This window comes from Flavonifractor porci (assembly GCF_037572415.1).
Taxonomy (GTDB): Bacteria; Bacillota; Clostridia; order Oscillospirales; family Oscillospiraceae; genus Flavonifractor; species Flavonifractor porci.
This window is the reverse complement of sequence record NZ_JBBHLB010000012.1, coordinates 1-56,847: the sequence shown is the minus strand read 5'-3', so window position 1 is coordinate 56,847 and position 56,847 is coordinate 1. Positions and strand designations below refer to the sequence as shown.

Annotated in this window: 52 protein-coding genes and 1 pseudogene; 23 read left to right on the top strand and 30 right to left on the bottom strand. The window is 56.6% G+C overall.

Going from position 1 to position 56,847, the window contains the following annotated elements; genetic code table 11:
• Positions 1–238: 238 nt before the first annotated feature.
• The 5 genes from WHJ28_RS11355 to WHJ28_RS11335 form a co-directional block, all read right to left on the bottom strand.
• Positions 239–1,780 (bottom strand): S-layer homology domain-containing protein, encoded by a 1,542-nt coding sequence (locus tag WHJ28_RS11355; protein ID WP_340042232.1) that lies wholly within the window; start codon positions 1,778–1,780, stop codon positions 239–241.
• A 227-nt stretch (positions 1,781–2,007) separates the two neighbouring features.
• The gene (locus WHJ28_RS11350; protein ID WP_340042231.1) at positions 2,008–2,760 is read right to left on the bottom strand and encodes a carboxymuconolactone decarboxylase family protein; all 753 of its coding nucleotides are present in this window, start codon (positions 2,758–2,760) and stop codon (positions 2,008–2,010) included.
• Between the two features lie 12 nt (positions 2,761–2,772).
• Positions 2,773–3,114 (bottom strand): cyclophilin-like fold protein, encoded by a 342-nt coding sequence (locus tag WHJ28_RS11345; protein WP_340042230.1) that lies wholly within the window; start codon positions 3,112–3,114, stop codon positions 2,773–2,775.
• 122 nt (positions 3,115–3,236) lie between these two features.
• A complete protein-coding gene (locus tag WHJ28_RS11340) occupies positions 3,237–3,779 on the bottom strand; it encodes a flavodoxin family protein (protein WP_340042229.1) in 543 nt (180 codons plus the stop codon).
• A complete protein-coding gene (locus WHJ28_RS11335; RefSeq protein ID WP_340042228.1) occupies positions 3,776–4,357 on the bottom strand; it encodes a DapH/DapD/GlmU-related protein in 582 nt (193 codons plus the stop codon). Before WHJ28_RS11335 ends, WHJ28_RS11340 begins: the two co-directional genes overlap by 4 nt.
• A 138-nt stretch (positions 4,358–4,495) precedes the next feature.
• Between WHJ28_RS11335 and WHJ28_RS11330 the strand changes: the two genes are divergently transcribed.
• The gene (locus tag WHJ28_RS11330) at positions 4,496–5,392 is read left to right on the top strand and encodes a LysR family transcriptional regulator (protein ID WP_340042227.1); all 897 of its coding nucleotides are present in this window, start codon (positions 4,496–4,498) and stop codon (positions 5,390–5,392) included.
• A 60-nt stretch (positions 5,393–5,452) separates the two neighbouring features.
• Here the strand turns inward: WHJ28_RS11330 and WHJ28_RS11325 are convergent, their stop codons facing one another.
• Entirely contained in the window at positions 5,453–6,829 is a 1,377-nt protein-coding gene (locus WHJ28_RS11325; protein ID WP_340042226.1) for an MATE family efflux transporter, read from the bottom strand.
• 435 nt (positions 6,830–7,264) lie between these two features.
• On the opposite strand from WHJ28_RS11325, the gene WHJ28_RS11320 reads away from it, so the two are divergent.
• On the top strand, positions 7,265–7,927 hold the full coding sequence (locus tag WHJ28_RS11320) for a CatB-related O-acetyltransferase (RefSeq protein ID WP_340042225.1): 663 nt from the start codon (positions 7,265–7,267) through the stop codon (positions 7,925–7,927).
• A gap of 89 nt (positions 7,928–8,016) precedes the next feature.
• On the opposite strand, the gene WHJ28_RS11315 is transcribed toward WHJ28_RS11320, so the two are convergent.
• From WHJ28_RS11315 to WHJ28_RS11300, 4 genes are read right to left on the bottom strand one after another with little or no spacing between them, the layout of a single operon-like run.
• Complete coding sequence (locus tag WHJ28_RS11315) at positions 8,017–8,796, bottom strand: DUF5714 domain-containing protein (RefSeq protein ID WP_340042224.1); 780 nt, start codon at positions 8,794–8,796, stop codon at positions 8,017–8,019.
• Entirely contained in the window at positions 8,793–9,311 is a 519-nt protein-coding gene (locus tag WHJ28_RS11310; RefSeq protein WP_340042223.1) for a DUF6933 domain-containing protein, read from the bottom strand. Before WHJ28_RS11310 ends, WHJ28_RS11315 begins: the two co-directional genes overlap by 4 nt.
• Positions 9,311–9,769, bottom strand: a complete 459-nt coding sequence (locus tag WHJ28_RS11305; RefSeq protein WP_340042222.1) for a metallophosphoesterase family protein — start codon at positions 9,767–9,769, stop codon at positions 9,311–9,313. Before WHJ28_RS11305 ends, WHJ28_RS11310 begins: the two co-directional genes overlap by 1 nt.
• 13 nt (positions 9,770–9,782) lie before the next feature.
• Positions 9,783–10,421, bottom strand: a complete 639-nt coding sequence (locus WHJ28_RS11300) for a Vat family streptogramin A O-acetyltransferase (protein ID WP_340042221.1) — start codon at positions 10,419–10,421, stop codon at positions 9,783–9,785.
• Between the two features lie 127 nt (positions 10,422–10,548).
• Here WHJ28_RS11300 and WHJ28_RS11295 point away from each other — a divergent pair, with 127 nt between their 5' ends.
• Positions 10,549–11,307 carry a MerR family transcriptional regulator gene (locus tag WHJ28_RS11295; RefSeq protein ID WP_340042220.1) on the top strand — a complete coding sequence of 253 codons (759 nt, stop codon included), beginning with the start codon at positions 10,549–10,551 and terminating at the stop codon, positions 11,305–11,307.
• Between the two features lie 20 nt (positions 11,308–11,327).
• Here WHJ28_RS11295 and WHJ28_RS11290 read toward each other — a convergent pair whose 3' ends face one another.
• The 3 genes from WHJ28_RS11290 to WHJ28_RS11280 are packed head-to-tail and all read right to left on the bottom strand — an operon-like array spanning position 11,328 to position 12,956.
• Entirely contained in the window at positions 11,328–11,780 is a 453-nt protein-coding gene (locus WHJ28_RS11290; RefSeq protein ID WP_340042219.1) for a flavodoxin domain-containing protein, read from the bottom strand.
• A complete protein-coding gene (locus tag WHJ28_RS11285; RefSeq protein WP_340042218.1) occupies positions 11,777–12,493 on the bottom strand; it encodes an SDR family oxidoreductase in 717 nt (238 codons plus the stop codon). Before WHJ28_RS11285 ends, WHJ28_RS11290 begins: the two co-directional genes overlap by 4 nt.
• A 52-nt stretch (positions 12,494–12,545) precedes the next feature.
• The gene (locus WHJ28_RS11280) at positions 12,546–12,956 is read right to left on the bottom strand and encodes a peptide deformylase (protein WP_340042217.1); all 411 of its coding nucleotides are present in this window, start codon (positions 12,954–12,956) and stop codon (positions 12,546–12,548) included.
• A 615-nt stretch (positions 12,957–13,571) separates the two neighbouring features.
• On the opposite strand from WHJ28_RS11280, the gene WHJ28_RS11275 reads away from it, so the two are divergent.
• Both WHJ28_RS11275 and WHJ28_RS11270 read left to right on the top strand, forming a co-directional pair.
• Complete coding sequence (locus WHJ28_RS11275; RefSeq protein ID WP_340042216.1) at positions 13,572–15,503, top strand: site-specific DNA-methyltransferase; 1,932 nt, start codon at positions 13,572–13,574, stop codon at positions 15,501–15,503.
• Between the two features lie 14 nt (positions 15,504–15,517).
• Positions 15,518–18,496, top strand: a complete 2,979-nt coding sequence (locus WHJ28_RS11270) for a type III restriction-modification system endonuclease (RefSeq protein ID WP_340042215.1) — start codon at positions 15,518–15,520, stop codon at positions 18,494–18,496.
• 73 nt (positions 18,497–18,569) lie between these two features.
• Here the strand turns inward: WHJ28_RS11270 and WHJ28_RS11265 are convergent, their stop codons facing one another.
• The 13 genes and pseudogenes from WHJ28_RS11265 to glgB all read right to left on the bottom strand — a co-directional run bounded on the left by WHJ28_RS11265 (position 18,570) and on the right by glgB (position 32,498).
• Entirely contained in the window at positions 18,570–19,418 is an 849-nt protein-coding gene (locus WHJ28_RS11265) for a bifunctional 5,10-methylenetetrahydrofolate dehydrogenase/5,10-methenyltetrahydrofolate cyclohydrolase (RefSeq protein ID WP_340042214.1), read from the bottom strand.
• Complete coding sequence (locus WHJ28_RS11260; protein WP_340042213.1) at positions 19,418–20,035, bottom strand: cyclodeaminase/cyclohydrolase family protein; 618 nt, start codon at positions 20,033–20,035, stop codon at positions 19,418–19,420. The genes WHJ28_RS11265 and WHJ28_RS11260 overlap by 1 nt, the downstream gene beginning before the upstream one ends.
• Positions 20,036–20,090: 55 nt before the next feature.
• Positions 20,091–20,168, bottom strand: a pseudogene (locus WHJ28_RS16535) (formate--tetrahydrofolate ligase); the annotation flags it as partial.
• 138 nt (positions 20,169–20,306) lie between these two features.
• Positions 20,307–21,977 carry a formate--tetrahydrofolate ligase gene (locus WHJ28_RS11255; protein ID WP_340042212.1) on the bottom strand — a complete coding sequence of 557 codons (1,671 nt, stop codon included), beginning with the start codon at positions 21,975–21,977 and terminating at the stop codon, positions 20,307–20,309.
• 200 nt (positions 21,978–22,177) lie between these two features.
• Positions 22,178–22,390, bottom strand: coding sequence for a cold-shock protein (locus WHJ28_RS11250; protein WP_009259878.1), 213 nt, complete (start codon positions 22,388–22,390; stop codon positions 22,178–22,180).
• 257 nt (positions 22,391–22,647) lie between these two features.
• Positions 22,648–23,568, bottom strand: coding sequence for an ornithine carbamoyltransferase (gene argF, locus WHJ28_RS11245; protein ID WP_340042211.1), 921 nt, complete (start codon positions 23,566–23,568; stop codon positions 22,648–22,650).
• A gap of 28 nt (positions 23,569–23,596) precedes the next feature.
• Positions 23,597–24,775 carry an aspartate aminotransferase family protein gene (locus WHJ28_RS11240; RefSeq protein ID WP_340042269.1) on the bottom strand — a complete coding sequence of 393 codons (1,179 nt, stop codon included), beginning with the start codon at positions 24,773–24,775 and terminating at the stop codon, positions 23,597–23,599.
• 9 nt (positions 24,776–24,784) lie between these two features.
• Positions 24,785–25,639 (bottom strand): acetylglutamate kinase, encoded by an 855-nt coding sequence (gene argB / locus WHJ28_RS11235; protein WP_340042210.1) that lies wholly within the window; start codon positions 25,637–25,639, stop codon positions 24,785–24,787.
• A 25-nt stretch (positions 25,640–25,664) separates the two neighbouring features.
• Complete coding sequence (gene argJ, locus WHJ28_RS11230) at positions 25,665–26,927, bottom strand: bifunctional glutamate N-acetyltransferase/amino-acid acetyltransferase ArgJ (RefSeq protein ID WP_340042209.1); 1,263 nt, start codon at positions 26,925–26,927, stop codon at positions 25,665–25,667.
• Positions 26,928–26,946: 19 nt separating this feature from the next.
• A complete protein-coding gene (argC, locus tag WHJ28_RS11225) occupies positions 26,947–27,888 on the bottom strand; it encodes an N-acetyl-gamma-glutamyl-phosphate reductase (RefSeq protein WP_340042208.1) in 942 nt (313 codons plus the stop codon).
• The gene (gene argH / locus WHJ28_RS11220) at positions 27,881–29,266 is read right to left on the bottom strand and encodes an argininosuccinate lyase (protein ID WP_340042207.1); all 1,386 of its coding nucleotides are present in this window, start codon (positions 29,264–29,266) and stop codon (positions 27,881–27,883) included. Before argH ends, argC begins: the two co-directional genes overlap by 8 nt.
• 94 nt (positions 29,267–29,360) lie before the next feature.
• Entirely contained in the window at positions 29,361–30,581 is a 1,221-nt protein-coding gene (locus tag WHJ28_RS11215) for an argininosuccinate synthase (protein ID WP_340042206.1), read from the bottom strand.
• A 141-nt stretch (positions 30,582–30,722) separates the two neighbouring features.
• On the bottom strand, positions 30,723–32,498 hold the full coding sequence (gene glgB / locus WHJ28_RS11210) for a 1,4-alpha-glucan branching protein GlgB (RefSeq protein WP_340042205.1): 1,776 nt from the start codon (positions 32,496–32,498) through the stop codon (positions 30,723–30,725).
• Positions 32,499–32,671: 173 nt separating this feature from the next.
• Between glgB and WHJ28_RS11205 the strand changes: the two genes are divergently transcribed.
• The 7 genes from WHJ28_RS11205 (at position 32,672) to WHJ28_RS11175 (ending at position 38,500) form a co-directional block, all read left to right on the top strand.
• On the top strand, positions 32,672–33,586 hold the full coding sequence (locus WHJ28_RS11205; protein WP_340042204.1) for a metal ABC transporter substrate-binding protein: 915 nt from the start codon (positions 32,672–32,674) through the stop codon (positions 33,584–33,586).
• Positions 33,583–34,353: a metal ABC transporter ATP-binding protein gene (locus WHJ28_RS11200; RefSeq protein WP_340042203.1), complete on the top strand. Its 771-nt coding sequence runs from the start codon at positions 33,583–33,585 to the stop codon at positions 34,351–34,353. Before WHJ28_RS11205 ends, WHJ28_RS11200 begins: the two co-directional genes overlap by 4 nt.
• The gene (locus tag WHJ28_RS11195) at positions 34,353–35,201 is read left to right on the top strand and encodes a metal ABC transporter permease (RefSeq protein WP_340042202.1); all 849 of its coding nucleotides are present in this window, start codon (positions 34,353–34,355) and stop codon (positions 35,199–35,201) included. The genes WHJ28_RS11200 and WHJ28_RS11195 overlap by 1 nt, the downstream gene beginning before the upstream one ends.
• A 366-nt stretch (positions 35,202–35,567) precedes the next feature.
• Positions 35,568–36,248, top strand: coding sequence for a TVP38/TMEM64 family protein (locus WHJ28_RS11190; RefSeq protein ID WP_340042201.1), 681 nt, complete (start codon positions 35,568–35,570; stop codon positions 36,246–36,248).
• The gene (locus WHJ28_RS11185; RefSeq protein ID WP_340042200.1) at positions 36,245–36,895 is read left to right on the top strand and encodes a lysoplasmalogenase family protein; all 651 of its coding nucleotides are present in this window, start codon (positions 36,245–36,247) and stop codon (positions 36,893–36,895) included. The genes WHJ28_RS11190 and WHJ28_RS11185 overlap by 4 nt, the downstream gene beginning before the upstream one ends.
• Positions 36,896–36,899: 4 nt before the next feature.
• Entirely contained in the window at positions 36,900–37,550 is a 651-nt protein-coding gene (locus tag WHJ28_RS11180; protein WP_340042199.1) for a TIGR01906 family membrane protein, read from the top strand.
• 116 nt (positions 37,551–37,666) lie between these two features.
• A complete protein-coding gene (locus WHJ28_RS11175; RefSeq protein WP_340042198.1) occupies positions 37,667–38,500 on the top strand; it encodes a hypothetical protein in 834 nt (277 codons plus the stop codon).
• Between the two features lie 216 nt (positions 38,501–38,716).
• On the opposite strand, the gene WHJ28_RS11170 is transcribed toward WHJ28_RS11175, so the two are convergent.
• From WHJ28_RS11170 to WHJ28_RS11160, 3 genes are all read right to left on the bottom strand, one after another.
• Positions 38,717–38,899 (bottom strand): hypothetical protein, encoded by a 183-nt coding sequence (locus WHJ28_RS11170; protein WP_340042197.1) that lies wholly within the window; start codon positions 38,897–38,899, stop codon positions 38,717–38,719.
• An 8-nt stretch (positions 38,900–38,907) separates the two neighbouring features.
• Complete coding sequence (locus WHJ28_RS11165) at positions 38,908–39,393, bottom strand: hypothetical protein (RefSeq protein ID WP_191433479.1); 486 nt, start codon at positions 39,391–39,393, stop codon at positions 38,908–38,910.
• A 148-nt stretch (positions 39,394–39,541) separates the two neighbouring features.
• Positions 39,542–40,171 carry a TetR/AcrR family transcriptional regulator gene (locus WHJ28_RS11160; protein ID WP_340042196.1) on the bottom strand — a complete coding sequence of 210 codons (630 nt, stop codon included), beginning with the start codon at positions 40,169–40,171 and terminating at the stop codon, positions 39,542–39,544.
• Between the two features lie 204 nt (positions 40,172–40,375).
• Between WHJ28_RS11160 and WHJ28_RS11155 the strand changes: the two genes are divergently transcribed.
• Positions 40,376–40,867 (top strand): hypothetical protein, encoded by a 492-nt coding sequence (locus WHJ28_RS11155; RefSeq protein ID WP_340042195.1) that lies wholly within the window; start codon positions 40,376–40,378, stop codon positions 40,865–40,867.
• Positions 40,868–40,882: 15 nt separating this feature from the next.
• Positions 40,883–42,229 carry a transglutaminase-like domain-containing protein gene (locus tag WHJ28_RS11150; RefSeq protein ID WP_340042194.1) on the top strand — a complete coding sequence of 449 codons (1,347 nt, stop codon included), beginning with the start codon at positions 40,883–40,885 and terminating at the stop codon, positions 42,227–42,229.
• Between the two features lie 92 nt (positions 42,230–42,321).
• Here WHJ28_RS11150 and WHJ28_RS11145 read toward each other — a convergent pair whose 3' ends face one another.
• Complete coding sequence (locus WHJ28_RS11145) at positions 42,322–46,998, bottom strand: S-layer homology domain-containing protein (protein WP_340042193.1); 4,677 nt, start codon at positions 46,996–46,998, stop codon at positions 42,322–42,324.
• Between the two features lie 612 nt (positions 46,999–47,610).
• Here WHJ28_RS11145 and WHJ28_RS11140 point away from each other — a divergent pair.
• From WHJ28_RS11140 to WHJ28_RS11100, 9 genes are all read left to right on the top strand, one after another.
• Positions 47,611–48,612, top strand: coding sequence for a LacI family DNA-binding transcriptional regulator (locus tag WHJ28_RS11140; protein ID WP_340042192.1), 1,002 nt, complete (start codon positions 47,611–47,613; stop codon positions 48,610–48,612).
• Positions 48,613–48,812: 200 nt separating this feature from the next.
• Positions 48,813–49,838: a tripartite tricarboxylate transporter substrate binding protein gene (locus tag WHJ28_RS11135; RefSeq protein ID WP_340042191.1), complete on the top strand. Its 1,026-nt coding sequence runs from the start codon at positions 48,813–48,815 to the stop codon at positions 49,836–49,838.
• A gap of 44 nt (positions 49,839–49,882) precedes the next feature.
• The gene (locus WHJ28_RS11130) at positions 49,883–50,329 is read left to right on the top strand and encodes a tripartite tricarboxylate transporter TctB family protein (protein ID WP_340042190.1); all 447 of its coding nucleotides are present in this window, start codon (positions 49,883–49,885) and stop codon (positions 50,327–50,329) included.
• 19 nt (positions 50,330–50,348) lie between these two features.
• Positions 50,349–51,878, top strand: a complete 1,530-nt coding sequence (locus WHJ28_RS11125; protein WP_340042189.1) for a tripartite tricarboxylate transporter permease — start codon at positions 50,349–50,351, stop codon at positions 51,876–51,878.
• Positions 51,879–51,909: 31 nt separating this feature from the next.
• Positions 51,910–53,448: a CehA/McbA family metallohydrolase domain-containing protein gene (locus WHJ28_RS11120; protein WP_340042188.1), complete on the top strand. Its 1,539-nt coding sequence runs from the start codon at positions 51,910–51,912 to the stop codon at positions 53,446–53,448.
• Positions 53,449–53,551: 103 nt separating this feature from the next.
• Positions 53,552–54,367, top strand: a complete 816-nt coding sequence (locus WHJ28_RS11115; RefSeq protein ID WP_340042187.1) for a sugar phosphate isomerase family — start codon at positions 53,552–53,554, stop codon at positions 54,365–54,367.
• A 44-nt stretch (positions 54,368–54,411) separates the two neighbouring features.
• Positions 54,412–55,560, top strand: a complete 1,149-nt coding sequence (locus WHJ28_RS11110) for a class II fructose-bisphosphate aldolase (RefSeq protein ID WP_340042186.1) — start codon at positions 54,412–54,414, stop codon at positions 55,558–55,560.
• A gap of 12 nt (positions 55,561–55,572) precedes the next feature.
• A complete protein-coding gene (locus WHJ28_RS11105) occupies positions 55,573–56,409 on the top strand; it encodes a triose-phosphate isomerase (RefSeq protein ID WP_340042185.1) in 837 nt (278 codons plus the stop codon).
• Positions 56,410–56,420: 11 nt separating this feature from the next.
• Positions 56,421–56,847: lactate racemase domain-containing protein (locus tag WHJ28_RS11100; protein WP_340042184.1), on the top strand; the 427-nt coding region annotated here is incomplete at its 3' end.

The following is a 56,847-nucleotide window of genomic DNA, read 5'->3' as shown; positions in this document are numbered from 1 at the left end:
GCGCATACTGGCGCGGCAATCCGTTTCTGGCTCAAAGGAGACAGACTCCCACGAAAAATGGCCGTCAGGAGGCGGCCATTTTTTGTGAAATGATAGAGCGGCTGCACAATTCAAGCGTTTTGCAACAGGCCCTTTTCTTTGTATACGGCAGAGAGCAATCAAAATCACCGGCACAGCCAGTGGTCTTCGCTTACAAAAAGATCAGGGGTGCAGCGGATCGCCGCCCCCTGATCTTTGACTATTTTCTGTTGGTCCGCTTCAGATCCACCAGGCAGATGTTCAAATCCACCCGTCCTTTGATCCCGCTCACGGTCCCACTGCTGGAATACTGCCACATATCATAGTAATACGGGAATGTGGTGGGCTTCCAGCCAGCGGTATAGTGAGCCAGCCAGAAGGGATACTCCTGGAGTTGGGAGAGGTCGAACCCCTTGTTTACCAGGTTAGGATTGCTGTAGGCCATAGGCTGATATCCCTCCCGCTGGATCACCTTGTTAAAGGCCTTGGTACAGTCAATGATCTCCTGGTAGGTCATGTTGTATGTACGACTGCTGCTGTCGCTGACGTACTCCCAGTCAAATACCACCGGATAGGTCACGTTATATCCCTCGATCCACTCCAGGGTCTGATAGGCCTCCTCCCTGGCCTCCTCCTCGTTCACTGCCTGGGAGAAGAAGTAGACTCCCACATCAATGCCTGCCCGGATGGCATTTTCCATGTTGTAAGCGAAGTAAGGGTCCTGTACGATCTTGCCCACAGTATATCCTCGGTATCCAGCCCGGATGATGGCAAATTCCACTCCGGATTCCGCTACCAGGTCCCAGTCGATCTTGCCCTGGTGAGAGGACACATCGATGCCCACATGGCTCTCCGCGCCTCCACTGTAGCTGAGGAAACCGTCCTCATTGATATAAAATGCCTCGCTGTCATAGGGATTGGACGGAATGGGCAGCGGCGTAGGAGTAGGCGTCGGCTCTGGCGTTTCGCTGGGGGTAGGTTCAGGCGTAAGTGTCGGCGTGGGGATTGGAGTCGGTGTTGGGGTCGGCGTAGGTGTAGGAGTTGGGGTAGGTGTGGGAGTAGGAGTAGGCGTCGGGGTAGGCGTGGGAGTCGGCGTAGGCGTCGGGGTAGGCGTCGGCTCCGGTTCCGGCTGGCTGTTCTGGTCGTAGCGGGTCAGAATAACCGCCGTCTCTGCCCGGGTCGCCTGACCGGAGGGATCAAAGCAATTTCCCGGCTTTCCACTGATGACCTGTTCCGCCTGGGCCCAGTCCACCGCCGGGGTCGCCCAGGACGAGATCTCGTCCGCATCGGCATAGGGTGTGCCGGCGCTGGCTATCGGGCTGCCTGCGTACCGCCACAAAATGGTGGCCACCTGTTCCCGGGTCACCGGATCGTTCGTTCCGAAGGTGTGGCCGCTGTACCCGGTCACATAGCCGTTCTGCTGGGCCCACAGTACCGCGTCGGAGTACCAGGCGTCGTTCTCTGTATCGGTAAAGTTGTCCTTACCGCTCACTGCTGGGCTGCCCGCCATCCGGTAGAGCACAGTGGCCAGCATGGCCCGGCTCATAGACAGTTCCGGCGCAAACATATTGCCGGAGACACCGCTCATCAAACCGTTATCATACACATAGGATACTGCGCCGGCATACCATGCGCCGGGAACCACATCAGTAAAGGTTCCGCCGCTCCCCGCGGCCTGGACCGTTCCGCCAAAGGGCAGAGGAATCATGGCTGCCAGCAGTGCGCCTGCCAGCAACCCGGATACTGCTTTCTTTCTAACCATGGATGTTCCTTTCCGCGTTGGACTCATTGCTGTCTGGGTAATACGATTGATAATAGCATAACAGAAATCCAACTGTTCGACAAGTTTTGATTCAAAATTTTATGATATTTGCCATTTTGCTTTTTTTCTGCCAAAGATAGTTCCAAGCAGTATACATAAGTTTTGTAAGGCTTTCTGCGCAAAAAGGCTCCCGCCGGTTTGGCGGGAGCCTTTTCATACGATAAAAATCAACCCAATTTACTATACCCTGTTTCGGAAACTGCCTCCAACCACTCATTGGAGCAGTTCTCACCGGGCACCTCCAAAGCAAGATGGGAGAACCAGCTGTCTGCTGTGGCGCCGTGCCAGTGCTTGACGCCGGTGGGAATGTTGACCACATCGCCGGGATGCAGCGCCCTGGCCTCCTTCCCCCACTCCTGATACCAGCCCCGACCAGCCACGCAGATTAAAATCTGCCCGCCGCCCTTATCGGCGCGATGAACGTGCCAGTTGTTGCGGCAGCCCGGTTCAAATGTCACGTTATATACTCCCACCTGATCGGTAGAAAGGGGCTGCAAATAGCTCTGCCCCACAAAGTATTGGGCAAACCCGTCATTGGACGCCCCGATGGGAAATACCATTTCCTTCTGGTGCATAGCCTTACCGTCCTCACCGGCCTCCTCGGTCCACACCTCCTTGGCCATGCGGAAGGCCGCCCAGGCCTTGGGCCAGCCTGCGTAAAAGGCAGCGTGCGTCAAGATCTCCGCGATCTCCTGGCGGGTAATGCCGTTTTGTTTGGCGGTGGTCAGGTGGTACTGGAAGGAGCTGTCCACCAGTCCCTGCGCCATCAGGGCCACCACTGTGACCAGAGAGCGGTCCCGCAGCGAAAGCTTATCCTCCCGGCTCCACACCTGTCCAAACAACACATCGTCATTCAACTCCGCAAATTTCGGGGCAAACTCCCCCAGCGCATCTCTGCCCGCCGTCTGCTTTACTGCCATTGCGAATACCTCCTAACCCAGAGAAAATGTAACCTGGACCCTTCCCTTTCCCAGCTTTGATTGCAGATCGGTGGGATCATCGATCTTTGCAAGCCGGGTGAAGTTCCAGGTGTTGGAACCATAGTAAATCGTAATTTGATTGCCTTGATAAAGGATCACATCCCCCGGCTCCGTGGTGATCCGCTGGTCGTTCCGGGTCAGCGTGACACCCAACGGGCCCACCTTTTCAAAGCCGCCGTAATCCTCCATCTCGATGGTCACCGGCCCCTTTGCCAGCAGCTCCCGAAATTCACGGGCCGAGCTGTTGTCCTCCAAGGTAGCCGTCAGTTCCTCATCGCCTACTGTGATCTTCAAAGCTATTTCCTCCTGACCGGATACCGCCTCTGCGGACTGGCTCTCTTCCGGAACATGACCGCCGCCGCAGGCCGACAGTCCCAATATGGCAAGCACGATACAGAGCCACTTTCCCGCGGCTCTCATACCCCCTTGCCCATCTCATAGGCCTCCGTCAGTTTTTTGGTCAGACGGGCCATATCGCCCGGGTCATTGACGCCGCCGCCCCGCACCACACCGGCCAGCCGGGCCTTTTCAAAGCAGGCGATCCAACCATTCAGGCCGTTGACAGGGCCGTCAGAGGCGCTGTCCTCCTCCTCGGCGGAGGCGGTGAGTAAGTAGATATCCCGGAAGGCGTAGTCGAAGGCGTACAGGGAATTGGCCCGGTCCAGCAGCGTTTTCATCTGACCGGACATCTCATAGTAGTACACCGGGGTGGCAAAGCAGATCACGTCCGCCGCCCCCATTTTTTCCACAATAGCGTTGGCGTCATCCTGAATCACGCACCGGGACTGCTTCAAACAGGCCAGACAGCCTCTGCAAAAGTGCAGTTCCTTCCCCTGCAGGGAAACCAGTTCCGCCTGATGACCAGCCTCCTGAGCGCCCTTGACAAACTGCCGGGCCAGCAGATCAGAATTGCTGTTGTGGCGCAGACTGGTAGAAATCACCAAAACCTTCTTGCTCATGCTTCGTCCTCCTCACTGATGGTTCGTATGACTTTTGCAGGCACGCCGCCTACCACGGTATTTTCCGGCACGTCCCTGTTCACCACTGCACCGGCAGCCACAATGGCGCCGTCCCCGATGGTCACGCCGGACAGAATGGTGGCATTGGCGCCGATCCACACGTTCTTCCCAATTCGGATCGGCGCGGGGATCATGCTGCTCCGATTTTCGGGAGAAGCGGCGTGGTTGAGGGTAGCCAACACTACGTTGTGTCCGATGAGAGCGCCATCCTCAATAAAAATACCGCCCTGGTCCTGAAACTTACACCCCATATTGATAAACACATTTTTCCCGATGTGTATGTTCTTTCCGCAGTCGGTGTAAAAGGGTGGGAACAGCCCAAAGCTCTCATCCACCGGTTTGCCGATCAGCCGGGAAAACAGTTCACGCAGCTGCGCCGGCTCATGGTAACTCCCGTTGATCTCTGCGGTGATCTGCAAGGCCTCCTGGCTGACGCCGTGCATGAATTGGTGAACCTCGCTTCCGCCCCGCACCAGCCTACCGCTGTTTAGCTCGTCCAAAAATCCGTCTAAATCCATGTTACGCTCCTAATGCTTCAGGTATTTGGTTTTATTGTATCACCGGCTAATTCAGATAGCAAATACCTATATAGAATATGTTACTATGCTTGAAACCTATAGCTAAACCATGTTATCATCCATACAGAGGTGAGCGCTATGGAATTGAGAGTGCTGCAATATTTTCTTGCTGTGGCACGGGAACAAAATATCTCCGCGGCGGCTCAGTCCCTTCATCTGACACAGCCCACCCTCTCCAGGCAGCTCAAGGAGCTGGAGGAGGAGCTGGGCAAGCGGCTGATGATCCGGGGCAACCGGAAGATCACGCTGACCGAGGACGGTATGCTGCTGCGGAAACGGGCGGAGGAGATCCTGGAGTTGGTGGACCGGACGGAGAAAGAGGTCATACAGTCCGGCAATACGGTGAACGGAGATATCTATATCGGCGCCGGTGAGACCGACGGTGTACGCCAGATCGTCGGGGCCGCCAAGCAGCTGCGGGAGCGCTATCCGGGCATCCATTTCCACATCGTCAGCGGCGACGCCGTGGACGTATGTGAGCGGCTGGACAAGGGTCTGCTGGATTTCGGCGTTCTTTTAGGGGACATGGACAAAACACGGTACCACTACATGGAGCTGCCCATGAAGGACACCTGGGGGGTACTGATGCGGCGGGACAGTCCTCTGGCCCGGCAGGACACCGTTTCCCCCCGTGATCTGTGGGACAAGCCTCTGATCCTCTCCCGGCAGGTGGATAATAAAAGCGGCCTGTACCGCTGGCTCAGAAAAGAGCCCTCAGAGCTCCACACCGTTGCCACCTATAACCTGATCTACAACGCCTCCTTGATGGTGAACGAAGGGCTTGGGTACGCCTTTACTCTGGACAAACTGGTAAACACCACAGGCAGCAACCTGTGCTTCCGGCACCTGAATCCAAAGCTGGAGCTGGGGATGCACCTGGTCTGGAAAAAATCCCAGACGTTTTCCAAGGCGGCAGAGTTGTTCTGCGAATATTTACAGGCCAATCTGACCTCTTTCCAGACAAAAACCGTGTAAAACAGCAAATGCGTCAGGCCTCCGGAAAAACCGGAGGCCTGACGCTTCAAGCGTTTCTTTTTATGACGACGCAAATTCAGCTACCGCCTTTTGCATTCTTTCCTGCTCCGGCTGCAGCATTTTAAACGCAATAACGCACAGGATAATCTGTACCGTGGAAGAAATGGGCGTCCCAAGCCCGATATGGAACAAAGTGGCGGACTCCAGATGACTCACAAGAAAAACCACCGGAATCCTGACGCAAAAGGCTCCCACGATACCCTGTATCATGACAAATGCGGTCTTGCCGCAGCCGTTAAAGTAGCCCACAAAACAGAACAAGACCGCTGTTAACAGGCAATCGATGGCGTAGGCTTTCAGGTAGGAATGGGAATTGGCAATCACCAGCGGCTCATTGGAGAATATGCTGGCCAAGTGTGCGCCTCCAAAAAAGGCCAGCGCACCCATGGCAGCTCCCGCCACCAGCGCGGTCTTGATTCCATAATACAGCGCCTGCCGGGAGCGCTCAAACCGCCCGGCTCCGTTGTTCTGGGCAACAAAGGCAGATATGGCCTGCATATAGGCGGAAGCCACCAGCATTAAAAACACGCACACCTTTTCTGCCACTCCCACTGCCGCCGACTGGGCCACACCCATTCCGTTAACGACTACCTGGATGAACAGAAATGAGAACTGTACCAGCATCTCCTGAAGCGCAATCGGAACTCCGATCAGCATAATTCGCCTTGCAGCCCTTCCGTCTATACGAATGTACTTGAGTGAAAAGTCAAAGGGCAGCTTCTTTTTACAAATAAAGTATAATGAGCACAGCACACTGACCGCCTGTGCAGTCACAGTGGCGATGGCTGCCCCGGCAGCGCCCATACCAAATACAGCAACCAGAAGCAAATCTCCAAAAATGTTGATAACGCAGGCTATGGCGACCGTAAACAACGGGGTTTTGGAGTCTCCGATCCCCCGGAAAACCGCCCCAATGACATTGTAGGCAGCAATAAAGACCATACCCATACCACAGATACGCACATAATCTCTGGTCTGAGAGAACGCCTGAGCCGGTGCGTGCATCCACTCTGCCAATTGGTTGCTGAAAAGAACGACGATCACAGTCACCAAGACTGCCACGATAGAAAAAATGGCTATGCCGCAGCCAACACCCTGGCCGGCCCGTTTCCTTCTGCCTGAACCAATGGCCTCTCCCACAAATACGGTAACACCCATCGTCAGTCCGGTAATAACCATGGTAATCATGTTGAATAATTGACTTCCGGACGCCACTCCGGACTGCTCATTGGTACCGGCAAATTGTCCCACAATGATAAGATCGGCAGCTCCGTACATGGCCTGCAAAAAGAGTGCCAGCAGCACAGGAAAAGCAAAGGCAACAAGCGCATGCAAAATATTCCCCTGAACCAGGCTTCGTTCCGTTCTCTTCTTCATCTTCCCGCTCCTTATGATTCAAACCACAATGATATTCCCTGCATTTCCTTTCAAAAAAAGAACTGGATAAGAAAACGGGAATCTCACCCGTCATCTTATCCAGCTCGCAACTTCTATGGTTGCTCACCCTCCGATGAACGAAGGGATTATAGCAGAGGTTGACCACTCTTGTCAATATCTACTTGACCACGGAGCAGTCCATGGTATGATGGGGGTATCAACTCAATAAATCCGTCCAGTCAGCGTAAATCTCTGTTTTACTCAGGACTGTTGTGCGGCTGAAGTTGTGGTCTGAGAAAACAATGGTTGGATGGGTACCTCAATCCATCGTTACAGGAGTGTACTGGAATGAACGAAATCAGGAAAAAACGGGCGGTGTCCACCATAGTATACTGGAGAAAGGAAGTGATATAAAGCAAAGAAAGGACGATAGCGATGTATCAGATACCAGACCCCAACCAGGTCTTTCCCAATGAATATAAGACCTCTTGCTTCATCAAAAATGTGGTCAAGGCTCCCAATATCTCCATTGGGGACTACACCTATTATGACGACGCCGCAGATCCCACCGGCTTTGAAAAAAATAACGTGCTGTTCAATTACCCGGAGTTTGGCGACCATCTCATCATCGGAAAATTCTGTGCCATCGCCTCCGGCACAAAATTCATTATGGGACCTGCCAACCACCGCATCAGCAGCATTACCACCTATCCGTTCCATGTGTTCGGCGGAGCCTGGCAGGAAAATACCCCTCCTCATCTGGATCAGCTTCCCCGAAAAGGCGACATTGTGGTTGGAAACGATGTCTGGATCGGGCGGGAGTGCGTCATCATGCCGGGCGTCAAAATTGGTGACGGCGCCATTGTAGCCGCCTGCTCTGTTGTGGTCAATGATATCCCTCCCTACACGGTGTTCGGGGGCAATCCGGCGCAGTTTATCAAGCAGCGCTTTGATGAAGCGCTGACCGACCTGCTGCTGCGATTCCGTTGGTGGGATTTGGAGCCGGAGGCACTGGTGGAGCTCCTTCCACTGCTGTGCGATCCGGATCTGGCGAAAGTAAAGCAGGCAATCAAAACAAGACTCATAGAATCCAAATAAATTTGTCGCCCATCAGGCAGCCTTGCCTGAATCGGTATTCATTCCGAGCATCATCGGCAGCATAAAAGACACCCTGAGTTTCTGAAGCATCAAAACTCAGGGCGTTTTACGTCAGGTTTTTTAACTGTCTTAATGCGCCTAACAGGACGCAGCACCTGCAGTCCAGCGTCTTTTCCACCATTGGCGACTGAGAAAGGACAGCGCTTACCGATGCACTGGTTATTCCGGCTGCTGTAGGAGCAGACGGGGACGGTCCGCTTCATCTCCACTCCCAGATGCTCCCGGACAAAGTCCACGGCAGCCAGGATGGCCAGAAAAGAATCCCGCTTACAGCACCGGGGCCCCCCTGCTTTTCCGATGCTCTCCAAGGCCCGTGCGGTCATCTGATTGCTCAGGCCCCAGGGTTCCTGCGCCAAAGGCGTAGACTGGGTGACGATGGCCAGAAACTGCCCTGTGGCGATCCCCGCTCCGCAGGCGCCCCAAAAACCGCAGGCCCCGCCGGGAACAGCCTTGCCCCGGCTGTACATCTCCTGAAGGGCTTTCTCCAGTTCCAAGTTGCCACCGGCGTTTTTGTAGGCGGTAAGCAGGGCCGCACCCACCATCACATGGTGCTCCGGACCGTGCATATGGCAAAAGGGCAGCTCCATCATACGGCGGAGAATCGTCACGGGATCTGTGGAAGTCGCAGAGAGACACAGGCCAAAGATACTGTCCATACCCTGAGTATGGCAGTCATTGCAGACATAGTGTCCCTTCACACAACGGGTTTTGCTGGACTCCTTCTTATGGCAGATGGCGCACTCCATGACCTCATCCTGAGTCAGATATTCCAGAGACGCCTTGCAAATCAGACATTCTTCCCTGTTCAAGTCTCCGTCTCCTCCCATTCCCACATGGCATTCACCCGCTCCAGTCCCGTTCCAAGCCCCTCAAAGCCCACGCACCGGCTGGGTTTTGTATTGACGGCGTGGTCCAGCAGAGGCTGGGTCTGGCGATCCGTGTCCAGGCACAGATCCAATGCCAGCACATCCTCCCAGGCCCGGTTGAGAAAGGCCACCTCCCGGCGGCCGTGGGTACGGGTAATTGCAATCTCGCCCGCCTGCCGCAGATACGTTTCCACCTGATCCTCAGTAAATCCAGCGGCGATAAGGCTCTCTGCCAGCCCCTCCCGGAACAAGCCGGGAAGGACCATCCACTGAAGAGGCGTTACATCGTAGCGGACGAAGGTGTACCGGCTGTGGCAGTGGACGGCCAGCAGGCACTTGCGCCCCCGCAGATCGATGATATGGAGGTCCCAGCAGTAACGCCGTTCAGTCTGCGTGCCGTAGGCCGGCGTTTTCATTTTTAAAAACCGCTGGAGCGGGAAAGTAAGTCCCAGTTCCATCACTTTGCCTCGTGGGGAATGGAGATCTTCTCCACCTGGAGCTTCCCTTCCTCTACCTCCGCCATCATCATCGTGATCTCCTGATGGAACCGCCGGGGGCCGCAGGAACCGGGGTTGAGCCACAAAACACCGTCCTTGTCCTCCTGGACATACTTGTGGGAGTGGCCGCACACTACCACATCCACAGCGTCAAGCGTTGCGGGAAGCTCCTTCTTGTTGTGGACCATATAGAAGGTCACACCGCCCAAAGTAACGGTCAGGTCATGGGGGATATCTTCTGCCCACTCCTTATCGTTGTTGCCCCGGACGACATAGAGCGGGGCGTACTGCCTCAGCTGGTCTACGATACTCTGTTTATTGATATCGCCGCCATGAAGAATAGCATCGGCAGTTTTCAGACGCTCCACCACCTCCGGCCGCAGCAGACCGTGGGTGTCTGAGAGAATGGCAAGCTTCATATGGTTTCCTCCATTACAACTCAATGCGGCAAATTTGCTCCAGATCACCGCTGCACAGTGCTTCCAGGTTGCGGAAAATCTTTTCCGCCTCCCAGTCCCACCACCGCAGCTTCAGCAGGTACTCCGTCAGCTCCTGGCCAAACCGGGGCCGGACTACACGGCAGGGGTTTCCCGCCGCCACAGCATAGGGCGGGATATGGCCTGCCACTACAGAATTGGCCCCGATAATGGCGCCGTCGCCAATGTGCACGCCGGGCAGGACCGTAACATTCTGCCCTATCCACACATCATTGCCCACCACCGTATTTCCTTTAAAGGGCAGCTGGTCCAATGAGGGCGTACACTTCTCCCAGCCGTGGGCGAAGATATTAAAAGGATATGTGGTGACCGATTCCATACGGTGGTTAGCCCCGTTCATCACAAACTCCACGCCTTTACCAATGGCGCAGAACTTTCCGATGATCAGCTTGTCCCCGATGAAGCTATAGTGGTGGGTCACATGGGCCTCAAAATCCTCCCCACCGGTGACAGCGTCGTCATAGTAGGTATAGTCCCCCACCTCAATGTTGGGGCGGGTGATGACATTTTTGATATAACAGACGCTGGGGATGTTCTTGTTGGGGTGGACAGCATTCGGGTCTGGTCCAAACATAATGTGACCTCCTTTTCCATTCCTGCTGTCCCAGTATAGCAGATTTTTAAGTTGGCCGGAAGAAGGATATTTTCCTCTTGACTTTGACGCTCCGTCAACTGTTACACTATCCACAAGGAGGGATAGCATGGAATATTCCATTCAGGAACTGTCGCGCCTGTCCGGGGTGACCACCCGCACTCTGCGCTGGTACGACCAGATCGGGCTTCTGAAGCCCAGCCGGGTAGCGGAGAGCGGCTACCGCTATTACGGCAAGGCAGAGGTCGACCGACTGCAAGACATCCTCTATTACCGTGCCCTCGGGGTGGAGTTGGCCCGGATCAAGGAATGTCTGGACGACCCCTCCTTCGACCGTCTGGCCGTTCTGCGAAACCACCTGGCCGCTTTGGAGGCGGAGCAGGCGCGGCTGGAGACACTGATCCGATCGGTAAAAGCCACCATCGGAGCGGAAGAAAGGAATGAAATCATGAGCGACGACCAAAAATTTGAAGCCTTTAAACAACAGGCTGTAGCCCATAATGAAGAAACATACGGGGCGGAGCTCCGCGCCAAATATGGCGATGCACAGGTAGACGAGGCCAACGCCGCAGTGATGAATTTGACCCAGGCGCAGTACCTGGAATGGACCGACCTGGGCCAGGAGATTCAGAGACGCCTGGAAGCCGCCGTTCAGTCCGGACTGTCCCCGGAAAGTGCGGAGGGAAAGGAGATCAGCGCCCTCCACCGCCGGTGGCTCACCATCACCGGGACCCGGTATGCCCCGGCCAAGCACCGAGGCATTGCAGAGCTCTATGTAATGGATGCACGCTTTGCCGCCTATTATGACAAGCAAGTCCCAGGCTGTGCCCGCTTTCTGCGGGATGCCGTAGTCCACTGGGTAAACTAAATGCCAAGACCGCCTGGGCGTCAGCTCAGGCGGTCTTGTATCTGTCTAAAAAAACTACGGGCGTTCTGTAAGTCCTGATGATTGGGGCGGCCTTTGGCAATGCCGCCCACCAGCTTGAAGGGGCCGAAGGTGTCGTAACCCTTGCAGGAAAACTCCCCCAGTACCTGGCAGTTCTTCTCCTGCGCAATCTCTGCCACAGCCTTGGCCCCGCCGCCCTTGGCGCCGCCGTAGGTATAGACGAAAAACACCGGCTTGCCCTGAGGCAGGTGCTGCCGGGCAAACTCCGCCACGGCCTTTTGGAATTCAAAGCCGTAGATGCCGGAGGCAAAGCCGACACAGTCATACTCCTCCAGCTGAACAGTCTGGTGGGCGGTGACATCGATCAGGTCCACATCCCCCTCACCCACCATGGCCTTCAAAACTTTCAGTGTGTTCCCGTGGTGGCGGGAGTAGTAGCAGATAGCAGTTTTCACAGTTCGTTTCCTCCTTGCAGGGTCCAGCCAAAGTCGTTGTGGTAGATCATCTGGCGGGTCATGCCGCCGTCAATGCAGATGTTCTCCCCTGTAATAAAGCCCGCCTTGTCCGAGCATAGGTAGAGCACCATATTGGCAATGTCCAGGGGATTGCCAACCCGGCCTGCAGGCTGCTGAATGGCATCCGGGCCGTCATAAACAGTATAGTCCGCGTCGATCCAACCGGGAGAGATGGAATTTACCCGCACCTTACCGGCCAGGCTCACCGCCAGAGCGTGAGTCAGGGCGGAGATACCGCCCTTGGCCGCCGAGTAGCTCTCGGTCTGGGGCTGGCTCATCCGGTCCCGTGAAGAGGAGATATTTACAATAGCCCCGCCGGGAGCAAAACAGGGTGCAAACAGCTTGGCAAGGTAAAAGGGCGCGGTGACTCCCACCCGCAGGGCATAGTTAAATTCCTGGTAACTGCACGCGTCAATGCCCTTCATCAGGGGCAGGGCATTGTTGATTAAAAAGTCCACATGGCCATAGTCGGCGATCACCTTACGGGCAAAGTCCTCCAGAACAGTCTGGTCGGCCAGATCACCCACAAAGTAATCGTTGGGAAGCAGGTCAATCACGCATACTTTGGCGCCTGCCTTCCGGAATTCCTCCGCAATCGCCTTACCGATGCCCTTTGCTCCACCGGTGACCACAGCAACTTTATGTTCAAACACAGCGTTTTCACCTCAGTCCTCGTCCGAAGCGCGCGACAATGATCTTATACTTTTATATGATGATACCCTCACAGTGGTCGATTTCGTGCTGGATGATCTGAGCCGTCCAGCCGGTGAAAGTTTTCAGCCGCACCTGGAACTGCTCATTCTGCCAACGCACCTTAATGGACTTCCACCGCTTGGCGGTCCGGATGCCGGTAAGGGAGAGGCATCCTTCTTCCGCGTCATATGGCTCGGATTTTTTGATGATCTCCGGATTGAACATGACCATATAGGCACCCTCATTATCGAAGACGATGACGCGCTTATTCACCCCGATCATGTTAGCCGCCATACCCACACAGCCGTCCTTGTGGTGTTCCAGCGTCTCCAGCAAGTCGGCAGCCACCTGAATATCGTCCGGTGTAGCAGGCTCCGCTTTCTGGGCCAGGAACGTCTCATCTTTACAGATATCTCGAATCATCGCTCTTTCTACTCCTACTCTTGAATGACTGCCGCAATGGGCTCCGCTGCGACGCGGAAGCCCCATCCACAGGAATGAAGACTATCATCACCGCAAAGCGCTTGGGTGTAAGCCGGTTTATAAAGCCACCATCTCACCTCAGGTGCGCCGGGCAGCCTCTGCCGGCCAGCCAATCAATATCCGGAGCTCATGATTGGCAAAAGTGAAACTGTTGCCCAGCATGAAAATCCTCATGACTTGTTCGCCGTGCTCCATGGCTATGTCAGCCCCTTCTCTCCCGGCTTGTCAGAGGTATTATAGCACGCCAACAAAGGAAATACCATGAAAACACCATGAAATTGCCATGAAATTGCCGCCTGTTTTATGCCGCCGGAAAAGAGTAGCAAAACAGCGACGGCCAGCACTTCCTTAAAAAATCTCTATCCCATCCAACCCCATGTGTTTATCCGAAGCTTTATTTTTCTCTTGCATGGATCGTGATTGTTGTTATAATTAGGATTGCTTTTGTCCCATCGGTGTGTCATACGCTCAAAAAAGTCGTATGCGGCGTTTCTGAGGCAGGCCAGAGCCTGCATGGCTCAGGCGGTTTGTACTGTAAGGAAAGGACGAATTACTATGATCAAAGATATTATGGCTGCAAATGAATCCATCGCACCCAACAGCCGCGAAATAGATGTTCTGAGAGAACATTTCCCCTCTTGCTTTCACAGCGACGGAAGCTTTGACCTACTCCGCTTCCAAGCGTTTCTCAGCGACAAGGTCGCCGTGACTCACGAGGGACATGAACTGAAATTCCTTGGAAAAAACTATGCCCGCTTGCTGGCATCCCAGAACACCACAACAGTGATTGTGCCCGATGAAGCCCACAACAGCAAGCCCGAGAATGCACACAGTCAGAATATATATATCAGCGGCGACAATTTGGATGCCATCAAGCATTTACAGAAAGCGTATCCATACGGCATAAAGTGCATTATCATCGATCCACCCTATAATACCGGATCAGATGGCTTTATTTATAAGGATCACTTCCACTTTACGGAAAGTGAGCTGGCGGACAAATTAAGTATCAGCCTGGAGCAGGCGCAGAGGATTCTGGATCTGACAAAGCGGGGAAGCGCCTCCCATTCAGCATGGTTGATGTTCATGTATGCCCGTTTGCTGAATACCCGTGATTTGCTGGCAAAAGACGGCGCTATTTTTATTACCATCGATGATAATGAGTATGCCAATCTCAAGCTGCTTTGTGACGATGTGTTTGGAGAGCACAATTTCCTGGGGTCATTTATCTGGCACAAGAAGCTGACTGGAGGATATGACAATGACGCAGTCAATACTCAGCACGACTATATCTTGACATATGCACGAAACGCAGAACTTTTTTCTGTCAATCTACGCTCAGAAGATAGCAAATATAAACTGGTGGATGAAAAGACCGGAAAAAAGTACAAATGGGACAGCCTGTGGAATGTAGGCGGACTGACCTATTCCGCTTCCCTGGATTATCCGATTGAGGCCCCTGACGGAAGCGAAATATGGCCCATCGGGCAACGCGGCGTTGCTTTTTGGCTTTGGAGCAAAGAGCGCGTAAAGGCAGAACGGGACAGCTTGAAATTTACCAAGGGAAAAGACGGCCAGTGGAAGGTATACAAGAAAGTATATGCTTCCGACGGCTTGATTCCCGGCACCATCACTCTGTTGGAGAAAAAGGAAGTGGGCGGAAATACCAACGCCTCTGATGAGATCAAGGATTTGTTTGACAATCATAAAGTATTTGATTATCCAAAGCCTACGTCGCTGTTGAAGAAACTAATTGATCGTATTGTTGTGGATGGGGACACTGTACTGGATTATTTTTCCGGGTCAGCTTCTACCGCAGACGCCGTCATGCAGCTGGCAAATGAATCCGACTATAAAAATTTGCACTATATCATGGTTCAGATCCCCGAAAAAATATACGAAGTCAAAGACGGGGCGGAAGTCCCGCTCCAAAAAAAAGCTGCTGTAGCCGCGTTCAAACTGGGCTTTAGAACGATCGACCAGATTGGTCAGGAAAGAATTGTCCGCGCAGCCGCCAAAATTCGAAAGCTGTACCCTGAAACTGAAGTGGATTTGGGATTTCGCCATTTTACCCTGGCAGAGCCCTCTACCGCCACTTTGGACAAGCTGGAAAAGTTTTCACCGGATGACAGTGAGATTTATGTTACCAATACCATTTTACAGGATTTTGGCGTATCAACCGTTCTGACCACCTGGCTTGTGCGAGATGGATATGGTTTCACCGCCCCTGTTGAAAGCATTGATTTTGCCGGATACACGGGCTATTACATGGATAAGCATTTATACCTCATCCATCCAGCGCTGAGCAACGAGGCCATTGCCGCCATTACAGAAAAATACGAAGCTGACGGAGCGTTCAATCCAGAAAATGTCGTCTTATTTGGTTACAGCTTCAGATGGACTGAGATGGAATCCCTGAAAACCAATCTTGCCCGCCTGAGGGATACAGAAAAGAATTTACGCATCAACTTGGATATTCGCTATTAAGGAGGAGCAGTATTATGGAATTGATCCTCCAGCAAAGCTTACCCCATCAGCAAAAAGCAATCGATGCGGTATGTGCCGTGTTGGATGGCGTGACGATTACACCACCCGCTCAATTTTATGAAAACCCACAGATCGATTTGGAGGACCGCAGACTAGCCGCTAACTTGCACAGCGCGCAAAGCGCAGTCCCTGCAGAATATCGGAACCCCGCCCCCATTGGTTCATGTCTAAATCTAGATGTCAAGATGGAGACCGGAACCGGCAAAACATATGTATATACCAAAACCATTTATGAGCTTCACAGGCGGTATGGCATCAATAAATTTATCATTGCCGTTCCATCTCTGGCCATTAAAGCTGGTACTGAGCAGTTTATACAGGACGAATATTCACGCAAGCACTTTACCGACAGCTGCGGATATGGTACCGAAATTGAGCTTGGCGTACTTGAGGCGCCTAAAAAGAAGAAAAAAGGGCGCAGCTACTTCCCCAGCGTAGTGAGTGATTTCGTGAAAGGAAGCTGTCAGAACACCAAAAAAATTTACGTTCTTCTGGTGAATATGCAGCTTTTGACCAGCAACACGAAACGCAATGGCAGAGACACCGGTTTATTGTGGCGCGATGATTACGACTATGACGTGGAGGGTTTTTATCGCCCATTTGACGCGCTCCGTGCAACAAAACCCGTGGTCATCATCGATGAACCGCACCGGTTTTCCCGTGATCTGAAAGCATTCCAAGTCATTATGGATGAAATCAGGCCGCAGAGTATCATCCGTTATGGAGCTACATTTCCCGAAATCACGACCGGACGCGGCAAAAGTAAAATTATAACAAAGGATTACCAAAACCTTCTATATGATCTCAATGCCTGTGAGTCTTTTAATCAAGGGCTGATCAAAGGTGTGGCGAAGGAGCATTTTGAGCCTCTGTCCAAGCAGAACGAGAAGGTAAAAATTCTTTCCATCAACAGCAAGGATTCTGTCACTTTTCAGCGAAAAAAAGCTGGTGAAGGCACAAAATCTTTTGTACTGAAAACCGGTGATTCCCTTGCCCTCATCTCCGATTCATTTGAAGGCATTACGATCGCAGCCATTACCTCCAATACAGTCGAGTTCTCCAATGGCGTGAGCAAAAGCGCCGGCGAAGAAATGGATGTGGACATCTATATGTCCTCTTACCAGACTCAAATGCTTCGTCTGGCCCTGGACCGGCATTTTGAAACAGAGCGAGAGAATTTTTGTAACCGCTCCTTTAAAATCAAGACACTGGCCTTGTTCTTCATTGACGATATTTCTTCTTATCGCCCCGATGACACTGGAAAAGCCCCCTATCTCTTGACAGCATTTGAAACACTGCTGAAAGAAAAAATAGAGCACACCCTCTCCGCTCTTACCGAACACGACTCGGAATATCGGGCCTATTTGGAAGCGTCTCTTGCAAACATTCCAGCTTGCCATGCCGGCTATTTTTCTCAGGATAACAGCGACTCCGATGAAGAAATTGCCAAGGAAGTCAACGCAATTCTCAACGGCAAAAAACAACTGCTGTCTTTCCGCAACGCCAATGGTTCATATAATACTTTGCGTTTCCTGTTTTCAAAATGGACGCTGAAAGAGGGCTGGGATAACCCGAATGTATTTACGATCGCAAAACTGCGCTCCAGCGGCAGCGAAAACAGCAAGCTCCAGGAAGTGGGCAGAGGGCTGCGGCTGCCTGTAGACGAAAACGGAAACCGCATCTCCAATGAAGAGTTCCAGTTGAACTATATTGTGGACTTTACAGAGGCAGATTTTGCACAGCGGTTGGTTGATCAGATCAATGCTGAAATTCCACAGGCATCCGTGATTACTGAGGAGCGCCTGGCTCAGGTCGCACAGAAGCTGGGCATGAGCAGCGACGATCTGTTCGATGATTTATATCGTAAGGGATACATTGACCGGCACAACCAGATCCGCCCAGAAGCCAAGGCACAATTCTTTGAAGTGTATCCTGCATTTGCTTCCGGCCTGAAGGGCGGCAAAATCAAAGACAGAAACCACGACAAGCCAAAGCCCATTAAAATCCGTAAAGCTGTTTATCAGGAACTGCGGGAATTCTGGGAGAAAATCAACCAACGTTACCTGCTGTTTTATGACGCCACTCTGGATACAGATATGGAAAAGGTTGTGCTTTCCATCTTTGAAACGCCCGGTGTGTTCACCGACATCATTATGCGCAGCAGCCGCGCACTCGTCCAGAGTGAAGGCGGACAAATGAATACTGCCGTTGGAGAAGGTATGCAGTACAAGGTCACGCGCCCCATTCCATATGGCACATTTTTAACCCGCATCATGCGTGCCACCAGCCTTCCCATTGCGGTACTGCATAACTGCATGGTCACCTACAGCAAAAAGCATGGAGCTGTTGATGCCAAATATATCAACGAAAATTCTGTAAGCGTATTCTGCGCGGAGTTCCAGAACTGGAAACTCAAAACATTACCGGGGCGTTTCCAGTACGTTAAAAGCAGTCTGCCCTGCGGAGCTACCGCCCTGACCTATGCAGACGGTACCCCAAAAGAAGAAATTTCACAAGGACGGATCGGAACAAAGCTTGTCCCCGGGACACCCGGCGAGAAGTATTTATACGACACCTATGCGTACGATTCACCGTTAGAAAAAGACAATATGACCGCAAACATCGACGAAGTGGTTGTATTTGGAAAAATCCCCCGCAACAGCATTGCGATTCCAACCATTACAGGCAGTATGTATAGCCCTGACTTTATGTATGTGGTAAAAAAGTCCTCCGGCGAGAAAGAACTTAACATCGTAGTGGAAACCAAAGACGTGGAAGGAAAGGATATGCTTCGGGGAGCTGAATTGGCTAAAATTGAATGTGCCCGAGTATTCTTCCAGTTCCTTTCTGAAGATGGATACACCGTTCATTTCCGGGATCAGCTCAAAAATAAACAGATGGCGCAAATTATCAACGAGGTTCTGGCCCGATAATAACCTCACAGTAACATCCCCTATCATCCAAATAACGGAAAACAGGCGCTGCCAACGGCAGCGCCTGTTTCTGTTATCTGGCTTGTTCCGCAGCCTGGATCACATGGGCCGCCAGCACCGAGGTGGTCACGGCCCCCACGCCGCCGGGCACCGGCGTCACCGCGCCGACGATCTCATCGGCGGCCGCAAAGTCCACGTCCCCCACCAGATTACCGTTCTCGTCCACGTTGATGCCCACATCCAGCACCAACTGGCCGGTAGCCAGGTGGTCACGGCCTATCATGTTGGCCCGTCCGGCAGCGGCGATGAGCACCTCCGCCCGGCGGCACTCAGCGGCCAGATCGGCGGTGCGGGTATGGCAGAGGGTGACGGTAGCGTTTTTCCCCAGCAGCAGCATGGACAGAGGCTTGCCCACTACCAGGCTTCGGCCCACCACCACCGCCCGCTTGCCGGTGAGGTCGCAGCCGTAGTAGTCCAAAATCTCCATGCAGGCCTGGGCGGTACAGGGCGGGTAACCTGTACCGCTGCCGGTGAACACCGACGCCAGCGAACCGGCGGTGATGCCGTCCACGTCCTTGGCCGGGTCCAGGGCGGCACAGATGGCCTCCTCGTCCATGTGGGCGGGCAAAGGCCGGAAGAGCAGGCAGCCGTGGATCTCCCGATCTGCGTTGATCTGCTGGATGACCTCCAGCAGATCTCCATGGCTGGCTTCCTTCGGCAAGGTAAACTGCTTGACACAGATACCCACCTTCTCACACCGCTTCAGGGCGCCCCGCTCATAGGACAGATCCTCGGGCCGCTCCCCCACCCGCACAATGGCCAGGGTGGGGACGATCCCCCGGGCCTTCAGTTCATCAGCCCGGGCGGCCAGCCGCTCTGTCAGGGCCTGGGCCACCGGGGCCCCCTTCCAATGCTCCGCCATCAGGCAAACCTCCCCAAAACTGCTTCATAGACCCGCTCCGCGATCTTCCAATACCGCCCCACCAGAGCATCCACCTCGTCATTCATGGCCTTGGCATAAGCCCGGTCGGCCATGCTCTTGGTATTGACCTTCACATTGAGGGCGGCGCCGTACAGAGCACTCCAGCAGAAGATCACCCCGGTACCCACGTCGGAGAGCATCATGACACTCCCCTTCTCCAGCATCTCACTGTGAAGGTCGATCGCCTCACAGCTCAGCCGCAGGATCTCCATGGGGGTAGCTGCGGCATTCCGGAGGCACTTTTCCATGACCTGCTCCCGATTGGGGTCCTCCTTGGGAATGGCGTAGGCCTTGGACAGGGGCTCAAAGGCGGCGGCGTCAGCGTCCACCAGAGCCAGCAGGCGAGCGCGCAGGTCCTCCGCTTGGGCCATCAGGGCCTTTACGTCCTCCTCCACCTCGGCGTACTTCTTTTTGCCTACGGTGTAGTTGCCCACCATGGTACACAGGGCAACCCCCAGGGCGCCCACCAGGGCGGAGGCGCCGCCGCCGCCGGGGACCGGGGCCTTGGAGGCCAGGGCGTCCAGGAAGCCGCGGCAGGTCTGGTTGGCGGTATTCATCGCAATCAACTCCTTATTACAGCGGGCGGGTGTCACCACCCGCCCGCCTTTTCTTTTAGAACAGGCCGGAGATCTTGCCGTTCTCGTCCACGTCCACCTTCTCGGCGGCGGGGACCTTGGGCAGGCCCGGCATGGCTCCCCACGGGATTAGTCCCGTGGGGGCCCCTGTTTTTTCATCTGCTCGGGCGGAATGAATCCGCCCGGCATCAAGGTTTTGGCTGTGCCAAAACGCTTGTTACGTCGCACTTGCGGCGGGCATGACCATGCCGGTTTAGAACAGGCCGGAGATCTTGCCGTTCTCGTCCACGTCCACCTTTTCGGCGGCAGGCACTTTTGGCAATCCAGGCATGGTCATGATATCGCCGGTGAGGGCCACCAGGAATCCGGCGCCGGCAGACACCTTGATATTGCGCACCGTGACAGTAAAGCCCTCGGGGGCGCCCAGCAGGTTCTGGTCGTCAGAGAAAGAATACTGGGTCTTGGCCATACAGATGGGCAGGCCGCCGAAGCCCAGGGCGGTGAGTTCCGCCGCCTGCTTCTTGGCTGCGGGAGTAAGCACCACGCCGTCGCCGTGGTACACCTTCTTCACGATATCGGCCAGCTTGGCCTCGATGGGCTGGTCCAGCTCATAGGCGTAGGAGAAGTGGTTGGGCTCTTCGCACAGGCGGATCACTTCCCGGGCCAGAGCAATGCCGCCCTCGCCGCCCTTGCCCCACACCTCGCTGAGCGCCACATTGACGCCCAGCTCCTTGCACTTGTCCTCCACCAGCTTGAGCTCGGCCTCGGTATCGGTGGGGAACCGATTGATGGCCACCACGCAGGGCAGACCATAAACGGTCGTGATGTTCTCCACATGGCGCAGCAGGTTGGGCAGACCCCTCTCCAGCGCCTCCAGGTTTTCGTTGTTCAGATCAGCCTTGGCCACACCGCCGTGATGCTTCAGGGCCCGGACAGTAGCCACCACCACTACAGCGGAGGGCTTCAGCCCGGCCAGGCGGCACTTGATGTCCAGGAACTTCTCCGCGCCCAGGTCAGCACCGAAGCCAGCCTCGGTGATGGCGTAATCTCCCATCTTCATAGCCACCCGGGTAGCCATGACGGAGTTGCAGCCGTGGGCAATGTTGGCAAAGGGACCGCCGTGGATGAAGGCGGGAGTACCCTCCAGAGTCTGGACCAGGTTGGGCTTGATGGCATCCTTCAGCAGGGCGGCCATAGCGCCCTCGGCCTTCAGGTCATGGGCGGTGATGGGAGCGCCGGAGCGGGAATAGCCCACCACCATGCGGCCCAGCCGGGCCTTCAGGTCGCTCAGCCCGGTGGCCAGGCAGAGCACCGCCATGATCTCAGAGGCCACAGTGATATCGAAACCGTCCTCACGGGGCACGCCCTGCATCCGTCCGCCCAGACCGCACACGATGTTGCGCAGCTGGCGGTCGTTCATATCCACACACCGCTTCCAGGTGATGCGCTTGACGTCAATGTCCAGCTCATTTCCCTGCTGGATATGGTTGTCCAGCATAGCGGCCAGCAGGTTGTTGGCCGCGCCGATAGCGTGGAAATCGCCGGTAAAGTGGAGATTGATGTCCTCCATAGGCACCACCTGGGCATAGCCGCCGCCGGCAGCGCCGCCCTTGACGCCGAACACGGGGCCCAGGGAGGGCTCCCGCAGGGCCACCACGGTGTTTTTGCCCAGCCGCCGCATTCCGTCGGCCAGACCCACAGTAGTGGTGGTTTTCCCCTCGCCCGCGGGGGTGGGGTTGATGGCGGTGACCAGCACCAGCTTGCCGTCGGGCCTGCCTTCCCGATCAGCCAGCAGCTTCAGGTCGATCTTGGCCTTGTACTTGCCGTAGTACTCCAGATACTCCTCATCCACACCGGCCAGGGCCGCCACCTCTCGAATGGGACGCATTTCACAGGCCTGAGCGATCTCGATATCCGTTTTCATGGTCCTTCACTCCTTCATCCTTCCGCTTACCAACGAAAATGCGCCGGCTCAGCCATGCTTGGCAAACCGGCGTTTTACTTCATTTCCGCTGTTTCATCCTTTAAAATGTACCATTCTTTCCCCGGCTTGTCAACGGAAATGAAAAAGAGCAGACCGACAGGTTTTGTCGGTCTGCTCTATGTGGCTTTATATCCTTACGATCAAGCGGCCACCACGTTGACAGCGCGCAGCTTGTCAGCGTTCTTGGGATCGGGCTCCACGTCGTAGGTCACCTTCTGACCCTCCTGAAGGGTCTTGAAGCCGTCGCACACGATGGCGGAGAAATGCACGAACACGTCGTCGCCGCCCTCGTCGTTGGAGATGAAGCCGAAGCCCTTGGTCTCGTTGAACCACTTGACAGTACCGTGATACATAATGATGGTACCTCCTGCAAAAAATTTCGCGCTAAATGACAAGAAAACTCACATCTTTGGGCATCGTCTGAAGAAGCGACGATGACTACAAAAATGTGAGTTCAGGCCGTACATTTAGACTACCAGAATACTATAACACCGAACGGGGACCGCGTCAAGAAAAATCCATGCCGTACAACTGAGAAAAAGGGCAAAAAACCGGTCCTGAAGCGGCATTCCATTCTTTTGCCGCTCCAGGACCAGTTTTGGGAATTCATTCAGTTATTGCCCTTCATCAGCAGGTACATGACCGCCTTCTGGGCGTGGAGTCGGTTCTCCGCCTCGTCAAAGATCTCACCGGCGTGAGCCTCAAAGACCTCGGCAGTGATCTCCTCGCCCCGGTGGGCGGGCAGGCAGTGCTGCACCATGCAGCCGGGATTGGCCACCGCCATCAGCTCGTCGTTGATCTGGTAAACACCTTCAAAGACAGCCCGGCGCTTCTGGGCCTCGCTCTCCTGGCCCATGGAGGCCCACACGTCGGTGAACAGGGCGTCAGCGCCGGCAGCCGCCTCCTTGGGGTCACGGCACAGGGTAAACTTGCCGCCGCAGTTCTTGGCGAACTCCAGTACCTGGGGATCGGGATCATAGCCCTCGGGGCAGGCCACGGACACCTCCATGCCCACCTTCAGGCCGCCCACAATGAGGGAATTGGCCATGTTGTTGCCGTCGCCGATGTAGCACAGCTTCAGGCCCTCCAGCCGGGACTTGTGCTCCCGGATGGTCATGAGGTCGGCCAGCACCTGGCAGGGGTGGGCGAAGTCGGTGAGGCCGTTGATCACAGGGATAGAGGAATACTTGGCCAGAGTCTCCACCTCGGCCTGGCCGAAGGTGCGGATCATAATGCCGTCGCAGTAGCGGCTGAGTACCCGGGCGGTATCCTCGATGGGCTCGCCCCGGCCGATCTGGCTCTCCTTGCCGGAGAGGAAGAGGGCGTGGCCGCCCAGCTGGAACATACCGGTCTCAAAGGACACACGGGTACGGGTGGAGTTCTTCTCAAAGATCATGGCCAGGGTCTTGCCCTCCAGATAGTGGTGGGTCAGGCCATGCTTCTGGTTATATTTCATCTGGTCGGCGGTATCCAGAATCTTCACGATGTCGGCCTTGGTCAGGTCCAGCAGCTTGAGCAGGTCTTTTTTCATTGTATTCACCTCATTGTTTCGGTTTCTCTTACAGCAGGGTCTCTTTCAGAATAGCGAGGCCCTTGTCGATCTCCGCCATGGAGATGGTCAGCGGGGGCAGCAGGCGCAGGGCGGAGCCGGCAGTGAGCACCAGCAGACCGTTCCGGATGAGCCGGGCGGCCAGCACCTTGTTGCTCTCCTCCCCCTTCACCTCCACACCGATCATCATGCCCAGGCCACGGGTCTCTCCCAGGCTGGACAGGCCCATATGTTCGATGCGGGTACGGATATAGTGGCCCTTCTCCTTCACCTGAGCCAGAGCATCCTCATCCAGGGTGTCCAGCACCACCCGAGCGGCGGCGGCGCAGATGGGGTTGCCGCCGAAGGTGGATGCGTGAGTGCCCGGGCCCAGCACATCCCGGCAGCGCTCATTGGCCAGGAAGCCGCCCATGGGCAGGCCGCCGGCGATGCCCTTGGCGAAGGACACCGCGTCGGGAATGATGCCGTACTGCTGGAAGGCAAACAGGGTGCCGGTCCGGCCCACGCCGGTCTGTACCTCGTCCACCAGCAGCAGCCAGTCCCGCTCGGCGCACAGCACCGCCAGGTCGTGGACGTACTCCGGGTCCATGGGGAGCACGCCGCCTTCGCCCTGCACCAGCTCCAGCATGACGGCACACACATCGTGGCCCGCCACCTCCTGGAGGGAATCCATGCTGCCCGCCTCGGCATACCGGAAGCCGTCGTTGAAGGGGAAGAAATACTGGTGAAACACATCCTGGCCGGTGGCAGTCAGGGTGGTAATGGTACGGCCGTGGAAGGAGTTCTTCAGGGTGATGATGGTACCCCGTCCTTTGCCATACTTGTCAAAAGAATATTTCCGGGCCAGCTTGATCATGCCCTCGTTGGCCTCGGCGCCCGAGTTGCCGAAGAAGGCGGCCGCCATGCCGGAGCGCTCACACAGCTTCTGGGCCAGCTTGGCGTAGGGCTGGGAGTAAAACAGGTTGGAGATATGGCCCAGCTTCATGGCCTGGTTGGTGATGGCCTCCACCCACTTGGGGTTGGCATAACCAATGGAGTTGACGCCGATACCAGAGGAGAAGTCGATGTACTCCTTCCCCGCCAGGTCATACAGGGTAGCTCCCTGGCCGTGGTCGATATCCACATCGAACCGGCCGTAGGTCTGCATCATATACTGGTGGTCCAGTTCCACCAATTCTTTATGGTCCATCATATCACCTCACATCAGCATGGTGCCGATGCCCTCGTCGGACAGCAGCTCGATCAGAATGGAATGGGGAATGCGGCCATCCAGAATGATGGCGTTCTCCACGCCGGAGCGCACCGCCTCCACACAGCACTCCACCTTGGGGATCATGCCCCCCTTGATGACCCCGTCCTGCACCAGACCGGGCACCTGGGACAGCTTCACCACCGGCAGCAGGGTGTTGTCGTCCTTGGGGTCCATCATCAGGCCCCGCACATCGGTGAGCAGGATCAGCTTCTCCGCCTTCAGGGCGGTGGCCAGCTTGGCGGCGGCGGTGTCGGCGTTGATATTATAGGAATTCTCGCCATCAATGCCCTGGGCCACGGTGGACACCACGGGGATGTAGCCGTCCTTGAGCGCATCCACCACCATCTGGGGCTCCACAGCGGTGATCTTGCCCACCAGACCGTACTTCTCGTCCAGCTTCTTGGCCTGGAACAGCCCTGCGTCCATGCCGCACAGGCCCACAGCCTTGCCGCCCATCCGGTTCAGGGTGGCCACCAGGTTCTTGTTCACTTTGCCGCACAGCACCTGCTGGACCACTTCCATGGTCTCCTCATCGGTGTAGCGCAGGCCGTCCACAAACTTGGACTCTTTGCCGATCTTGTTCAGCATCTCGGTGATCTCCGGTCCGCCGCCGTGGACCACCACCACCCGGATACCCACCAGGTGGAGCAGGATGATGTCGGAGATGACGGCCTGGCGCAGCTCGTCGGAGATCATGGCGTTGCCGCCGTATTTCACCACCACGGTTTTGCCGTAGTATTTTTGAATGTAGGGCAGGGCCTCGGCCAGTACCTTGGCCCGGTCCACCTCGCTGAATGACATGGGAATCGCCTCCATATTGCCTTTGTCAGGTGCGATAGTCGCCGTTGATCTTCACATAGTCGTAGGTCAGATCACAGCCCCAGCAGGTGGCCTCATGCCCGCCTTCGTGGAGGTCCACATGGATGATCACCTCGTCCTGGGACAGGATGCTCTTGGCGGTCTCCTCATCAAAGTTCACCCCGGCGCCCTTTTCACACACCAGGATCTCTCCCACAGTAGAGGAGAAACGTACGTCCACGAACTCAGGACGGAAGGGAGCCTTGGAGTAGCCCATGGCGCACAGCACACGGCCCCAGTTGGCGTCGGAGCCGAACATGGCGGCCTTCACCAGAGAGGAACCCACCACAGCTTTGGCCAGACGCTCGGCGCTCTCCTCGCTGCGGGCGTTGGCTACGGTACAGGTGATCAGCTTGCTGGCGCCCTCGCCGTCGGCAGCGATGGAGCGGGCCAACTGTTCAAACACATAGTAGAGGGTCTTGTAAAAGACAGTGTAGTTGTCGTCCTTCCACTCCACCAGTTCGTTGCCCGCCATACCGTTGGCCAGCACCACGCACATATCGTTGGTGGAGGTGTCCCCGTCCACCGTCACCCGATTGAAGGTGCGGGGAACGATCTCATGGAGTGCGTCGGTGAGCATCTCGTGGGTGATGGAGCAGTCGGTGGTGACGAAGCACAGCATGGTTCCCATGTTGGGGTGGATCATGCCGGAGCCCTTGGCGATAGCGCCGATGGTCACGGTCTTGCCGCCTACAGTGCAGGTAACGGACAGCTCCTTCTTCACGGTATCGGTGGTCATGATGGCGTTGGCTGCGGCGTCGGAGCCGTCCTTGGACAGAGCAGCAGCGGCGGCGGGCAGGCCCTTGGCAATGGCGTCGATGTTCAGCTCCTGGCCGATAACGCCGGTGGAGGCCACCACGAAGTCGGATGCCTTCAGGCCGGTGGCCTTGGCAGCCAGCTGGCACATGGCCTCGGCGTGCTCGTGGCTATTGGGGGCACAGGCATTGGCGTTACCGGAGTTGGCCACGATGGCCTGGGCCTCGCCATTCTCCAGGTGATCCATGGTGACATACAGGGGGGCGGCCTTCACCCGGTTCATGGTGTACACGGCAGCCGCCACACAGGGCTGCTCAGACACGATGAGGGCCAGGTCCTTCTTGCCCTCCAGCACCTCGGGCATCTTGCTCATGGGAGGCTGATTGCCGTCCCCCTTGCCCTTCTTCACGCCGCAGTGGACACCGGACGCGGTAAAACCCTTGGGGGCGGTCACGCCGCCGGGGATCTGTTTCATATCGTTCACTCCTCTTTCCTTACAGCGCCAGGCCGCAGGTCATATCAAAGCCCAGCATCAGATTCATGTTCTGCACCGCCGCGCCCGAAGCGCCCTTGCCCAGGTTGTCAAACCGGGCGGTAACGATGGACTGGCCCTCATGGCCGCTGACGGTGAGCTCCAGCTTGTCGGTGCCCGCCAGAGCGTTGGCCGCCAGATAGGCGGGCTCCTCGGAATAGGAGGCCACCGTCACCAGAGGCTGGCCGGCATAGTAGGCCATCAGGATCAGACTCAGTTCCTTGGCGGTGGGCTGGCCCACCAGGTAGCGGTTGTGGAGGAAGACGGTAGTGGCCATGCCCTTGTAGTAGTCGTCCACCACCGGGGTGAACACCGGCGGGGTACCCAGCCCGGAGATCTTCTGCATTTCGGGCAGATGCTTGTGCCGAAGGGTGGTTCCGTACACTCTCGGACTGTAAAGTTCCTCCCCTTTCGTGCCATCCTCATACTGAGCAATCATCTTCTTGCCGCCGCCAGAGTAGCCGGTGAGGGAGACGCAGGTCATGGGGTAATCGCGGGGCAAAATGCGCATGGAAACCAGCGGGGCCGCCGAGGCCAGGAAGCCGGTTGCATGGCATCCTGGATTAGCCACAAATCGGGCATTTCCAATGATTTCCCGGGGGTTTTTGTACAATTCCGGGAAACCATACACCCAGCCGGGGGCGGTGCGGTGGGCGGTAGATGCGTCGATGACCCGGGTGCGGGAGTTCTCGATGAGGCTTACCGCCTCCGCCGCCGCCGCGTCGGGCAGGCAGAGGAAGACCAGGTCTGCCTCATTGATGAGGCGCTTTCTCTCTGTCAAGTCTTTTCGCTTGTCAGGATCAATCAGCAGCAATTCAATATCGTCCCGGTTAGAGAGCCGCTGATGGATCTGGAGACCGGTGGTACCCTCCTGGCCGTCGATGAATACCTTGGGCTTACTCATGGGTTCTCTCCTCCACAAAGGCCTTGATATTGGCGATCTGGGCCTTGACACTCTCCGCCGCCGGGCCGCCATAGACCTTACGTCCGTTCACGCAGGTCTTGAGTTCCAGCGCCTGATACACGTCGGCGTCAAACAGGTTGGAGATGGAGCGGAAGTCCTTCAGAGGCAGGGTGTCCAACGTCTCACCCGCCTTGATGCACAGGTTGACCAGCCGGCCCACGATCATATAGGCCTCCCGGAAGGGCATTCCCTTCTTGGTCAGGTAGTCGGCGCAGTCGGTGGCGTTGATAAAGCCGCCGGAAGCCGCGTTTCTCATGTTCTTGGGCAGGACGGTGAGGGTGTCCAGCATGGCGGTAAAGACAGGCAGACACATCTCCACGGTATCGATGGCATCGAACACCGGCTCCTTGTCCTCCTGCATATCCTTATTGTAAGCCAGGGGCAGGCCCTTCATGACGGTGAGCAGGGTGATGAGGGAGCCGTACACCCGGCCGGTCTTGCCCCGGACCAGCTCGGCCACGTCGGGGTTCTTCTTCTGGGGCATGATGGAGGAGCCGGTGGAGTAGGCGTCGTCCAGCTCCACATACTTGAACTCCCAGGAGCACCACAGGATGATCTCCTCGGAGAACCGGGACAGGTGCATCATCAGAATGGAGCAGGCGGACAGGAACTCAATGGCAAAGTCCCGGTCGGACACGGAATCCATGGAGTTGTCGGTGGGTTTTTTAAAGCCCAGAGCGGCGGCGGTCTGGAACCGGTCCACCGGATAAGTAGAGGTAGCCAGAGCGCCGGCGCCCAGAGGGCACTCGTCCATCCGCGACCAGCAATCCTCCAGCCGGGTCACGTCCCGGCGGAGCATATTGGCATAAGCCATCATGTAGTGGGCAAAGGTGGTGGGCTGGGCCCGCTGCAGGTGGGTATAGCCCGGCATGACGGTCTCCAGATTGGCCTCCGCTTTTTTGATCAGTACCTTCTCCAGGTCCAGCACCATGTCGATGATCTTGGGGATCTCCTGCTTGACGTACAGCCGGAAATCCACCGCCACCTGGTCGTTACGGGACCGGCCGGTGTGGAGCCGCTTGCCGGTATCCCCGATGCGCTGGGTGAGCATGGTCTCAATATTCATGTGGATGTCCTCGTTCTCCAGCGAGAACTCCACCTGCCCGGCGTCGATGTCCGCCAGGATGACCTTCAGACCCTCGATGATCTTTCCCGCCTCATGCTCCTCAATGATGCCCTGCTTGCCCAGCATGGTGGCATGGGCAATGGAGCCGGCGATATCCTCTTTGTACATCCGGGCGTCAAAGGTGATGGAAGAGTTAAAGTCGTTGACCAGTGTATCGGTCTCTTTCTGGAACCGTCCGGCCCATAATTTCATAATTGATCGCTCCCTATCTGGATTGCGGGCGACCACAGGCCGCCCCTACGGTAATGGTAGGAACGGCCTGCGGCCGCCCGCAGAAAATGTCGAATTACTTATTCAGCTTACCCTGGTCGCGGAGGGCGAGAACGGTGTCAGGCAGGCCCCACAGGTTGATGAAGCCGGTGGCGTCGTTCTGGTTGTAGTCGCTCTCCTGGAAGGTAACGATGTCCTCAGAGTAGAGGGTCTCGGGAGAGGTGACGCCGGAGGTGATGATGTTGCCCTTGTACAGCTTCAGCTTCACCTGGCCGGTAACGTGCTTCTGAGTCTCGGTGGCAAAGGCGGACAGGGCCTCCCGCAGGGGGGTGAACCACTTGCCGTTGTACACCAGGTCGGCGAAGTCCACCGCCAGCTTGCTCTTCATGTGGGCGGTATCCTTGTCGATGGTGATCATCTCCAGCACCTCGTGGGCCCGGTACAGGATGGCGCCGCCGGGAGTCTCATACACGCCCCGGTCCTTCATGCCGGTCATCCGGTTCTCCACGATGTCCAGCAGGCCGATGCCGTTGTCGCCGCCCAGCTTGTTCAGCTTGCGGATGATATCGGAGGACTTCATCTTCTCGCCGTCCACAGCCACGGGCCAGCCCTTCTCAAAGGCGATGGTCACATAGGTGGGGGCGTCGGGGGCCATGACGGGAGACACGCCCATCTCCAGGAAGCCGGGCTTGTCGTACTGAGGCTCGCTGGCGGGGTCCTCCAGGTCCAGGCCCTCATGGGACAGGTGCCACAGGTTCTTGTCCTTGGAGTAGCTGGTCTCGCGGTTGATCTTCAGAGGCACGTTATGAGCCTCGGCGTAGTCGATCTCCTCGTTCCGGCTCTTGATGTCCCACTCACGCCAGGGGGCGATGATCTTCATCTCGGGAGCAAAGCGCTTGATGGCCAGCTCGAAGCGGATCTGGTCGTTGCCCTTGCCGGTGCAGCCGTGGGCAATGGCGTCGGCCCCTTCCTTCTTGGCGATGTCCACCAGGCCCTTGGCGATGACAGGCCGGGCAAAGGCGGTGCCCAGCAGATAGTCCTCATACTTGGCGCCCATCTGCATGGAGGGGATGATGACGTCGTCCACCATCTCGTCCACCAGATCCATGACGTACAGCTTGGAGGCGCCGGTCTTGATGGCCTTCTCCTCCAGGCCCTCCAACTCGTCGTTCTGGCCCACGTCGCCGGCCACCGCGATGATCTCAGGGTTGCCGTAGTTTTCCTTCAGCCAGGGGATAATGATGGATGTATCCAGACCGCCGGAATAGGCGAGTACCACTTTTTTAATGTCAGCCATGGTAAAAACCTCCGTTTGTTTTTGTTGGACACAGTGTACCATAGCCTGGATGAAATTGCAAGTATCAATCCGCATAAATATGCGTATTTTTTCCTCTGTACTTGGGGATTGTTTTGGGTATTGTGTATAATATTCAGTAAATTATGAATATTTGTATGATTCCATGCAGTACAACTGCCCAGAATACGGCGGCAGGCATACCGTCAGCACACCACCGGTGGGTCTGTGCTGCTCTTCCTCCGGCGTGGAGCCGGCGAAGCGCTGCCAGTCGGTATGGAGAAGCAGTCTCACCCCTGCCGTGGCGGGCAGTTGGTACTGCCGGGCCTGGTCGCTGAAGTTAAAGAGAGCGGCCAACCGCTCCCCACCTCCCTGACGCTGGATGGCATAGACGCAGGATGCCTCCCAGCCGCAGTCCAGCCATGCGAAGCCCTCAGGCCGATAGTCCCACCTGGAGAGAGCGGGATGGTCCAAATAGATGTGGTTCAGTGCCGCCATGTAGTGGTAGAAGGCATCGTGAATGGGGAAGTCCCGCAGCAGCCAGTCCTGCTCCCGTTTCTCGTCCCACTCCCGGAAATGGCCGATCTCGTTGCCCATGAAGTTGAGCTTCTTTCCCGGATGGACCATCATATAGAGGTACAGTGCCCTGGCCTGGGGAAACTTGCCGTCATAGTCACCATACATCTTCTGCAAAATGGTGGCCTTGCCGTGGACCACCTCATCATGAGACAGGGGCAGCAGATAGCGCGCCTGGGAAAAATAGTGCATGGAAAAGGTAAGCTGGTGGCGCCGGGCAGGCCGCTGATCCGGCGGCGTCTGGAAATAGGACAAGGTATCGTGCATCCACCCCATGTCCCACTTGTAGTCAAAGCCCAGTCCCCCCTGCTCCACCGGAGCGGTGACCTTGGGGAAGTTGGTGGAGTCCTCCGCCGCCAGAATACAGCCGGGATATAGTTCCTTCAGGCCCCGGTTCATGGTACGCAGGAAGGCCACGCCGTCCCCGTTCACTCCACGGGCCTCATCCCCCTGCCAGTACAGGATGCGACTGATGGCGTCCATCCGCAGGCCGTCAAAGTGGAACACCTCCAACCAGTACCGGGCACAGGACTGGAGGAAGGAACGCACCTCCCCCCGGGAGTGCATGAAATTATGGCTCCCCCACTCGCTGACCTTTACATCCTGATGGGGATATTCGTAGAGCGCATCGCCGTCATATCTGGCCAGGCCGTAGTCGTCCACTGCGAAATGCGCGGGCACAAAGTCTAAAATGACCCCGATCCCGGCCTGGTGGAGCCGGTCAACCAGTATCATCAGCTCCCTGGCGGTGCCGTACCGGCTGGTGGGGGCGTAAAAGCCGGTGATCTGGTAACCCCAGCTCTCGTCGCAGGGATGCTCACTGAGAGGAAGCAACTCCACATAGTTGTAGCCGCACTCCTTCACATAGTCGATGAGGGGCTGGGCAAGCTCATCGTAACGGTACCAGCCGCCGTCCGGTTTCCGCCGCCAGGAGCCCAGGTGAAGCTCGTAGATGTTCAGCGGTTCCTCCCTCCGGTCGCTCCGCTGCGCCATCCACGCCTTATCCTCAAAAGTATACGCTCCCAGATCCCGCACCACCGAGCATTGGCCTGGCCGCAGCTCCATGCCGTAGCCGTAGGGGTCGCAGTGATCGGTATAACCTCCGTCCCGGCGGTAGATGCGGTACTGATAGCAGTCCCCTGGCTTTACATGATCCGCCCACACCTCATAAAAATTGCCGTCATGGACCCGCACCATGGGCAGTTCCCGTCCGCCGTGGAGCAGCACCACCCCCGCCGCTGAGGGCGCAAAGGTGCGGAACATCCAGCGCTCTCCCTCCCGATGGGCCCCCAGATAGCGGTATGCGTCAAAGCACTGTCCAGTATAAAATGCGTAGTAATCCATAGCTTGGCTCCCTTTCTCTCCGATGCTTCGGCGGCTATTACATAACACCGTAATTCTATCATTGTTTGATTCCTTTATCCAGTGTGTCGGTGAAAGATTTTATTTTACACCAGACGAAAAAAGCGATATAATAAGGTGTTATGATAAAACAACTCAACTGTAAGGGGAACCACATGAAAAAACTGCTTGCGCCCCTGTGCGCTCTTGGCCTGCTGCTCTCCGCCTGCGGACAGCCCGCCGCCTCCCAGGACGAAGATACCCTCCACATCGTAGCCACCACCTACCCGGTCTACCTCTTCACCACCGCGGTGACCGAGGGCGCGGAGGGTGTGGAGGTGAGCCTGCTGGTAAATCAGCAGACCTCCTGTCTCCACGACTACACCCTCACCGTGGCCGACATGAAGGCCATCGAGGGGGCCGACATCATCGTCATGAACGGCGCCGGATTGGAGGACTTTATGGACGACGCCCTTTCCACCTCCTCGGCTCAGATCATCGACTGTTCCGAAGGGACGGATCTGCTCCCCGCCCAGGGTCATGAAGGCCACGACCATGACACAGAATATGACCCCCATATCTGGATGGATGCCACCTACGCCAGTCTTATGCTCAGCCAGATCTCCCAGTCTCTGAGTGAACTGGACAGCGCCAATGGCGACCTTTACACCCAGAACGAGAGCGCCGCCCAGACCGCGCTGACGGAGGCGGATCTCAGCTGGCGGGAGGCGCTGGAGCCCTATAAGGGACGCTCCATTGTCACCTTCCACGATGGATTCCAATACTTTGCCAATGCGATGGGCCTAACCATCTTTAAGGCCATTGAAGAGGAGGAGGGTTCCACCGCCTCCGCTCAGGAGCTGACTGAGATCGCGGATGCCATCAAGCTGACCCAGAAATATGACCTGGGGACCATGCCCATCTTTACCGAGGTCAATGGGTCTACCGCCTCCGCCGACACCATCGCCCGGGAGGTGGGCTGTCAGGTCTATCAGCTGGATATGATTATGAGCGGCAACGGTACCGGCATACAGCCCTATCTGGATGCCATGCAGCAAAATGTAGACACATTGGTGGAGGCGTTGGCATGAGCGTACACAAACACGGTGATTCCGGCCCCGGCTGCGCCGGCTCCTGCTGCCTCAAGGTAGCCGACCTGGGAGTCAATTTCGGCACTGAAGAGGTCCTCCACGACGTATCCTTCCACCTCCACTGCGGGGAGATCGTGGCCCTCATCGGCCCCAACGGAGCGGGTAAGAGTTCCCTCTTCCGCACCATCCTGGGCCAGGTCCCCCACACCGGAGTCATTGAGTTTCAGCGGGCGGGGGGCGACAAGACCCGGCCCCTCATCGGCTATGTGCCCCAGTCCCCCAGCTTCGACCGTGGGGACCCGGTGAGCGTGTTTGATTTCTTCTCCGCCGCCATCTCCAAATGGCCTGTATTCCTGCCCTCCCCCAAAAAGCTGCGGGAGCGGGTATCCCAATGCCTGGCCCGGGTCCACGGGGATTCTCTCATCGATAAACGGATGGGCGCCCTGTCCGGCGGCGAGCTCCAGCGGGTGCTGCTGGCTCTGGCGCTGGAACCCTTGCCCCATATCCTGATCCTGGACGAGCCTCTTTCCGGTGTGGACGTGGACGGCGAGAAGCAGCTGCTGGATATGCTGGACGAGATCCGTACCCGGTTTGACCTGTCCATTCTGCTGTCCACCCACGACTTTGCCACCCTGGACCAGTACGCCGACAAGGTGATCCTGCTGAAAAGCCAGGTGCTTAAGGTGGGACCACCGGACGAGGTCCTGTCCTCTCCCGAATTTCAGGAGGTCTTTCATCTGGCCCTCAGGAAAGGGGGACGCAGCTGATGGAACTGTGGTATTCCCTGGTGGAGCTGCTCCCCTTCGAGTGGGCGGCCCCCGGCACCATGTACTTTATGAAAAACGCCCTGCTGGCGGTACTGGTCATCTCCCCCCTGTTCGGCCTGCTGTCCACCATGGTGGTCACCAACCGGATGAGCTTCTTCTCCGACGCCCTGGGCCACTCCGCCTTTACCGGCATCGCCATCGGCACTCTGTGCGGTATGGCCGACCCCATGTGGGCCGCCATTCTGCTGGCCGCAGCCTTTGCCCTGCTCTTTACCTACGTTCAGCGCAAGTCCAACATGGCCAGTGATACGGTGATTGGTGTGTTCTCCTCCACCGCCGTGGCTTTGGGTATCTTTATCGCCACCTTTGACAGCGGCAGCTTTACCAAGTTCAACAGCCTGCTCATCGGTGATATCCTCAGCGTGGAGCCGGGAAAGATCGCCCTGCTGGCGGTCATCCTGCTGGTCGTGGTGGTACTTTGGCTGTGCTCCTTCAACGGACTGATGCTCTCTTCCATCCACCCCACCCTGGCTGACAGCCGGGGCGTCAAGGTGTTCTGGCAGAAGGCTATCTTCTCCATGGCCATTGCCGTGGTGGTCACCGTGTCCATGACCTGGGTGGGCCTGCTGGTCATCAACTCCCTGCTGGTCCTGCCCGCCGCCGCCGCCCGGAACCTGGCCCGCAATATGCGCCAGTTCCATCTGATCTCCATTCTGGCCGCGGTGGTGGCCGGGATCGCCGGACTCATGACCTCCTATGAGCTGAGCTCCTCCGCAGGCGCCTCCATTACCCTGTACCTGGCCCTGTGGTTTGCCATCACCTTCCTGCTGCGGAAAAAGCGGATGTAACGGTTTTGGGCTCCGGAGAGGTCCCCCTCTCCGGAGCTTTTGACCAAATCCACACCCAAACTTGATCAAAGCTTTACCTCCCTCCTCTTGTTCTTTACCAGACTTACGCGTATACTGAGTACAGATCAAACAACAGGCAGGGAGGTGAAGCAATCCTATGTACAACGATGTAGATGAACTGATTTTCGGCGGCAATGAGCAGGTCGTTTCCAGCGAGCGATAAGTCCTTTCCACCAACGGACAAGAACCACACCTTCGGGTGTGGATTTTTGCATTTTATCGGAAAATTTAAGAAATTTTAATGACAGTCTGCCGTAACATATGGTAGCCTATAGAATAGAACACAGAAAGACGAGGCGACGCACTGTGAAGAATTCCCGAAAATGGCTCCCAGCCCTGCTGCTTGCCATCCTCCTGCTGGGCGGCAGCGGACTGTTACTCTGGAAAACCGGCTTCTTCTCCTCACTGGGCTCGTTGGATGCCATGCGGGCTTACATTTCCCGATTTACTCCCTTTTCTCACCTGTTTTACTTTTTGATTCAACTGTTGGGCGTAGTGGTAGCCCCCATCCCCAGCAATGTTACCGCTCTGGCCGGCGCGCTGCTGTTCGGTACCTGGCCCGCCTTTCTCCTTACTTGGGCGGCAGTTGTCGTGGGCTCGGTTGTGGTATTTTGGCTGGCACGGGTGCTGGGTCAGCGGTTCGTGGATAGGCTGGTCAGTCAGAAGGTGTCGGAAAAATATCTGGACATCATCCGCCGCAAGCGGGATGTGTTTCTTTTCCTGGCCTTCCTCTTTCCCTTTTTCCCCGACGATCTGCTGTGTATCCTGGCCGGTCTCACCGATATCCCCCTGAAGCGGTTCTGCGTTCTGGTGCTGGTAGCCCGCCCCTGGGGACTGCTGGTGTCCTGTCTGGTGGGCGGCTCGGTGCTGGCCATTCCCTACTGGGCCATGGCTCTGTTGGGCGCTGCGGGACTGTCCGTCTTCCTGATCTGTATGAAATACGGCGACCGCTGGGAGCAGAAGCTGCTGGAGCACTTTAAAAAATGAGGCGTATTCTGTGGTTTCCGCTTTTGGAGGGCTGTCTCTACCTGACCTTCCTCAGTCTGGACCTGTTCCGGCCGAACAGCGGATGGGATATTCCAGTCAAATATCTCTCCATCCTGCTGTGCTTCTGTTTTGTCCTTTGGGCCGGACAGCGGCGGGACGGTCTGCTGATGAAAATCGCCCTGGGCTTTACCCTGTTGGCCGACCTGTTCCTGCTGATACTGGACCGTTGGTACCTGGTGGGGGTAGCCTGTTTCTGTGTCGTGCAGCTGCTTTATATGACCCGCATCGCCAAGCTGCGGCCGGAAAAGCTGCCTCTGCGGCTGGCTTTGCGGGGCTTGCTGGCCGTTGCCGCCCTGATGATAGCCTGGCGGCTGGGCGCGCTGGACGGGCTGACCGCCCTCTCCCTCTTTTATTTCTCTCAGCTCGTCTGCAATGCGCTGGAAAGTCTCAGCCTGGGCGCTCCCTTCCGGGGCTTTTCCCTGGGGCTGTTTCTCTTTTTGGGGTGCGATCTCTGCGTGGGGCTGCAAAACCTGTCCGCCTGGTTCCCGGCGGCAGGCGGTCCCCTGGTGGAGTTTGCCCAGGTTGGGATGTGGCTGTTCTATCTGCCCTCCCAGGTTTTGATCTCTCTGTCTGTCAAAAGGAAGTGATCCCATGCGGCTGCCCAAAGCAGTTACCGCTCTGGCCGCTCTGCTGCTGGCCCTGCTGATCCTCAGTTTTTCCATTGCGGTCCCCATTCTGTTCCGCCCGTTCTACTATATCCAGATCGATATGCTGGACCTGCCTGAGCGCACCGGCTGGTCGAAGGAGATCATTCGGGAGGCCTATGATGAGGTGCTGGATTTCTGCGTTTTAGGCAAACCCTTCGGCACCGGCCAGTTGGTCTGGTCGGAATCAGGTTACAGCCATTTTGCCGATGTGCGGGGGCTGTTTCTGCTGGACTTCTGGGTGCTGGGGATCAGCGCCGCCGCCTGCCTGCTTCTTCTGATCCTCCGTCTTGGAAAGCAGTGGGTCTACAGGCCCCTGCTGGGGCACGGTCCCGGCTTTTGGGCCGGCGCGACCGCCGGCGGGCTGGTGCTGATATTGGCCGGTCTGGCCGCTCTGGACTTTAACCGGGCCTTTGTGATCTTTCACGCCATTTTCTTCCCTGGGAAAGACAACTGGATCTTTAATCCCGCCACCGACCAGATCATTCTGATCATGCCGGAGGCGTTTTTCTGCAACTGCGCCATCCTCATCGGGGTTGTGCTTCTGACCTGCTGTACAGCCCTGATCCTCACCGATCTCCTCCGCAGGAAAAAATAAGGTACAGGCCCGCCATTTTCAGATGGCGGGCCTTTTGCTCCGCACCAACCGGCCGGCCACACATAGAATGGAGCGGAAGGGAACTACCCCTTCAATATCTGCTAGGAGGTATTGCAATGCCCGACAAAATGATGCCCGGTCCGGTCCAGGATGCGGCCTGCATCCGGGAGGCCGTATGCATACACACGAAAAAGATCTACGATTCCTGTAAGGATAAGGACTGTATCGAAGATCTGCGTTTCTATCCCACCCAGAGTTCCCAGGCAGCCATCGAGCGCGCCGTCAGCATCAAAGCCGGCAAGGCCGAGCTGCTCTATGTGTACATCGATGTGGAGCCGGTTGGATTCAACCGGGGCTTCTACACCGTTGACGTACGCTACTTCTACCGGGTCACCGCCGACGCCTTTGTGGGCGCCGCCCGGCCCGTGGAAGTCAGCGGCCTGTGCGTCTTTGACAAGCGGGTGATCCTGTTCGGCAGCGAAGGCACCGCCAAGATCTTCTCCTCTCAGACCTCGCTGGAGGGTCTGGATGAGCAGATGCTCCGCCAAAGCAACCTGCCCACCGCCGTGGTGGAGGTGGTGGACCCCATCGTCCTCAACATGAAGCTGGTGGACGTGTGTGAATGCCATCCCTGCGACTGCGAGCTGTCCGACGTCCCCCCCTGCATCTGCGGCTGCTTCAACAGCGAGCTGTGCTGCGGCAGCCAGGGCAAGCGGATCTATGTCACCCTGGGCCAGTTCTCCATCATCCGGCTGGAGCGGGATTCCCAGCTCCTTATGCCGGTGTACGACTACTGTATGCCCGAGAAGGAGTGCGCCTGCGGCGGCGGCGAGGAGGACCCCTGCGAGATCTTCCGCCATGTGAAGTTCCCCGTCAACGAGTTCTTCCCCCCCAGCAACCCCACCCCCGGCGGCGACTGCCACCCTCAGCTGAAGGGCTGCTGCTCCTGATCTTCCCCCATCCCTTCGTACCAACCATCCCGGACCCGGTCAGCACGCCGGGTCCGGGATGGTTTTCCCTCTATTCTTTGGATGAATCGGAGATGGGAGCGCCATCATGATGGAAGAGCATATTCTTGCATTCTAACGCTGCACAAACACCCCCTGACCCGCCCGTTGAAACGGGGCAAATCAGGGGGTGTTTTATTGATTGAGCTTTTATGGATATCAGCTATCCTCCCGGTCATCCTGCTCTGGCGGAAGGGGATGCCACGCCGGCGGCTCCTTTTTCCGGTGAAAGAGCCGCCTGATCCGATCCAGAATGGCTTCCACAAAGTGAAACCACAGATTTCCCACAATAACGATAACCAAAAGCACCAATACAATGGCGCCAATCTCTAGCAGAGGCATGGGACGCCTCACTTGGTAGCAAAGCGGTTGAGGAAGAAGTCGGTAAAGGCTTTCAGTTCCTCCTCCTGGGACACATAGACGTACAGACTTTCATCCTCCAGCCAGTCATAGGCGTTGATCCCAATGTAGCTTCTCTTATCTGGATAGATAATGAAAGCGTCGGTGGGATATTTGTTCCGGTAGGCCTTCAGAATCTCAGCGCGGCGGTAATAGGTAGGGTCACCGCAGCCGGACAGATCAGGTACAGTAGGCACCACAACGATGGTCTGACTGGCCTCGTTCCAGCCCACGATCAAATTTCCGATCTTGGTCTTGCTGCCGTGGACAAAGCCGTAGTTGAACCGGCTCACATCCTCGGTATAGCCGAAAATCAATCTGTACTCGTCCCCGTTTTCCACCACCTGGTTGAACAGCGCCCGCATCTTTTTTGCGTTGGCGTTGCTCTTCTCCATATCTACCTCAGGTCCCTTGAACAATTTGCTGAACAATCCCATGGCTGTTTCCTCCTGCACATTTTATTTTGGGACGGCTCCGCCGTCAGCCCGGTAAAATAAATATATTTTCCTATTTTCATATTTATTGAGTTGATAAAACAGTCCGTCTGAACAAAACATCAAATGGTTCTGCTCAGGCGGACCGGTGTTACACACCGTCTGCCGGCGCTTCGTGTTTGAATTGCTCCAGGCAGTCCACAATAGCATTGATCTGGAACGCAATGGTCTGCCGGGCCGCTTCCGGAGCAAAGAGGGGCAGCGTTTCCGGAATGGCCCGGCAAATGATCATGACAGACAGACTCAGGTTGGTAAAAAGCCCGATTCTGGCCGGGTCCGCTTTGATCCCAAAACACGCCAACAGACTGCCGAACAGCGCCCGCTGCTTTTCCCGAAAGGTCCGATAGCTCTCTTCCGACAGCCGCCGGAAAATCAGCCGCTGCTCCTCCACAGACAACACCGCGATACCGTTTCTTTCACCATAGCAGCAGGTGTACAGAAATCGCCCGACGCCCTCCCGCCAACTCAGCTCAGGATCGTCCATCAAACTTTGAGCATAGGAAATGAGCCTTGGCTGCTGGAGATAGAGCATCTCCACTATCAGATCCTCCTTGGTGGGGAAAAAGGAATAGAAAAAGGTCCTGGATATCCCCACCGCCGTATAGATCTGTTCCACTGTCGTGTGCTGGATTCCCTGCCTCGTCATCAGTGCAAGCCCCGTGGCGACCAGCGCCTGACGAATCTGCTTCCGCTCCTCTTCAGAGTAGGCGACTTTCGGCATTGGGCACCTCCAAATAAAAACAGTTTTTCATTCTTGTTTTTATTTTATCACATTTTGATTGTTCTCACAAGTCAAACCGGACTTCTTATTCCCTCCATCCATCAAGTATTGCCTCCGTTGTAAAGCCTGGGCTTTCCTGCTATAATAACCTTACCCACACCAATCAGAATAGCGCCGCCAGCCGGCAGATTTGGAGGATGCGCTATGAAAAAAGTGACCTGTGGCCTCTCCGCTTTTCTCCTTTGTCTGGGTGCTCTCTCCGGCTGCACTGCTCAGCCTGAGGCTTCCAAACAGGCTGCCATTCCTTTTGAGGACGGGCAGTATTATGCCGTGGCCTACCTGGGATATCAGCAAATCGATAATCTGGACTACTATATGGAGCATTATTTGGATCACGACAGTCCGCCTGTTCACTACCTCTCCACCGGGGACTACTATCTGGTGATCCCCAGATATACCGGTATGGAGCTATCCCTGTACCGCAACGATCTGGCGTCCTCCCAACCCATACTGATCTACCAGGACCCGGACTGCCAGCCCTTTATCCTCCAGTGCAACGCCAGCGATATCTTTGCCGACGCAACCATCCGTCTGACCTATGAGGAGGAGACAGCGGAATTCTCACCCTTCATCTCTTTGATGGACGGCTCTGTAGACATTGGAGCACAGGGTCTGGATCTCACCAAGAATTCGTAAATGGAGGCCTGCCATATGACCAAAAACGCTGCTTTTCTGCACCTGAACGATCCGCTGCCCACAGATATTGCCCGCCGAAAGGAGATGGGCGATCTGGCGGGCGCCATCCGGCTCATCGACCAGCGTCTGGCCAGCCGCACTCAGCCTCTGCTGGCTCCCCGCCTGGAGGCGGAACGTCTGCGGCTGACCCGTCTGCCCGGCGATTACCCCTACTCCCGTGCCGAAGCCCTTGCTATGATCCGGGCAGAGTGGCCCCAGTGCACGGAGGAACAGTTTGATGCCCTGGTGGACCACGGACGCATTGACTGGCGCATGATCAACGGAGAACTGCGGTGCCAGGAGCGGTTTCTGGAATCCCTGCGCATTTATCCCAAAGAAGCCCCAGGCCTCTGTCAGGAGGTCCAGGATCACTCCACCCGGGACGCTGTGCTGGCCAGGATGGAGGCTGATGGCGCTCTTACCGCCCGGATCACGCTGCGGGCCACTATCCGCTCCCTGGTGCCGGTAACTGGGAAAGAGGTTCAGGCCTGGCTCCCCATCCCCGCCGCCTGTCCCCAGCAGAGCCAGATCCAGATCCTGGACCACACCCCCGGCGGCATCGCCGCTCCGGAATGCGCTCCTCAGCGCACCATATGGTGGCGGACACAGGGGGTGAATAAATTCTCCGTAACCTACCGCTATCTCATTCAGGCCCAGTATACCGACCCCATGGCACTGCCGCTGGACCCTGTTCAGCCCACCTTCGATCTGGAGGAGCAGGACCCTCACATCGTCTTTACCCCCTACCTGCAGGCACTGGCAACAGAAATCTGCCGGGGGTGCTCCACACCGGCGGAGAAAGCCCGGGCTATCTATGACTATGTGACCGGCCAGGTGGACTACCGCTACCAGCCCGCATACCTCCAACTGGACTGCATCGCTGACCAGTGCGCCAAGACCCTGCGGGGAGACTGCGGCGTATTCGCCCTGCTCTTCATTACCCTGTGCCGCATCTCGGGCATCCCCGCCCGGTGGCAGAGCGGCCTGGCCGTTCGTCCGGACAGCGTGGGCCCCCACGACTGGGCCATGTTCTATCTGGCGCCCCACGGCTGGCTGTGGGCGGACTGCTCCTTCGGCTCCTCCGCCCGGCGCAACGGAGAAACGGTGCGCCGCCGGCACTACTTCGGCAGCCTGGACCCCTGGCGCATGGTGGCAAACAGCGCTTTCCAGGCGTCTCTGACGCCGCCCATGCAGGATTGGCGGCAGGACCCCTATGACAATCAGGTAGGCGAACTGATGGTAGGTGGCCGTGGACTGGATGCCCCGGAACGGGAGACCAGCCAGGAGCTGCTGGAGTTTGAGCTGCTGTCCAGCAACATCTGAATAACAAACAGCCAAACGGCCCGGAGGATGTACATCCTCCGGGCCGTTTGGCTGCCACCCCCTCCGGCACGACCGGAGGAGGTGGCTTATGATCACTTTTTCAGGTTCTGGGCAAAGTTCATGTAAACCTGTGCCACTTCCGCCCGGGTAGCGGTACCGGTGGGATCCAGCACATCGCCGCCCTTACCAGACAGAAGCTTGGCGCCTACTGCCCACTCCATGGCTTTCACAGCCCAGGGGGAGGTCTTCCTACCGTCAGAGAAGGCAGTCAAATCTCCCTTACCAGACACATCATAGCCCTGACTCTCTGCATGGCGATACAGAATCACCGCCAGCTGTTCACGGGTCACGGTATCGCTGGGCGCAAACACAGCATCGCTGTAACCGGTAACGATACCTTCAGAGGCAGCCCAGCGAACAGCCTCGGTATACCATCCGCCGTTCTCTACATCGCCGAAATCCACGGCATACTTGACCACAGGGCTGCCTTCCAACCGCCAAAGAATCGTGACAATCATAGCCCGGTCGGTAGTCATAAGGGGCGCAAAAGTGTTGGAAGAAGTACCGTTCATCAGTTCATTGCCGTAAACATACTTCACAGCGCTGTAGAACCAATCGTTCACCGACACGTCGTTGAACGGCAGAGCGCTGCTCTCTGCCACAAACTCCGCCCGAACCGCAACCGCGGAGGCGGGCATGGTAAAGCTATACTTGCCGTCGCCCTTGTCCGCGAGCTTGACTTCACTGCCGTTCTTGTCGACCACGGTAAGGGCTCCCAGCTTATAGCCCTCATCGGATTTCACCGTTAGGGTAATCGTAAGACCTCTGGAGGCGTGGGCACGGCTGGCCGTCACAGTACCGTTATCCGATTGCTCCACAGTGATGGGATAGGTCGTAACAGAGCTTTCGCCGCCCACAACAGAGACACGGTAGATGCTATCATTCACCACGACGTCTGCTGTGCCGGCAGACTTGCCGGTGAGCGTCAGCGTATAGAATTGATTTTCCAATTTATATGTGACGCTTTCCGCCGCTTTGTCTGCTTTTACAATATGGGCATACTTGCTGCTACTGTCAATGGAGGGCCACAGGATGTAGTGATCTCCATGATACTCAGCAGCAATGAGGTAGAAACCACCGTCCTTGATCTCAGCTGCCTGCTGGATACGGACATAGCCGGGAAGCTCCTCACTGGAAGCCTCGCCGTCCGCCGCGGGCCGGTACAGTTTAAATTTGTAGAGATCCCCGGAGGCACTGCTGCCAGCATCAAAGATATTGCTGCCGTTTCTCCAGAACGCCAGATACCGCCCTTCCGTGGTTATAAAGAAGGTGCTGTCGTCCTGCTGCTCGAAATAGGTGGTGACAGGCTGCTTGGAGAAGGGATATCCGTTTGTTCCTGCGGCATTCAGCCAAACCCGCTGGGAAGCTTCATTTCTGCCAAATACCTGGAATCCGTCGTCGTCAGCAACGAACATATGCAATCCCTTTGCCAGCGGCTCCAATTCTCCATCATACGCGGCATCGGTGCCGGTATGGCCCTGCCCGCCGGTGACGGTAATGCTCTTGTCCACGGTGGTAATCACGGCATCCACCACACCGGGATCGGTATTGCGCTGGATCTCACCCTGCGCCACCTCAATATCCCGGGATTCTCCCACTTCCAGAGCCACATCCTGAACATCCTCGGGATCTGTGACTCGGACGATCACCGTCACACCGTCGACAACATAGCTGGTCTCACCGAGCTTGTTGCCGGTATATAGGACCTTTCCATCCACGACCTTCGCAGCGGCAATGGCACCGTCCATTTGCGCTAGCTCGTCCTCTGTTGGCAGCGTCTCAAACTCGAACGTATCCTCTACCGACTGGTAGAGCGGAACCACCACAGTTCGCTTGCCGTCCACAATGGCGGACGGAATGATTTCATTCAGGAGAATGTTCTTATAAGTGGCGTGAGTCCAGGTGTCCTCATACAGAAGGCTGATGGAGCCATCCGGCAGCTCGGTCAGGCTGGAATAGCCGTAGACCTCACCAGGCTGATTGACCACATAGGTGCCAATGAGTGTCATGGTGCTACCCTCATCATTTTCCAGATTGAAGGCATAGATCTTGCCGTTTTCACGGGTAGCTGTTCCTGTTGCAGCAGTGGACACCAGGATCACAGGCTTGTCGTTGATCTTACCCGAATAGCGGAGCGCGGAGATCTGATTCATGGTGGTCTTGGGAACACCGTTTACAAGCACAGGCTCCTGCGCTGTCCAGATCATAGTCTTGGGATCCCGGATGTGGTCGGTGTAGCGGAGCACGTTGTGCTGGTCACGGCAGAACTGGCGGACCCGGTTCTCGTCGATCTGGACCAGAGCGCTCTCACTGGAGGTATCCGTGGAGGCGTCTTCCGAGCGATGCCAGGTATCTTCGCCGGGGTTCTTGTAGATAAAGCTGGACCGCTCCGGGGTATGGAGGTAGCAGGGCAGCAAAATGGTACCGTCATCCAGGCACAGTCCCGCTCCAGGCCCAACACCGTAGAATCGATGGGTGGCAGGACGCTTTCTCACCATGGGGTTCATAATGGTCGGCGCGGACCAGGTCTTACCGTTGTCGTTGGAGGTCACCAGCCAGAGGAAGGTTGCTCTGCGGACATGGAGATCCGCGTTGTAGTAGAACACATTCTGCCGGACATATTTGCCGCTCCAGGGCTGCTCGTTGGTGCCCAACTGCTTGCAGTACATAGGCCGTTTGTCGGCGGTGTAGAGGTAGTAGTGGTCGTCCACATAATAAGCGGCCTTTTTCTCAACGTCGCCTCGGGCGATCAGCGGTGCAAATGCCTTCTCGTCGCCCTCGGCCTTAACAAAGTCGCCCACATAGAAATCATAAGTACCCGCCGCACCATCCCGGCTGTAATGGATGGCCAGCCGCTCCACACCATCGATCAGCTCATAGCCAGAGTCGGTGGAAGCATTGAGGATAAAGGTCCCACCGGAGTACACATCGGTCATCAGATAGATGGTTCCATCCTTGCCCTGGATCATGACCGGATCGAGGAACGCGGTGGCATTGCCCTTGTTTTTGCCGCCGCCCCAGTACTGGTCCACACTGTCGTTGAAGTAGTTGGGGAAGGTGTACTCCCAGGTCTTTCCGCCGTCGGTGGATCTGCTGAAGAGGGTATCAATGCCGAATCCGTCAGGGCAGTTGTCCCAGCGGGCATCGATGGCCGCCGCCAGAGAACCGTCGTTCAGCGTGATCAGCGCGGGGATCCGAAAGGTCTCACTGCCGCCGATCCCCGTGGGGAAGGGCTCTCCGGTGGTAACGCCGTGGTCGGGGTTGGGGCGCTCAGGCGCCAGAAACTCGTCCTTGGGCCGCATGGCCTGCATAGCTTCCCGCAGCGCTTTTGTAGCAGCCGCCACAGTTTCCGCTGTGGAGTCCTGTCGATCCCGCTCCTCAATGGCCGCATTCAGGGCAGTCTCAAGGAACGCTTTGCTGTTCTCATCATAAATCTCGGTATCCAGTGCCTGGGCTTCGGTAATTGCCGCTTTCAATGCTGCCTTACTGACCACAGGAGGCGGGGTTGCATCGTCCTTGGTATAAAGGTAGATGGGAAAACGCTTGCTGCCGCTTGGACCCCAGAAGTTTGTCGCAAAGGTTTTAAACTGATTGGGATCACCGCTCTTGTTGAAATCCAGCCAGCGCTTGGTCCCGCTTGTAAGCGTAAAGTCACCATCAGAATCGGCGCTGACCGCAAGGTAGGCAGGGGCCTCTGTCAGCATATCTGTCTGCATGGCCAGGTAGAACCCATTGGCGGCCACAAATCCCCACTGCGTCCCATTCTGCTCAACAGTGAACCAGAGGTCTTTCATCTCAAGCTCAGCCTGCGCCGCTGTGGCCCACCTGGCAGAAACCGTACCAGCTTCGGTGTCCACCGCCAGTGCGGCCACAAAGGTACCCTCGGGACAACCTCTGGCATGACTGGGATCAATGGCATTGCCCGGATCGGTTGCCTTATAGGCCTGATCAGGATAAAACGCGTAAAGATCACCCGCGCTGTCCTGGCTGACGATCATATAATACTTGCCTTCGTCCAGGGCTGCGTTTTCCACCCGGGTATAGCCGGGAATAGCCAGCGCATCCTCAGGCTGGACAGGTGATTCCACCTCCGTTTTCTTGAAGATCCTCAGGGTACAGGACGCTGCTCCGACATAAAATTGCCCGGAACTTCCATGGGCCAGACAGGAAGGTGCCTCCTCAGCCATACCGGAGATGGTAAAACCGCCTTCCACAGCGGAGATCGTCAAAGTCTCTGGAGTATTGGTTACCGGTACCTTGAAACTGGTAGGCTGGCTCAGGTTCAGATACATATCCGTTCCGGAGCAGCTTTTTACCGTGTAACCGCCCTCAACCGCATCGATCACCCATGTCTGGGCGGTTTCCGGAAAACGGCTTACATCATCCAGAATCAATTTGTTGTCAGCAAGCTGTCCCGTTACCTGATCGCTCAGGGGCTCAGCGTCTTTATGATATAAAATATTGCCGCTTTCCGCTCCGCTGTCCGCAGTATAGACAATGGCATATATGTCACCGGAGGTCAGGTCTTCAGCGCCCGTTATTTCCACATATCCACAGGAATCCCTATCGCCGCCTCGCAAAGGTTCCACATTCTCTGGCACTGGTGTTTCCGCATATACGGGTAAACCGAACTGAAGCATCATAAGAAGAGCCAAAATAGAGTTGATCGCACGGCTTCCCCATTTCTTCCCTGCCCGTTTTAAGTCCATAAAATGTTCCTCCTTTTTTATTTAGCTTGTGTACAAGAAATCCTTTCCAACCGCAAAAGGGGCGTCCTTTCCTTTTGCCCACAGCAAAGCCAGGCTATCGCACTTAATTCAGTCCAAATATACTGTCCCGTGGTCTACACGGCAATATCTGTAGACGTATCTTTTATTACAATTATGATCAACTTTATATTGAAGCTGTCTTATACTTATCCTATCATTCACCATGCCATTTCAGCCGCAAAATTCAGCACTTCGACCAATATTTTCATTTTTAACGCATTCTATATTATGGATTTTATCACATGAGAATTCATTTTCCATTCTCATAGTTCACAAAAAATATTTTCTTTCTTTGTCATATTATCCTAAAATTTATTATCAGCTACAATCACACACCGCCGTCTGGACCTTACCCCAAGGCGATTTCAGTCCCGCTATCTGCATACTTCCTTGGTGCGCAATACAGAATTTACCTTTTCCGGCAGTCACACGATTGACTTGCTCCCATAAAAATGATATAAAAAATATGCTTCTGCTAAAGCAGAACAGATTTCTCCACTCTTTTTCTATTTCTATCTTTTCATGAATGGATCGGTCAGGTGAACTGCTGTTATGAATCACAAAAAACGTGTCACGATCCGCGATGTGGCGGCGGTAGCAGGGGTATCCATCAGCTCCGTGTCCCGCTATCTGGACGACCCCGGCCGTGTAAAGCCCTTTGCGGCCTATCGCATCAAAGATGCCATCAATCAGTTGGATTATGTCCCTAATACCTTTGCACGCAATTTGCGCCAGGGTTCTTCTAAAAGCATCGGCGTAATCGTTCCAAATCTGGAGTTTTTCTTTGCAAAAGCCTGCAAGGCCATCAGCGATTATTTTTTTAACGCGGGTTATGTGACCTTTATTTGTGAGAGCGATAACGATGCCGAGAAGGAGCGCTTTTTCGTTCAGCAGCTGATCGAGCAAAAGGTGGCCGGCCTTATCGTCGCCTCGTCCGGTTTGAATTCCGCCTTTCTGCAAAAAACGGTCCTGACCTTTCCCAATGTACTGCTGATCGACCGGGCTGAGGAAGTTGACTGCGACATTGTGTGTGAAGACCACGAAGCAAACGCATACTGGCTGATGGACCATATGCTGCATACAGCCTCCTGTCAGAGCATTGAACTGCTGCTGGGCGAACAGGCGGCGTTCAATACCAAGCTTTGCCTTCAGGGCGTTACCCGCGCTCTGGAAGAGCATTTGTTTCCCATGGAGAAGGTCCACACCTGGTATGGCTGCCGGCGCGATGGACGCGTTGCCGAGATCATGAAGCATATCAGTCAGGCTCTGCCCGGAATTCGCCCCGCTATTTTGGGATTTGAGCCGGACTATGTAGAACAAACCGTGATCGGTCTGAACCATTTGGACCGCAATCTGGTTCAGATGGTGGATATCGCAGGTTTCACCATGCCCCACACGCTGTACAAGCTGGGTATGGAGTTTCCCTGCGTCATGCAGAACTCCGAGCTGGAAGGCATCACCGCTGCGGAAACCCTGCTCCACCGCCTTCAGGCCTCTTCGGAACAGCAGCTTCCACCCCAACGTATCCGTGTGAAGTCGCTCTATCATGAATAGGTGCTCTTTTTTTATTTTGAAAACGTTTTCATTTTCTTTCACATTGCTTCGCTGATATATGTATCTTTTTACTAAAAACTTCTATTAAAAAATATGGAAATACCCCATTGATTTTTGCATTTTTCTTTGATAATATACACAGTCGAAAGCTCAATCAAAAAGATAACGTTTTCATTTTATTGCAGAAAGGAACGAACACTATGAAACTGAGCAAGAAACTTCTCGCGCTGGCACTCACCGGTGCCATGGCCCTCTCCTCCCTGACGGCCTGCGGCGGCGGCGCCCAGAATGACGCCAACAATGCCCTGGGTGAAGACGGAGAGTGGCATCCCACCAGCAGCATCAACATCCGCGTTCCCTTTGCCGCAGGCGGCAGCGCCGACACCATCTGCCGGATCGCCGCCAAAGGCATGGAGCAAAAGTACGGTCAGTCCGTGATCGTGAACAATCTGACCGGCGCCAACGGCGCCATCGCCATCAACGACCTCAACAGCAAGGATGCCGCCCCCACCGAGCTTATGGTAGCCGGCATCGCCCTGTTTACTCTCACTCCCCTCTTCAGCCCCGACATCCAGATGAATCTGGACGACTATGAGGTGGTGGGTTCTCTGGTATCCGATGACTTCATTCTCCTCACCAATCCCGCCAAGAGCGGCATCGAGGATGTGGAGGGTCTGATCGAGTACGGCCAGAATCAGCGCATCATCTGCAGCGCCAACGCCGCTGGCGGCGCCACCCATATGCTGGCCAAGGCCTTCTTCGGCGAGGCCGGTGTGGACTGCGAGGTTCTGGCTGCCGACAGCGGTGCTCAGAACGCCCTGGCTGTGGCCTCCGGCGACGCGGTGTGTGCCATCGTGGCCGCCAGCGCTGCCACCCAGTACATTGAGGATGGTTCTTTGAAGGCTCTGGCCTGCTTCTCTCCCGAACCTTTCACCGGCTATGAAGGCGTCACTGTCCCCACCGTAAAGGACATGGGCTATGACGTGGTGTTCAAGTCCTGCAACTTCCTCATCGCCAAGAAGGGTACCGACCAGGCTGTGCTGGATAAGATCTATACCGATATGCTGGAGTACCGCGAGACCGATGAATTCAAAGAGCTGGCCGCCAATGCCGCCTATATCCCCGACAATCAGAACGCCGAGCAGGTGCGTGAGACTGTGGCCAGCGCAAAGGAATTCTGCGAAAATGCCTTTGCCACCTATTATGACGAGCAGACCCTCCAGTAATTTCTCCATTGACTTGGATGTTGTCTTGTTAGGAGAGAAGGATCATGAAAACGATTAAATTCCGTTCAAACCTGGTGGCCGGGATCATCAGCACGATCTTTGGCATCGCGGTCTGCGTACTGACTCCTTTACAGATCAGCGTCGGCTTCACTGAGTCCGTAGGCATCACCCCCCGCACCTTTCCCTATATCCTGGGCGGGGTGTGCGCTCTGTTCGGGGTCCTGCTCATCATTCAAAGTCTGGTATTCAAAAAGGATACCGTGAAAGAGCTGCATCTGAATAAGGAACTGAAAGCGCTGGCCTATATGGCTGTCCTGGTCCTCTATGCTATTCTGTTCCGGTACAGTTTCATTGCGGCCACCCTGATCCTGGGTGCGGCTACCCTGCTTTTTCTGCGGTGTAAAAAGCCGCTGTATTATGTGATCGTGTTGGCGATGGTCGTGCTGCTCTACCTGGCCTTGACTCAGGTGCTGCACATCCGTCTGCCTTAAGCACAGAGAGGAGTCGGAAATGGGCGACGTCATCTCGCAGGCTCTCGCCAGTCTGTTTACTATCCAAAACTTTATTTTCATGAACATCGGTATGTTCATCGGCATTATCTTTGGCGCCATCCCCGGCATGAACGGCAACCTGGCCATCACTGTTCTGCTGCCCTTTACCTTTATGCTGGAACCTGTACCCGCCATCCTGATGCTGACCGCCATCTTCTTCGGTTCCAACTTCGGCGGCTCCATCAGCGCTGTACTCATTAACACTCCCGGCACCAACGCAGCCGCGGCCACGCTGCTGGACGGCTATCCGCTGTGCCGGAAAGGCTACCCCGGCAAGGCTCTGAATACTGCGCTCACCGCCTCTACGGTGGGCGGCATCATCAGCGCCTGCTGGCTGCTCTTCTTTGCCCCGCAAATCGGCCGTCTGGCCATGAGCTTTGGTCCGCCGGAGTACTTTGCCCTGGCTATTTTCGGTCTTTCTGTCATTGCCTCGGTCAGCGGCGAGAGCATCCTGAAGGGAATCATCAGCGGCTGTTTGGGCATTCTGATCGCCGAGGTGGGCATGGATGCCATCAGTGGTGTGGCCCGCTTTACCTTCGGCAACGTCAACCTGTATAAGGGAATCAATATGCTGGCCGTTCTGCTGGGCGTTTACGCCATTGCCCAGATGATCAGCCGCATCAACGGCACCGAGCAGGGTCAGGCCAGCCGTCTGCAGAAGCTGGATAAAAACGATAAGCTGACCTTCCGTGAGTTCAAGCATCTGTTCTGGACCATGTTTAAGTCGGGCAATATTGGCGCCTTCATTGGCGCGGTCCCCGGCACCGGCGGTGCTATCGCCTCCTTCATCGCCTACAATGAGGCCAAGCGTACCGCAAAGCCGGGCGAAAAATTCGGCGAGGGCGAGATCAAGGGTATTGCCGCCCCCGAGGCCGCAAACAACGGCGCCACTGCTGCCACGCTGATCCCTCTTCTGACCCTGGGTATCCCCGGCGACGTAGTGGCCGCCACCCTCCTTGGCGCCTTTACCATGCAGGGCCTGGTGGTGGGACCCAAGCTCTTCGAAAACGATGGTCCTGTGGTTTACGCCATTCTGATCGGCTGCCTGATCGCCCAGGCGTTCATGTTCATTCAGGGCAAGTATCTGCTGAAAGTATTTGTTAAGATCACGCACATCCCCCAGGATCTGCTGACCGCACTGATCGTGGTGGTATGCTGCACCGGCGCTTTCTGTATTTCCTCCTCCATTATGGATGTGTATGTGCTGCTGGTCTTCGGTATCATTGCCTACTTCATGCAGAAGGTCGATCTTCCCCCCGTCCCCATTGTTCTCGGCATGGTGCTGGGCCCCATCGCAGAGTCCAACCTCCGCAACGCCCTGATCATGAGCGATGGCAGCTGGTTTATCTTCCTTCAGCGTCCCATCTGTCTGTTCTTCCTGGTGCTCACCTTCTTCCTGGTCTATCTTCTGAAGCGCGGCAGCATAAAGGAAAAGAAAGCTGCCCAGGCGCTGCAGGCCCGCATGGCGGAAGACATGAAGCAGGACTAAATTAGACGCAAACGGAAAGGAACTAGACGCAATGCCCTATCAACATCTCTGGACCGATCTTCACAGCAATATTCATCACAACCAAATGGATCAACTGGACCGCTGGTGCGAACACGCCCGGGAGGTTCTGGACTTCTGGCCCATCGCCTACTATCCCATGTATATGCGCCGCAATGAGGCCGGCGCGCCCCTGGAAGATCTCTACCCCGAGGAGAAGATCCAGGCCGACTGGGAGCAGGTGCGCCAGGCCGTCAAGCGCATCAACGCCGAAGGCTGGCCTATGTTCATGGGCTATGAGTGGCAGGGCTGCGGCCATGACGGCGACCACAACGTATTCTTCCTGGACAACGAGCAGCCCATGCTCCACCCCATGGAGTACCGAGAGCTCCGGGATGCGTACAGCAATACCGAGGCTATCGCCATTCCTCACCATGTAGCCTATCAGCTTGGCAGCCGCGGTAAGAACTGGGCCACCCACGATGAGCGTTTCTCTCCCTTTGCTGAGATCTACTCCAGCCACGGCTGCAGCGAAAACGACACCGGCCCCTGGGACATGGAGCGCCACCTCCACATGGGCCCCCGTACCGGCGAGACCTGTTATGAGCGGGGCCTGGAGCGGGGCCTGAAGGTAGGCTGTATCGCCAGCGGCGATAACCACAACGTCCCCGCGGCCTGTGACCACGGCATTATGTGCGTCCTGGCCGAGGGTACCAGCAAGGAGCAGATCTGGGAGGGCCTGCGGGCCGGCCGTGTGTACGGTGTCAGCCGTACCCGTATGAAGATCGATTATACCATCGGCGGCGTGCCCATGGGCGGCACCGTGGCCCCCGGCGAGCATGAGCTGAACGTGCAGATCGAGGCCGCCGACGCCATTGACCGGGTGGAGCTGCTTTGCGACAATATCGTGGATGAAATGGTGGTTCACTCCGGTACCTGGGAGCGGCAGCCTCTGCCCCAGGATCAGCCCTTCCGCATCAAGTTCGCCGTGGAGTTCGGCTGGGGCCCCAACCCCCGGTTCTTCAAAGAGCAGATTGAGAAGCACTGGCACGGCCGGCTGGACGTTCCCGGTAAGCTGATCAGCATCGAAAAGTGCTGGAACAGCTTTGGTCAGCGGCTGTATAACGTGACCGAGGACTCCTGTGAGTTTGACATGACGACTTATATGTCCACCGATACCGGACATTGGATGGGACCCAGCACGGTCAAGAAGGAAGGCTTTGTCTTTGAAGCTGAGGTCAAGCTGGATGATGTGATCCGGCTGACGGTGGACGGCACTCTGTATGAGATGCCTGTCCGCGAGATACTCCACACCGGAAAAATCTATGCCCAGTATCAGGAGAGTGAGGCTCTTTGCCGCGCCACCTTCGGCGATATTGAGCATTACCGGGATGATCTGGTCTGGCACAGCGCCCACAAGATCCGCATTCGTCAGGCTGTGCCCCAGGCCGCCTATACCATGCAGATCAAGCGCAGCGTCTCCCTGAACCACGGCAGCCAATACCGCCTGCGCGTCTGGCTGCGCAATGGGGACACCGCTTGGGTCAGCCCCATTTTCTGCCGGGAGAATTAAATAACCTCTTTCGCAGCCGCCCCACTCCTCTGACCGGACGGAGTGGGGCGCTTTTTGTTGCCTTTTTCAGCCATCATATCTGTCCAAAGAAAGGAAGATCCACATGGATTACTATCACATTTCCGCCCAGGACCTGGGCAAAGACGCCAAGATTCCCGTTGTGAAGCTGGGGGACTCCGGCGAGGTGTTCTATGAGATCGCCATGGAGATGATCAACACCATCAAGGCCCATAATGAGAAGAACGAGAAGACCGTCATTATCTGCCCCGTGGGTCCTGTGGGCCAGTACCCCATCTTTGTCCGCCTGGTGAACCGGGACCGGATCAGCCTGAAGAACTGCTGGTTCATCAACATGGACGAGTATCTCAATGACGACGATACCTACATCGAGAAGGAGAGCCCCCTGTCCTTCCGGGGGTTCATGGAGCGCACCGTGTACAGCCAGATCGACGAGGAGCTGCTTATGCCCGCCGAGCAGCGGGTGTTCCCCAACCCCGCCGACCCCGGCTATGTGGACCGCCTGATCGAGGAGCTGGGGGGCGTGGACATCGCCTTCGGCGGCATCGGCATCAACGGCCATCTGGCCTTCAACGAGTCCCGTGAGGACATGACCGCCGAGGAGTTTGCCGCTCAGGGCACCCGTGCCCTCACCCTCAATCCCGAGACCCGCACCGCCAACGCCATCGGCGACCGCTGCGGCGCCATCGACGCCATGCCCCACCGTGCCGTGACCATCGGCATCAAGCAGATCCTGGGCGCCCGCAAGGTCCGTCTGGGCGTGTTCCGTGAGTGGCACCGCTCCGTGGTCCGTCAGGCCGCTTACGGCGAGGTGACCGCTCACTTCCCCGCCAGCCTGCTGCAGAACCATCCCGACGCCATCATCTTCACCAACTCCCTGGCCGCCGGCCAGCCCTTCTGAGTTCAACAACAGAAAAAGCCGCAATTATTAAGGAGGAACTTATTATGCCTTTGGTACCCCTGAGACCTTTGATGGAAGCCGCTGAGAAGCACAACTACGCTCAGGGCGCTTTTAACGTGAACGCCGTGGCCCAGGCCAAGGCCGTGATCGAGATGCACGAGACCTTCCGCTCCCCCGCCATCCTGCAGGGCGCCGACCTGGCCAACGCCTTCATGGGCGGTCGTGTGGACTTTGCCAACGGCACTCTGGAGGACAAGAAGAAGGGCGCCCGCAACATCGCCAACGCCGTGAAGAAGTACGGCGAGAACTCCCCCATCCCCGTGGTGCTCCACCTGGACCACGGCAAGGACTTCGATTCCTGCGTGGCCGCCATTGAGGGCGGTTATACCTCCGTCATGATCGACGGCTCCTCTCTGCCCCTGGAGCAGAACATCGAGCTGACCCGCGAGGTGGTCAAGTATGCCCACGCCCGCGGCGTGTCCGTTGAGGGCGAGCTGGGCGTGCTGGGCGGCCAGGAGGACCACGTGTTCGCCGCCACCTCCACCTACACCAACCCCCTGGACGCCGTGGAGTTCATCCAGAAGACCGGCGTGGACGCCCTGGCCATCTCCTACGGCACCCAGCACGGCGCCAACAAGGGTAAGGACGCCAAGCTCCGCAAGGAGATCCCCATCGCCATCAAGGAGTGCATCAACCGCCTGGGCATCTTCTGCGCCCTGGTGTCCCACGGCTCCTCCACCGTGCCCCAGTACATCGTCAAGGAGATCAACGACCTGGGCGGCGATATCCAGAACGCCTACGGCATCCAGGTGGAGCGCCTGATGGAGGCCATTCCCTGCGGCATCCGCAAGATCAACGTGGACACCGACATCCGTCTGGCCGTCACCCGCAACATGAAGGAGCTCTTCGCTCAGAAGCCTGAGCTGCAGAACAGCCCCTCCATCGGCGGCGTGTACGCCCTGCTGGAGGAGAAGAAGGCTGCCTTCGATCCCCGCGTGTTCTTCCCCCCCATCATGGACACCGTCCTCACCGGCAATGTGCCCGACGAGGACGTGGCCCTGCTGATGAGCCGGGTGGAGGCCGGCGTGAAGGAGGCCGTGGGCTCCCTGATCGTCAACTTCGGCTCCTACGGCAAGGCTCCTCTGGTGGAGCAGAAGTCCCTGGAGGACATGATCGACTTCTACAAGAAGTAAGGAGTGGGCGGAATGAAGCATCTGTATTTGAATCTGAAGCGGTTCGATGTGCCGGTGGAATTCGGCGGCGTCAACCGCATCGCCCCCGTGGCTGACTGGGGCAAGTACATCGTGGAGCACACCCAGGAGGGCCTGAAGCACTACGATCCCACCGAGGTGGAGTTCGTCCAGTACTTCCCCGAAGCCCATATCCTGGGCGCTGTGGCTGCCCAGTGTGAGAACAGCCCCGTGCAGGTGGGCTCCCAGAGCGTCTACCGCATGAACACCGCTGTGGGCGGCAACTTTGGCGCCTTCACCACCAACCGTCCCGCTTCCATCGTGAAGGCCATGGGGTGCACCTCCACCATCATCGGCCACTGCGAGGAGCGCAACGATAAGATGGGCGTGCTGGCTGAGGCCGGCGTCACCGATACCGCCGCCGTCAACCGCCTGCTCAACCAGGAGATCAAGCTGGCCATCGAGCAGGGCCTGACCGTGCTCTACTGCATCGGCGAGAAGAGCGAGGAGCAGGAGCAGTGGCAGCAGGTGCTGGGCGACCAGCTGAAGATCGGCCTGGACGGCGTGGACACCTCCAAGGTGGTCATCGCCTACGAGCCCATCTGGTCCATCGGCCCCGGCAAGACCCCCGCCGATAAGCCCTACATCACCAAGATCGCCAAGTTTGTCAAGGAAGTGACCGGCGGTCTGGACGTGGTGTACGGCGGCGGCCTGAAGGTGGACAACGCCGAGATGCTGGCCTCCATCGACGAGATCGACGGCGGCCTCATCGCCCTGACCCGGTTCCAGGGTGAGATCGGCTTCTACCCCGACGAGTATCTGGAGATCATCAAGACCTATCTTGGTAAGTAAGGAGAACACACATGAAGCTTGATTTTGAATACGGCCACGGCCTGATGAGCGCCAACCTGCCCGACAACACCGACGTGTTCATCCCCGGCACCACCGTGCCCGATCCTCAGTGTCTGCCCCAGGACTGGGACAGCCTGTACAACGCCACCCTGGAGTCCATCCGCAACCCCATGGGTATGCCCGCACTGAAGGAGCTGGCCGGCCCCGGCAAGACCGTGGTCTTCGTCATCCCCGACATCGTAAAGGGCGGCTGCCAGCCCACCTCCCACCGGAAGGTGTCCATCCGGGCCTGCCTGGATGAGCTGTACGCCGCCGGCGTGGAGAAGAAGGACATCCTGTTCATGTTCTCCAACGGTCTGCATCCCCGTGCCACCGTGTCCGAGATGAAGCAGATCCTGGGCGAGGAGCTGTTCAACGAGTTCTACTGGACCAACCAGA

What these genes read in the sequence shown, in the direction of transcription:
- WHJ28_RS11355 (WP_340042232.1), bottom strand. Translation starts at nt 1,780, where the DNA reads ATGGTTAGAAAGAAAGCAGTATCCGGGTTGCTGGCAGGCGCACTGCTG.
- WHJ28_RS11350 (WP_340042231.1), bottom strand. Translation starts at nt 2,760, where the DNA reads ATGGCAGTAAAGCAGACGGCGGGCAGAGATGCGCTGGGGGAGTTTGCC.
- WHJ28_RS11340 (WP_340042229.1), bottom strand. Translation starts at nt 3,779, where the DNA reads ATGAGCAAGAAGGTTTTGGTGATTTCTACCAGTCTGCGCCACAACAGC.
- WHJ28_RS11335 (WP_340042228.1), bottom strand. Translation starts at nt 4,357, where the DNA reads ATGGATTTAGACGGATTTTTGGACGAGCTAAACAGCGGTAGGCTGGTG.
- WHJ28_RS11330 (WP_340042227.1), top strand. Translation starts at nt 4,496, where the DNA reads ATGGAATTGAGAGTGCTGCAATATTTTCTTGCTGTGGCACGGGAACAA.
- WHJ28_RS11325 (WP_340042226.1), bottom strand. Translation starts at nt 6,829, where the DNA reads ATGAAGAAGAGAACGGAACGAAGCCTGGTTCAGGGGAATATTTTGCAT.
- WHJ28_RS11320 (WP_340042225.1), top strand. Translation starts at nt 7,265, where the DNA reads ATGTATCAGATACCAGACCCCAACCAGGTCTTTCCCAATGAATATAAG.
- WHJ28_RS11310 (WP_340042223.1), bottom strand. Translation starts at nt 9,311, where the DNA reads ATGGAACTGGGACTTACTTTCCCGCTCCAGCGGTTTTTAAAAATGAAA.
- WHJ28_RS11305 (WP_340042222.1), bottom strand. Translation starts at nt 9,769, where the DNA reads ATGAAGCTTGCCATTCTCTCAGACACCCACGGTCTGCTGCGGCCGGAG.
- WHJ28_RS11300 (WP_340042221.1), bottom strand. Translation starts at nt 10,421, where the DNA reads ATGTTTGGACCAGACCCGAATGCTGTCCACCCCAACAAGAACATCCCC.
- WHJ28_RS11295 (WP_340042220.1), top strand. Translation starts at nt 10,549, where the DNA reads ATGGAATATTCCATTCAGGAACTGTCGCGCCTGTCCGGGGTGACCACC.
- WHJ28_RS11280 (WP_340042217.1), bottom strand. Translation starts at nt 12,956, where the DNA reads ATGATTCGAGATATCTGTAAAGATGAGACGTTCCTGGCCCAGAAAGCG.
- WHJ28_RS11275 (WP_340042216.1), top strand. Translation starts at nt 13,572, where the DNA reads ATGATCAAAGATATTATGGCTGCAAATGAATCCATCGCACCCAACAGC.
- WHJ28_RS11270 (WP_340042215.1), top strand. Translation starts at nt 15,518, where the DNA reads ATGGAATTGATCCTCCAGCAAAGCTTACCCCATCAGCAAAAAGCAATC.
- WHJ28_RS11265 (WP_340042214.1), bottom strand. Translation starts at nt 19,418, where the DNA reads ATGGCGGAGCATTGGAAGGGGGCCCCGGTGGCCCAGGCCCTGACAGAG.
- WHJ28_RS11260 (WP_340042213.1), bottom strand. Translation starts at nt 20,035, where the DNA reads ATGAATACCGCCAACCAGACCTGCCGCGGCTTCCTGGACGCCCTGGCC.
- WHJ28_RS11255 (WP_340042212.1), bottom strand. Translation starts at nt 21,977, where the DNA reads ATGAAAACGGATATCGAGATCGCTCAGGCCTGTGAAATGCGTCCCATT.
- WHJ28_RS11250 (WP_009259878.1), bottom strand. Translation starts at nt 22,390, where the DNA reads ATGTATCACGGTACTGTCAAGTGGTTCAACGAGACCAAGGGCTTCGGC.
- argF (WP_340042211.1), bottom strand. Translation starts at nt 23,568, where the DNA reads ATGAAAAAAGACCTGCTCAAGCTGCTGGACCTGACCAAGGCCGACATC.
- WHJ28_RS11240 (WP_340042269.1), bottom strand. Translation starts at nt 24,775, where the DNA reads ATGGACCATAAAGAATTGGTGGAACTGGACCACCAGTATATGATGCAG.
- argB (WP_340042210.1), bottom strand. Translation starts at nt 25,639, where the DNA reads ATGTCATTCAGCGAGGTGGACCGGGCCAAGGTACTGGCCGAGGCCCTG.
- argJ (WP_340042209.1), bottom strand. Translation starts at nt 26,927, where the DNA reads ATGAAACAGATCCCCGGCGGCGTGACCGCCCCCAAGGGTTTTACCGCG.
- argC (WP_340042208.1), bottom strand. Translation starts at nt 27,888, where the DNA reads ATGAGTAAGCCCAAGGTATTCATCGACGGCCAGGAGGGTACCACCGGT.
- argH (WP_340042207.1), bottom strand. Translation starts at nt 29,266, where the DNA reads ATGAAATTATGGGCCGGACGGTTCCAGAAAGAGACCGATACACTGGTC.
- WHJ28_RS11215 (WP_340042206.1), bottom strand. Translation starts at nt 30,581, where the DNA reads ATGGCTGACATTAAAAAAGTGGTACTCGCCTATTCCGGCGGTCTGGAT.
- glgB (WP_340042205.1), bottom strand. Translation starts at nt 32,498, where the DNA reads ATGGATTACTACGCATTTTATACTGGACAGTGCTTTGACGCATACCGC.
- WHJ28_RS11205 (WP_340042204.1), top strand. Translation starts at nt 32,672, where the DNA reads ATGAAAAAACTGCTTGCGCCCCTGTGCGCTCTTGGCCTGCTGCTCTCC.
- WHJ28_RS11200 (WP_340042203.1), top strand. Translation starts at nt 33,583, where the DNA reads ATGAGCGTACACAAACACGGTGATTCCGGCCCCGGCTGCGCCGGCTCC.
- WHJ28_RS11195 (WP_340042202.1), top strand. Translation starts at nt 34,353, where the DNA reads ATGGAACTGTGGTATTCCCTGGTGGAGCTGCTCCCCTTCGAGTGGGCG.
- WHJ28_RS11185 (WP_340042200.1), top strand. Translation starts at nt 36,245, where the DNA reads ATGAGGCGTATTCTGTGGTTTCCGCTTTTGGAGGGCTGTCTCTACCTG.
- WHJ28_RS11180 (WP_340042199.1), top strand. Translation starts at nt 36,900, where the DNA reads ATGCGGCTGCCCAAAGCAGTTACCGCTCTGGCCGCTCTGCTGCTGGCC.
- WHJ28_RS11175 (WP_340042198.1), top strand. Translation starts at nt 37,667, where the DNA reads ATGCCCGACAAAATGATGCCCGGTCCGGTCCAGGATGCGGCCTGCATC.
- WHJ28_RS11170 (WP_340042197.1), bottom strand. Translation starts at nt 38,899, where the DNA reads ATGCCTCTGCTAGAGATTGGCGCCATTGTATTGGTGCTTTTGGTTATC.
- WHJ28_RS11165 (WP_191433479.1), bottom strand. Translation starts at nt 39,393, where the DNA reads ATGGGATTGTTCAGCAAATTGTTCAAGGGACCTGAGGTAGATATGGAG.
- WHJ28_RS11160 (WP_340042196.1), bottom strand. Translation starts at nt 40,171, where the DNA reads ATGCCGAAAGTCGCCTACTCTGAAGAGGAGCGGAAGCAGATTCGTCAG.
- WHJ28_RS11155 (WP_340042195.1), top strand. Translation starts at nt 40,376, where the DNA reads ATGAAAAAAGTGACCTGTGGCCTCTCCGCTTTTCTCCTTTGTCTGGGT.
- WHJ28_RS11150 (WP_340042194.1), top strand. Translation starts at nt 40,883, where the DNA reads ATGACCAAAAACGCTGCTTTTCTGCACCTGAACGATCCGCTGCCCACA.
- WHJ28_RS11145 (WP_340042193.1), bottom strand. Translation starts at nt 46,998, where the DNA reads ATGGACTTAAAACGGGCAGGGAAGAAATGGGGAAGCCGTGCGATCAAC.
- WHJ28_RS11140 (WP_340042192.1), top strand. Translation starts at nt 47,611, where the DNA reads ATGAATCACAAAAAACGTGTCACGATCCGCGATGTGGCGGCGGTAGCA.
- WHJ28_RS11135 (WP_340042191.1), top strand. Translation starts at nt 48,813, where the DNA reads ATGAAACTGAGCAAGAAACTTCTCGCGCTGGCACTCACCGGTGCCATG.
- WHJ28_RS11130 (WP_340042190.1), top strand. Translation starts at nt 49,883, where the DNA reads ATGAAAACGATTAAATTCCGTTCAAACCTGGTGGCCGGGATCATCAGC.
- WHJ28_RS11125 (WP_340042189.1), top strand. Translation starts at nt 50,349, where the DNA reads ATGGGCGACGTCATCTCGCAGGCTCTCGCCAGTCTGTTTACTATCCAA.
- WHJ28_RS11120 (WP_340042188.1), top strand. Translation starts at nt 51,910, where the DNA reads ATGCCCTATCAACATCTCTGGACCGATCTTCACAGCAATATTCATCAC.
- WHJ28_RS11115 (WP_340042187.1), top strand. Translation starts at nt 53,552, where the DNA reads ATGGATTACTATCACATTTCCGCCCAGGACCTGGGCAAAGACGCCAAG.
- WHJ28_RS11110 (WP_340042186.1), top strand. Translation starts at nt 54,412, where the DNA reads ATGCCTTTGGTACCCCTGAGACCTTTGATGGAAGCCGCTGAGAAGCAC.
- WHJ28_RS11105 (WP_340042185.1), top strand. Translation starts at nt 55,573, where the DNA reads ATGAAGCATCTGTATTTGAATCTGAAGCGGTTCGATGTGCCGGTGGAA.